Raw genomic sequence first — 57,116 nt, 5'->3', positions numbered from 1 at the left:
GTACTCGGGCTTGTCGGAAAGGAACACTACTGCCAGCCCGAACATCAGCACCGGGCCGATCACCCAGTTCTGGATCAGCGACAGGGCGAGGATGCGCTTGTCCTTGAAGACCTGTGGCAACTCCTCGTATTTCACCTTCGCCAATGGCGGGTACATCATGACGATCAGGCCGATTGCGATGGGAATGTTCGTCGAGCCCACCGACAGACTGTGCAGCCACGCTGGCAACCCCTGGAACAGGCTGCCGAGAGCAATCCCCAGGCCCATGGCCAGGAAGATCCAGACCGTCAGGTAGCGGTCGAGGAATGAAAGCCGGCTTTTGCTCATGGTGTATCTCCCTGAACGTCAGAGCGTTCCGATGATCGCCAGCTCGGCCTTGAGCCGGGCGGCATCCGGTTGTTCGAAAGGCAATGCGAGAAATGCCTTTTTCTCGGCAGTGGTCAGCAGCAGGCAGCGACGCGCTGTGGGCGGTCACCCATGGTGTCCAGTCGTTTGGCGCTGGTGCTCAACCATTCGCGATTGGCTTCCAGCGTGGTTACCAGGACATCGCGTACCCAGGCGGGCAGCTCTGGATGCAGGCGGTAGTAAACCCATTGGCCCTGCCTGCGGTCTTCAAGCAGGCCGCAGGTGCGCAGTTGTGCGAGGTGGCGAGAAACCTTGGGTTGGCTTTCTTCCAGGGCGCAGATCAGTTCACAGACGCACAGCTCTTCCTCACGAGTGATCAGCAGCATCATCCGAATGCGGTTCTCGTCGGCGAGGCATTTGAAGACCTGGGTCGGGGTCAGCGAGTCAGTCATGGGTGTTCTCGGTGCGGGCAGTTGGTGCCTATGGCGGGGTATTCACTGTATATGTTTTTTCGAATATACGGATTTTCGAATGTATTGCAAGGCCGCCGGATCTGTTCTGCGCACCTTGTGAAAGCAACGGCCTTGCTCAATTCCCAAAGCTGGCGCGATCCCTGTGGGAGCGGCCTTGTGTCGCGAAAGGGCTGCAAAGCAGCCCCAGCAATTTCAACTGTTGCGCATCAAACCTGGGGCCGCTTTGCAGCCCTTTCGCGACACAAGGCCGCTCCCACAGGGTCCCTGTCAACTTGATGAGGCACGGTAGCGTTCTGTCGATCAAGGCTGTGCAAATACGTTTAACATGCTCCAGGCCTGCCCCCATCGTTGAAGAGATCTGTATGGAGTTACGTCAGCTTCGCTATTTCCTGAGTGTTCTGGAGTACGGCAGTCTTGGCCGGGCGGCGGTCGAGCTCGGGATCGGCGCCTCCGCACTGAGCCAGCAACTGTCGAAGCTGGAGAGCGAGGTGAGTACCCGGCTTTTGACGCGTTCGAGCACCGGCGTAGCGCCGACCGCGGCCGGACTGGCCTTCGAATACCATGCGCGTCTTGCGCTTCGTCAGGCGGAACATGCTGTGCTGGCAGCTCAAAGTGGCCGCATGAGCGGCTATGCCAGCGTGGGGCTGGCACCAACCACTGCATCGATCCTTGGCTTGGCGTTGATCGACAGGATGCGCGAACGCTATCCCGACATCAGGCTGCACCTGGTGGAAATGCTGTCTGGTTATCTGATGAACCAACTCAATGCCCGGCACCTCGACCTGGCGGTGCTGTTCCAGGCAGAGACGGGGCCGCGCCTGGAGGTGCGGGGGCTGCTGACGGAGCGGCTGTTTGTGCTGGTTCCCGCACCGCTGGTCAAGGACGGCTGGGGCGAGTCGCTCACGTTGCAACAGATCGCGACGCTGCCGTTGGTTATGCCAAGCACGCAACACGGTCTGCGAACGACGTTGCGCTCGATTTTCGAGCGGGCAGGGCTGGAGGCCAGCATCGTCATGGAAGTCGATGGTTTGTCGCTGTTGATGGATTGCGTGTGTGCGGGCCATGCCGCCACCATCCAGCCCGGCGCGACGGTGGCCCGTGCGCATCAGGCGGGCCTGCGCGTGTTTGCCATCGATGAAGCACAGGCGCAGCGTCGCAATGTCATTGTCAGCCTGACCGATGACGAGCTCTCGCCGGCAGCGTTGGCAACGCGGATCGTACTGCAGGAGGTCGCTCGGGATCTGGTGGAGCAGGGCCGATGGCCTGGGGCCCGGCTGCTTTGACCCGGATTCTGGGTACGCTCTTCCAGCCCCTTTAGAAAAACTGAATGCCTCCCCTCGACGATCGCGTTTCGCGCCCTCCAGGCTCTCATTAAAGTCCCCGGTCACGAGGAGCAGCCGAACATTCGGCTCTTCGTGATCTGGAGGCGAAATGATCGATGTGCTAGTCATCGGAGGGGGCAATGCCGCCCTCTGTGCCGCGCTGATGGCGCGAGAGGCCGGAGCCAGCGTGCTGCTGCTCGAGGCCGCACCCCGCGCCTGGCGTGGTGGCAACTCACAACACACGCGTAACCTGCGGTGCATGCATGATGGCCCCCAGGACGTACTGCTCGAGGCGTACCCGGAAGAGGAGTTCTGGCAGGACCTGCTGAAGGTCACAGGTGGCCAGACCAACGAAAAGCTTGCGCGCCTGGTGATTCGCGCATCCTCCAGCTGCCGTGGGTGGATGCGCCGGCATGGCGTGCATTTCCAGCCCTCATTGTCAGGTGCGCTGCACACCGCACGGACCAATGCCTTCTTCATGGGCGGCGGCAAGGCGCTGGTCAATGCCTACTTCCGCAGCGCCGAAAACCTTGGCGTACAGATACGCTACGACACGCCAGTAGCCGACATCGAACTGCAGGGCGGACGCTTCGTCGCGGCCCATGTGCCGGCGCCTGAGGTTCAGGGGCGACACCTGCCTGCCGAGCGCATCGAGGCGCGTACCTGTGTGCTTGCCGCCGGTGGTTTCGAGTCCAACCGCCAATGGTTGCGCGAGGCGTGGGGGCAGAACGAGCGAGGGGAGTGGCCTTCGGACAACTTCCTTATCCGTGGTACGCGTTTCAATGATGGTGTGCTGTTGCGCCGCATGATCGAACAGGGCGCCGACACGATTGGCGACCCGACCCAGGCACATATGGTGGCGATCGATGCCCGCGCACCGCTATACGACGGCGGCATCTGCACGCGCATCGATTGTGTGTCGCTGGGCGTGGTGGTCAACCGCGACGGCCAGCGCTTCTACGATGAAGGCGAGGATTTCTGGCCCAAGCGCTATGCCATCTGGGGGCGCCTGGTGGCGCATCAGCCAGGGCAGGTCGGGTTTTCGATCATCGACCGGAAAGCCCTCGGGCGCTTCATGCCACCGGTTTTCCCGGGCGCCACCGCCGATAGCCTTGAGGCGTTGGCCGGCCTGCTCGGTTTGCCTGTGCAGGCCTTCCTCGAAACCGTACATGCCTACAACCGAGCCTGCCAGGTGGGCACTTTCGACCACACACGGCTGGACGACTGCCACACCGTTGGCCTGGAACCGGTGAAAAGCCACTGGGCGCGCCCGATCGATACGCCCCCCTACTACGGCTACCCGCTGCGCCCTGGCGTGACTTTCACCTACCTGGGGCTGCGCACCGATGAAACCGCCGCCGTTCATTTCGACGGGCGTCCCAGCCCGAACCTGTTCGTTGCCGGTGAAATGATGGCGGGCAATGTACTGGGCAAGGGCTACACCGCAGGCGTCGGCATGTCCATCGGCACCGCCTTCGGCCGTATCGCCGGAACCAGCGCTGCTGCGGCGGCGGGTTACGAACATCCAGAAAAAGAGAAGAGCCATGACTGCGCAACTGCCTGAACCACGCCAGCCTGATGCCGCCGGGTCGGCCCTCGAACTGATCCCGGTGTTGAACGTCGAGGAGCAGGAAGTGGACCGGCAAATGCGGATCTGCAATGCCTGCCGTTACTGCGAGGGCTTTTGCGCCGTTTTCCCGGCGATGACCCGCAGGCTGGAGTTCGGCAAGGCAGATATCCATTACCTGGCCAACCTGTGCCACAACTGCGGCGCCTGCCTGCATGCCTGCCAGTACGCGCAGCCCCACGAATTCGCGGTGAACGTGCCCCAGGCGATGGCCAAGGTGCGCGGGCAGACATACGCCGAGTACGCCTGGCCGGCCCTCTTCGGGCGGCTGTACAGGCACAACGGCACCTATGTCGCCAGTGCATTGGCCGTAGCCTTGTCGCTGTTCCTGCTGCTGACCTTGTTCGTCAACGGCACGCTGCTGCCCGGGCGGTTGGCTGGGAATTTCTATGCGGTCTTCCCGCACAACACCCTGGCACTGATGTTCGGTAGCGTCTTTGCCGCTGCAGCGCTGGCCCTGGCGGTGGCGGTACGTCGCTTCTGGCGTTCGGTCTCGCCTGCCGAGGCGCTGGCGCAACCGACCAAAGGGGCGGTGTTCGAGGCATCAAGCGCGGCGTTGACCCTGAAATACCTGGACGGCGGGCACGGCCAAGGTTGCAACAACGCCGATGATCGCTACACGCTCTGGCGCCGTCGCTTCCATCACTTCACCTTCTACGGCTTCATGCTGTGCTTTGCCGCCACGGTGGTCGCCACCGGGTATCACTACCTGCTGGGCCAGCAGGCGCCGTACCCGCTGTTGAGCGCACCGGTGTTGCTCGGAACCCTGGGCGGAATTGGCTTGATTGTCGGGCCGGCCGGGTTGCTGGCGCTGAACCTGCGCAGGGCGCCGGAGCAGGGCGATGTGGCCCAGCGCCTCATGGACCGGGCCTTCATTCTGCTTCTGCTGTTGGTCAGCGCCACAGGCCTTGCCTTGCTGGGCCTGCGTGATACCGCCGCGATGGCGATCGTGCTGGCGCTTCACCTGGGGACGGTGATGGCGCTGTTCATCACGCTGCCCTATGGCAAGTTTGCCCATGGCCTGTTCCGCAGCGCGGCACTGCTCAAGTTTGCAATCGAGAAGCGCCGCCCCAACAAGCTGGGCCTGGGCGGGGAGTGAACCATGAACTCAGCCTGTATTTCCCCTGCGCCGTGCCGAGCCGGAAGCAAGGCATTTCGTTCAGCGGTTGGGCCACTTGTCCAGCAGGATCGACACGAACTTCTCCGCTGCCGGCGACAGCGACGCCCCTCTGCGGTAGACCAAACCAAGGGTACGGGTTACCTGGGGTTCGATCAGCGGCACGCTGACCAGCGTCGGGTGGTCGGCGCTGGGCATGGCCAGGCTGGGCATGGCCGACACGCCCAGCCCGGCCTCGACCATGCCCAGCGAGGTGGACAGATGCTGAACCTCGTAGAACCACTTGGGCCGCAGGTTGAGCCCGGACAGGGCATGGTCCAGCAGCATCCGGTTACCGCTAAGCCGGCCTACGCCGATCAGGCGGTAGTCGGCCAGTTCTGTCCAGGTGACGGCCTCACGGTTCGCCAGCTTGTGGTCCCTGCGGCAGGCCAGCACGAAGTGCTCCTGTACCAGGGAGACGAACTCGATGTCCGGGTGCTGGCCGCTCATCATGTTGATACCGAAATCGGCCTCACCCCGCAGCACGGCTTCGAGCCCGTCGTTGGCACTGAGGTCCAGCAGACGAATGCGGATCTTGGGGTATTGCTCGTTGTAGTCACGGATCACCGACGGCAGGAAATAGAACGCTGCAGTCGGAATACAGGCGAGGGTTACCTGACCGGTCTGTCGTTCTGCGAGTTCGCGAATGCTCAGGATCGAGTCTTCGAAGTCATCCAGCAGGCGCCTTGCCTTGGGCAGGAAGTCACGCCCGACGCTGGTCAGGCTGACGCGACGAGTAGTGCGTTCCAGCAACGAAGTGCCCAAGCCTTCCTCGAGCTTCTTGATCCGCCGGCTCAAGGCGGGCTGCGACAGGTGCAACGCTTCTGCGGCTTCGTGGAAGCTGCCGAGTTCGGCGATTTTCACGAAAGATCGTATGTCTTGCAGCTCATATTCCATCTCGGATCGCTCTTGGCAGTCGGTTCTGAATTGATGCTTGAATCGCAATAATAGCTACGATATTTGCATTGGATTGATTTATCCATCCCTGTCAATCTTTTGTCCACAGCATCAATGATGTCCATTGATCAACAAGAGTGCGAAATCATGCAACGAATTCCTTGCGTACTCATGCGCGGTGGCACCTCCAAGGGCCCCTTTTTCCACGCATGGGACCTTCCTGCCAATGTGGTCGAACGCGACGAATTGCTGATCAACCTGATGGGTTCCGGGCATGAACTGGAAATCGACGGCATCGGTGGCGGTAGCCCGCAGACCAGCAAGGTAGCGATTGTCAGCCCCTCGCTGCATGCCGACGCCGACGTCGACTACCTGTTCGTGCAGGTCATGGTCGCCCAGCGCCGGGTTGATACCGCGCCCAACTGCGGCAACATGCTGTGCGCCGTTGGCCCGTTCGCCATCGAGCAAGGGCTTGTCAAAGGCCAGGACGGCAAGACGCTGGTGCGTATTCGCAACCTCAACACCGGCACTTTCGTCAATTCGCTGGTGGAAACCCCCGGCGGCATCGTGCGCTATGAAGGCCGCACGGCGATCGATGGCGTACCGGGCACTGCCGCTCCGGTGCACCTGACCTTCCTCGATGCGGTCGGCAGCAAGACCGGCAAGCTGTTCCCGACCGGCAAGGCCAAGGATGTGATCGACGGCGTTGCGGTCACCTGCATCGACATGGCCATGCCGATGATGGTGGTGGAGGCCAGCCAACTGGGCGTCACCGGCTCGGAATCCCCGGCCGAACTCGACGCCAACGGCGAATTGCTCGAGCGCCTCGAGGCGTTGCGGCTGAAAGCCGGCAAGGCCATGGGCCTGGGCGATGTCAGCGGCATGGTCATCCCCAAGCCTGTGCTGGTGTCCAAGCCCCGCTATGACGGCACGTTGCAGGTCCGCTACTTCATGCCGCACAACTGCCACCGTGCCTTGGCCATCACCGGAGCGATAGGGCTGGCGACTGCCTGCGTCAGCCCGGGTACGGTGATCGGCGAACTGCTGGGCGAGGGCGCCGAGCAACTGGCCGAGGTACGCCTGGAACACCCAAGCGGCGGTATCGATGTCGCGCTGTCACGCAGCGGCGCCGATGGCAAGACGATTCAGGCCTCTGTGGTGCGAACCGCCCGGCGGCTGTTCTCAGGCTTCGTTTACGCGCCTACATTCCGCAGGTTGGCGGGGTAGGCCCAGGCGGTAGTCCAGACCTGTACATTCGCAACAAGCGCATCCGCACAATTTCAACAATGGGTGATGCCTCATGAGACTCGCCAAATCGCTGTACTTCCAGATCCTCTGCGCCGTCCTGCTGGGCGTGGTGGTCGGTCACTTCTGGGCGCAACAGGCCGTTGCGCTCAAGCCCCTGGGTGATGCGTTCATCAAGCTGATCAAGATGATGATCGCGCCGGTGGTCTTCTGCACCATCGTCACCGGTATCGCCGGGATGACCGACAAGCGCTCCCTCGGGCGTTTGATGAGCAAGACCTTGCTGCTGTTCCTGGTATTGACCGTCATCAGCCTGATGATCGGCCTGGCAGCGGTTTACCTGTTCCGCCCAGGTGTCGGCATGAACATCGACCCCGCCACGCTAAGCACCGCGGGGCTCGGCCAGTACGCCGCGTCTGCGGCAAAGCTCAGCGTGGTCGATTTCTTCATGCACATCATTCCCGACACCTTCATCGGGGCGTTCAACAAGGGCGAAGTGTTGCCGGTGCTGTTCATCGCGGTGCTCAGCGGTTTTGCCCTGTCGTCCATGGGCGAGAAGGGCAAGCCGGTACTCGATGTGCTGGAATCTGCCTCGACCATGGTGTTTCGCATCTTTGGATACCTGATGCGCTTCGCCCCGGTCGGCGCCTTCGGTGCGCTGGCCTTTACCGTCGGGCAGTACGGCGTGACGTCCCTGGGGGCACTGGCCAAGCTGGTCGGTACGCTCTACATCGCCTGTGCGTTCTTCGTGCTGGTGGTGCTCGGTGGTATCTGCCGTGCCCATGGTTTCAGCCTGTGGAAGCTGCTGCGCTATTTCCGCGAGGAGTTTCTGGTGGTGCTCGGCACCTCGTCCACCGAGCCCGTGCTGCCACGCATGCTGGAGAAACTGGAGAAATTGGGCTGCAAGAAAGGCGTGGTCGGGTTGGTATTGCCAACCGGTTACTCCTTCAACCTCGACGGTACAGCCATCTACCTGTCGTTGGCGGCAGTCTTCATCGCTCAAGCCTGCAACATCGACCTGAGCCTGGGCCAGACGGTGACGATGCTGGCGATCATGCTGTTGTCGTCAAAAGGCGCAGCGGGTGTGACCGGTAGTGGCTTCGTTGCACTGGCTTCGACCTTGACCGTGATTCACGACATTCCGTTGGCAGGGCTTGCCTTGCTGATCGGCATCGATCGCTTCATGTCCGAGGCGCGTGCCCTGACCAGCCTGGCCAGCAACGCCGTGGCCACCGTGGTCATCTCGCTGTCGGAGAATGCCTGTGAACGGGAAACCTTGCTGCGCCGCCTGAACGGCATTCCGGCTGCACCGGACGAGGCGGATATTGCGCAGGCCGACTGGTCTGCCGAGCCTCGGCATCACAGCTGAAAGCCTCTTCCATCTCCCATTGTTGACTTAAAATCCCACTCAGCATCCTGGCGATGCCGAGTGGGGTAGGGGGCCGTCTGCCTTGCCGATGGCCGCGATAGAATAAAAACAAGAGAAAAGACCATGCTCGCACTCCTGGGCCTGATCATGGTGGTGACCTTCACCTACCTGATCATGAGCAAACGCCTGTCGCCAATCGTTGCGCTCACCGTGGTACCCATTGTCTTCGCTGTGATCGGTGGCTTCGCCCCCGAACTGGGCAAGATGATGCTCGATGGCTTGAAAATGGTGGCGCCCTCGGCAGCGCTGTTGCTGTTCGCCATCCTGTTCTTCGGCCTGATGATCGATGCCGGCCTGTTCGACCCGCTGATCCGCAAGATCCTCAAGCGCGTCAATGGCGACCCGGTCAAGATCGCCATCGGTACCGCGCTGCTGTCGCTGCTGGTGGCGCTCGACGGTGACGGCACCACCACCTACATGATTACCTGCGCAGCCATGCTGCCGCTGTACAAGCGCATCGGCATGAACCCGATGATCCTGGCCACGGTATCCATGCTGTCGCTGAGCATCATGAGTGGCATGAGCCCTTGGGGTGGGCCGGCCACCCGGGCCATTGCCGCGCTCGGGCTGGATGCGACCGAGTACTTCATCCCGATGCTGCCGACCGTGATCGGCGGTGCGGCCTGGGTGGTGTTCACCGCCTTCCTGCTGGGCCGCGCCGAGCGCCGACGCATCGGCAACATCGCCCTGGAGTCGGGTGGCGGCAACTGCTACATCAAGGAAATCCTCGGCGACAACCCGCACAAGCGCCCGCGCCTGGCGTATGTGAACCTGGTGCTGGTGATTGCCGTCATGACTGCGCTGGTGATGGGCGTCATGCACTCCGCTCTGTTGTTCATGATCGGTTTCGTCGCAGCGCTGATGATCAACTACCCGCAACTGGATCTGCAGAAAGAGCGCATCCTCGCCCACTCCGGCAACGCCATGACCGTGGTACTGCTGGTATTCGCCGCAGGCATCTTCGCGGGGATCTTCTCGGGCACCAAGATGGTCGATGCACTGGCGCAGACCCTGGTCGACTGGATTCCCGAGGCTTGGAGCCACTGGTTCCCGCTGGTGGTGGCGCTGACCAGCATGCCGCTGACCTTCGTACTGTCCAACGACGCTTACTACTTTGGCGTGGTGCCGATCCTTGCCAACGCTGCGGCCGCCTACGGCATCGACCCGGTTGAAATCGCCCGCGCCTCGGTGCTGGGGCAGCCGGTGCACCTGATGAGCCCGCTGGTGGCCTCGACCTTGCTGCTGGTGGGCATGGTCGATCGCGACATCGGCGACTTCCAGAAGGCCACCGTGAAATGGGCGGTGCTGACATCACTGGTCATCACCGCACTGGCCTTGGTCACGGGTGCCTTGTCCTTCTTCGTCTGATCTGCCTCGGGTGCTGCTGGCGCCCACCTCATCCAAGAACAACAACAGAGTATCGAAAATGTCCCGAATTGTTTTCCGTGGGGCCACCTGTGGCCTGCTCTGCGGCTGGCTGCCTGTGGCCGGCGCTGCCGGATTCATCGACGACGGCAAGCTCAAGCTGCAGCTGCGCAACGTTTACTTCAACGAAAACTTCCGCGACGAACAAGGCATGAGCGCCCGCGCTGCTGCAACTGCAAAGAGCGAGCGTGTGGAATGGGCACAGGGTTTTCTGCTCGACTACCAATCAGGGTTCACCCAAGGCCCGCTGGGGCTGGGGCTCGATGCCCTGGGGCTTGTAGGCGTACGGCTCGATTCGGGCCGCGGGCGCAGCGGTACCGGCTTGCTGCCGGTGCATGACGATGGCCGTGCCGCGGACGAGTTCGCCAGTGCCGGTGTGACGGCCAAGGCGCGACTGGGGCAGACCATCGTCAAGCATGGCACCTTGCTGCCCAAGACACCGGTGCTGGTGTACAACGATGCGCGATTGTTGCCGCAGACCTACCAGGGTACGCAGCTGACCAGTACTGATGTCGATGGCCTGACCCTGACCGCCGGCCACCTGGACCGTTTCAAGCAGCGGGACTCCTCCGACAGCACCGGCCTGTTCCTGGATGGTTACAGTGGCAGCGAGTCTGGCGATTTCAGCTTTGCGGGGGCCGAATATGCCGCCAGCAAGCAGCTGCGCTTGAGCTATTTCCACGGCCAGCTCGAACACTTCTATCGCCAGGACTACCTAGGCCTGATCCACGACCTGCCGTTGGCCGGCGGTATATTGACCACCGACTTGCGCTATTTCAAGAGCCGCGACAGCGGGGCCGCTCATGGTGGTCAGATAGACAATGACATGTTCAGTGGGCAGCTGTCCTATACCCACTCCGGGCACACTGTCGGTGCCGGTTACCAGGTGCTCGACGGCGAGGCAGGGCTGCCATACATCAGCGGCGCGACGGTCTACTCGTTCAGTAACGTCGGCATCGGCAAGTTCATCGAGGAGGAAGAGAAAACCTGGATGGCCAGCTATGCCTACAACTTTGCTGCGGCCGGTGTCCCCGGGCTGACCTTCATGGCGCGCTACCTGAGCGGGGACAACGGTCGCTCGGCTGATGCCGGGCTCAGCGAGTGGGAGCGTGACGTGGAGCTTGCCTATGTGGTGCAATCCGGGCCTGTCAAAGGTCTGGGTGTGAAGCTTCGCAACTACGTCTACCGCTCTGACTTTTCCCGAGGGCGCGACAGCAACCGGATCTACCTGACCTACGATATTGCGATCTGGTAATGCGGCCGTGCGAGCATGCATGCCTCGAGGTGCTTGCTCGCACGCGTTTCATGCTTTGGACGGCTGTGGCGCTTTCTTGCCCAGTCGGATCAGCTCATTGGAGAAGCACAGGCCGAAGAGAATCAGCCCGGCCCCCAGGTACAACGTGTCCCGCGGTACTTCATTGAGCACCACGAACGCCAGCAGTGCGGCAAACAGCGGCTCGGTCAGCTCCAGCGCCTGGACTTGCGAGGGTTTCAGGTACTCGATGGCCTTGGTGGTACAGAAGAAGCCGAGGATGGTCGGCAACGCGGCCAGCGCCAGCAGTGCCATGACCGCCACCAGCGACAGCTCGCCAATGTTGAACCCATCGGTTGCAGCCGGCATCAGCAGGTAGAGGCTGCCGAAAAACAATAGTTGCCGAGTGAAATGCAGCCCCCCGGAAACGCCCATGCGCTTCATGGCAACCGAAAATGCGCCATAACCGCAGCCTCCGATCGAAGCGAGCACTGCACCTTGCAGCGTAAAGCCTTGTTCCAGGTCGGCGCCAAAAATCACGGCAATGCCAGCTATGGTCAAACCGGCGCCTACCGTCGCGTTGGCGGTGATCGGGTCCTTGAGAACTATTCGCCCCAGTAATATCGAAGATATGGACGCGCTTGCCATCAGGATCACCACGACGCCTGCCGCGGCGTAATGGCTATAGGCCGAGGTTTCAAAGTGGAACAACACAAAAATGCCGAGAAATGCGCAAACGGCAGCATGGAACCACTTGGCCGTATGCAGGGGCCGCTTTAGAAACAGGAGCAATGCTGACAGCAACAGGCAGCCGAGGACTGTTTTTATCAGGGCGATGCTGCTGGAGCTGAATCCACTGTTCATCAACACTTTGCTGAGTACGCCGATCGTTGCATTCAATGCAGCGGCGAAGAGTGCAAAGAGTACGCCTTTGCCGAAATGAGATTGCATTTGTACATTCCTTGTTATTGGCTTTATGCCTTCGCCCGGTCGACATGCAGGCGATTGCGGCCCGCCTGCTTGGCGATGTAGAGCGCCCGGTCGGCGCGTTCAATCAGCGATGGTGGGCTTTCGAGGGCCGCTCCATCGGCGCAGGCGATGCCGATGCTGGCGGTCACATGCCCGAAAGGGCTGCCTTTGTGAGGGATAGGTTGCAAGGCCAGGCGCTCGAGCATCAGCCTGGCGACGACGGCCGCTCCGTCGTTGTCGGTATCGGGCAGGATCACGGCCAGTTCCTCACCCCCGTAGCGTGCCAGCAGGTCACGAGGGCGGCGGATGCAGGAAGAGAGCAGGGCAGCCATCTGCTGCAGGCAGGCGTCGCCAGCCGGATGCCCATAGGTGTCGTTGTAGCGTTTGAAATGGTCGATATCGATCATCAGCAAAGCCAGCGTGGTGCCGTTTCGATGGGCGGTGCGGATTTCCTGGGTCAGCGCCTCGTCAAAGCAGCGCCGGTTGGCAAGCCCCGTGAGCGCATCGTGCATTGCCAGGCTTTCGAGTTGTTGATTGCTCTCCAGCAACTGCTGCTGGGTCAGTCGAAGCTCGCTTTCGACCGCACTGCGCCGGCTCATGGCGCGAATCAGCAGCCAGCCAATGGCCCCGATCAGTGCCAGCAGCGCAGCGACCACCAGTGACGACAGCAGCGCCTCGAGCCGCCAGGCCGAGAGTGCTTCCTGCTTGCCCAGCGCGACCGTTGTCACCAGGGGTAGCTTGTCGCTCTTGCGAAACGCATAGAGGCGCTCCACGCCGTCCAGGCTGGAGGTGAACGATGCGGTGCCCGCTGGCTGGTCAACGAGATACTTGGTAAAGATGGGCGACTTCGAAAAGTTGCGCCCCATGTCCTGTTCCCGAAATGGGTAGCGCACCAGCATGGAACCGTCGGTGTAGGCCAGCCCGATGGCACCGTCATGGCCGACATCCAGTTTGCCGAAAAGCTGCAGGAAGTTCTCCACGCCAAGCGTCATGGCGACAACGCCGGCGAACTCGCCGTGGTCATCGTTGAACCGCCGGCTGATGGTGATCACCCATTCCTGGTTGACGCGGCTACGGATTGGCAGCCCGATGAAGGGGTCGCGGGATGGGTCGTCACGGTGGTGGATGAAAAAGGCTCGATCGCTGCTGTTGGCACCGACGGGTGTCGGCTGGTTGGACGACATCAGCCAGCGTCCGTCCCTGGCGTAGATCATGATGCCGCTCATCGGCGGCATCAATGGTTGCTGGCGCTTGACCAGTTGATCCAGACGTTCGATCTGCGCAGGCCCGGCGCCCTCGGTTTCCAGGCGCTCGACCAGGCCGAGCAGCAGCATCGAGCTCTGCCGGACGATACCTTCCGAATAGGTGGACAGTGCCTGGGTCAGGTTCAGGCCATGGACATTGACGTCTTCCAGGGCGCGCTCGCGAGAAGCCATGACCTTCCACAGCGTTAACGAGGCGAGAGAGCAACCGATGACCGATAGCAGTAGCACAACGAGGTGGATGTCACGCTTCACGTCAATTCACACGCCTTTTTCCCTAAAGACCAAGTTGAGCGTCGACACGCTTTAACTAACCAGACGGTCAGGAAGTAACCATCTGGTTCATGTGCAATAATATAACACCGAAGTTGCCGGAGTGTTCGACAGAATTACGCGCTCTGTCAGAACCCGTTTGTTATCTTCCGCCAGGTTTTGCAGAAGTTTGAACATGACGAGAGGGCAAGTAACCCTGGACGTAGCGCACGGTCTTTTCCAATGTTCGCGCCATGTCGGGATGTGCCAACTGATACTTTTGTTCCAGTTGCTGGCTGTCACTCATGTCGAAGCGCTGCGTCTGGATGAAGTTCAATGACTCGGCGCTGATCGACAATCGGGTGGCCAGGCCGGGAATCGCCAATAGCCACTTCAGCAACCCTATGGGTACATGGCGGCGGGGTGCCTTGATATCCAGCGTTTGTGCCAATTGCTCGAGCATTCCCTGCAGGTTCGGGGTGTGCTCATACAGCGCCAGGACCTGCCGGTTGGCCATCGACGGGTCGAACGCCACGCAGATCATCATCTTTACCAGGTAATCGACGCTGACCAATGGCAACCAGTGCCTGGCGGAACCAGGGACAGCCTTGAACCGGCCCAGTGCCAGGTTTCGAATGAGGTCGGCCAGAGGTTGCCCTTGAGGGATATGCCCGCTCTCGCTATGGCCACACACCGTAGCAGGATGAACGATCGTGTAATCCGCGCCTGCCTCCTGCATGTAGCGGATGACTGCAAAATGGGACTCCAGCTTGCTGCCTTCGTAGCCACCCACACGGCCGTAGACTGCAGGCCAATTGGTGTTTTCAGGGCGCTCGTGATCAACCCCGATACTTGAAAGATGGGTAAGGTTCTGCAGCATATAGCCGCCCACCATCAGCAAGCGAATACGCTGGCTCGCCGCGAGCCTGGCGACTCTCAGCGCCCCTTGTACATTGACTGCGCGGGCCTGCTCCATTGTCAGGCCCCAGGTAAACTGCGCCGCGAGGTGGAAGATCACAGCGACGGAAGCTACGCATTGCCTGTCTGTTTCGCTGAGTCCAAGTCCATCCCTGCTGATGTCTCCTTCAACTGCATTATATGCAGGGTTACCTCCCAGTTGGCTTACTTGCGCTTTGAGGCGTTCGATATTTTCAGGGTTGCGCATGAGCACCCAGGTCTTGTGCCCTGTCGCAGTAAGACGGGCCAGTAGGTGTTGGCCGACAAACCCACTGCCGCCGGTGACGAAGCATTCCACGCTCATATCTGAATCCTTGTCTGGATGATTGGCGCAGGCTAAGGTGTAGAGCGTACTCTACAGTCAAGGAATTTTTACTGTGAATGTTGGAGAGTTGGAGCGCCGGAGTGGAGTCGGCCGCCATACACTGCGCTATTACGAGCAACTCGGGCTTATCGTGGCCCATCGCCAAGCCAACAATTACCGCAGCTACAGCGACCAGACCGTTGTTGATCTGGCCTTTATTCAAAGCGCCCAGAGCGGGGGTTTCTCGCTCGCCGAGATCGGCGACATCCTTGCAGCCAAGCGGGGTAATACGATCGATTGCGCGCAAGGCGCGATGTTGGTAGCCAGCAAGATGGCCGACATTCAAGCGAAGATCACCACGCTGCAAGCCGCCTATGTCCTTCTGGACGCGGAGCGTGCAAAGCTTGAAGCCAGTGCCATTGCCAACGGGCTGACCATTCCTCACCTGCCTGCGATTTAGCGTGGCTCGACGCCGTAGCTTGTTTATTCGCAATTATTTCTCATTTACACTTGTGTCTTGTTTCGGGGCCTACCTCTTATTCAGGATGCATCGTGTCGTTCGATCCCGCCAAACCGACGCTGCTGTCTACATTGGTACGTCACTATGACGATCTGGTGGACCACATTCGCCGACGCTTCGGCGACAGAAGCATGGCGCGTGATGTAGTGCATGACGTGTGCGTGCAATTGCTTGAGCGCGGTGAGAAAGACAACGTCCGAACCCCACTGGCCTTGCTACGAAAAATCTCCCACGACACCGCCGTGAGTCGCTATCGTAGCGATCGCCGCCGAGGCGCCTGGGTAGAGGCTATCTCCGAGCTGCCTGAGGTGGCCTGCCCGGCAGCCACCCCGATGACCAGGTATGACAGCGAGCGCGAGTTTCAACTGCTCGTCGACGCTATCACAGACCTCCCACCTCGCTGTCAGGCTGTTTTCGTCATGCACAAGATTCACGAAATCCCCCAGGCAGAAGTAGCCGCTCGCCTCGGTATCTCCATCAAGACAGTGGAAAAGCACCTGCGCCTGGGGTTGGCGGCGTGCAGGCAACGGCTTGGGCGCGATGAGGTGCATCCATGACCAAGCAGCCCGAACAGGCGCCGCTGGACGAGGCCCTGGGGCGACATCGTGAAGAGCTCAAGCAGCTGTTCCCCATGCCGCCGTCCAGGCCTGCGCCCTCGAAAGCGGTGAAGTCGGCAGGTATCACGCTGGCGGTTGCGATCGCCTTTGCAGCCCTGGCGTGGCTGAACCCTGCCTACGAGAGCGAGCGTTTCGCTACCGCCATTGGTGAGCGGCGCGCTGTGCTGCTGGGCGATGGAAGCAAGCTGCTGCTCGACAGTGGCACGCATGTCGATATCAGTTGGCGTCTGCTCAGCCGCGAAGTCGACCTGCGCGCAGGGCAGGCGCTTTTCGATGTGTCCTCGGCCGTGTACCGCCCCTTCGTGGTGTCCGCTGGCCTGGCGAAAATCGAGGTGCTCGGTACGCTGTTCAATGTTCGCCGCCTGGATAACGACGCGGTGCGTGTGTCCTTGGCCCGTGGGCGCGTGGACGTCACCGCGGCGGCTGCAGCACAAGCGCCTGTCACCCTCAGGCCAGGGCAACAGGTCGACTCGATTGGCGGGCAACTGATGCCGGTTGCGAAGGCCGACGCCTCAAGGGCGATGGCATGGAAAGATGACCGCATCGTGTTCGAGCAGACGCCGCTGGATGAAGCGGTGTCGTTGCTGCGCCTCTATCGCAAGGCCCCCATCGAGCTGAGCGACCCAAGCCTGGCCGCACTCAAGGTGACAGGGGTGTTCGAGGCGCACAATGTCGACCTGCTACTGGATCTGCTGCCAAGCATCCTGCCCGTCGCCGTGCTGCGAGAAGGGGATGGCAGCGTCCGGATTCAACCCAAATCGACAAGAAAATAATTCTCAGGCGCAGGTAGGGTTTCTCGCTCCCCATGGCGGCTACTGGAAAAGCCCAACCATAAAAAGGAACTCGAGAAGTGCATTTTCCCCTCCGCAGTCGCCAACTACGCCTGTCATTGCTCGCCAGTAGCCTGCTCATCGCAATGTCGGCCCAGGGCCGGGAAAAGGTGAACGTCGATCTCCCCGCCGCGCCGCTGGGCGAGGCCATCAACGCGCTCGCACAGCAGTCTTCGGTGCAGATCATCTTTGCCAGCGATCTCGGTGCAGGCCGAAACGTGCCTGCGGTGAAAGGGCGGTTCACACCTGAGGAAGCACTTCAAACGCTGCTCAAGGACAGTGGCTTGCAGGTACAGGCCAAGGATGAGCGCACGTTCGTCATCGTCGCGCAGGGTGCCCCTGCATCCAGCCCCGCACCCCAAAGCGTGCCCGTGGAAATGGCGCAGATGGAAATCACCGCCTCGCGCACCAGCAGCAGCCTGGTTTCCGCAACGCGGCAATCCACCGTTCTGGAGCATGAACAACTGCAGGAGCTGCGCCAGGGTTCAGAGAGCCTGGCCACGGTACTTGCCAAGGCGATTCCTGGCATGTCCGACTCCAGCCGCACTGTCACCGAGTATGGCCAGACCCTGCGCGGGCGCAGCATGCTGGTCATGGTCGACGGGGTGCCGCTCAATACCAACCGCGACTCTTCGCGCAACCTGGCCAACATCGACCCGGCACTGATCGAACGGGTCGAAGTCATCCGTGGCAGCAGCGCCATCTACGGCAGCGGCGCCACGGGGGGCATCATCTCCATCACCACACGGCCTGCAGGTGGCGAAAACCGTGCCGAAACCAGCCTGAGCGCCACCTCGCCACTCACCCGCTTGGGCAGCGATGGCCTGGGGGGGCAGTTCCAGCAGTATTTCGCAGGCTCTCAGGGTGCGGTGGACTACTCGTTCGACTTCGGTACCCGCCACATTGGTGCCTCGTACGATGCGCATGGCGACCGGATCGCCCCGGAGCCCAGTCAAGGCGACCTGTTCGATTCGAACATTTACAACATTGGCGGCAAGCTGGGGCTGCACATCGACGAGAACCAGCGAATCCAGCTTGCAGTCAGCCACTACGACGCCCGCCAGGACACTGACTACGCTACAGACCCAAGCGTCGCGAAACTCCCCGCAGGCTCTGTGCCGGCCAATGCCATCAAGGGCCTGGACCTCGACGAGCAGAACCGTATTCGCAACACCCTGGTGAACCTGGAGTACGAGAATCTCGACATTCTCGGAAGCCGGCTTTCTGCCCAGATGTACTACCGGGACTACTTCACCCGCTTCACCCCGTTCGACGCCCGGGCCGTTGCCACCCGCGGCGGCAACATCGACCAGATCATGCAGAACAGTGAAGTCTTCGGCAGCCGCCTGACCCTGCGCACGCCACTTGGCAACAGCGGCAGTACCGAGCTGGTGTGGGGTGGCGACTATAACCAGGAGCGCAGCGACATGCCGCTCGACGTCTTTGACCCGGCGGCTTATGACGCCAGTGGCGGCCTGGTATTCGACAAGACCGGCAAGCTCACCTACATGCCCCCGCTGAGGACGCGAAGCGCCGGAGCGTTTGCCCAGCTGCAGCATCGCTTCGACGAGCATTGGTCTATCGACGGCGGCCTGCGCTACGAATACTCCACCGCCGAGTTCGATGACTTCGTCCCGTTGTCTGAATCCACGGCTGCCTCCCCGGTGGCGGTGAAGGGTGGCGACATTCATTACGATGCGGTGCTGTCGAACCTGGGCATCGTTTACTCACCGGTACTCGGCCAGGAAATCTACGCCTCCTTCAGCCAGGGCTTCCAATTACCCGATGTGGGCATTCAGTTGCGCAATGCGCGCCGTGGTTTCGACATCGACGCATCGAACCTGGAACCGGTCAAGACCAACAACTATGAGCTTGGCTGGCGAGGAGAGCTGGGCAGCAACACCCTCGGCACCTTGGCGCTGTTCTACACCACCTCCAAACTGGGGGATGTGCAAAGTTTCAACAATGGCCTGATTCTGACCCGCACCAAGGAGCGCATCTACGGCGCTGAAGCCAGTGCCGATTGGCTATCGGACGATGCGGTGTGGGGCGCAGGGGGGAGTGCGAGCTGGATGCGCGGGCGAGAAAAACCGGACGGCAAAGGCTGGCAAGACATGACCGGCTATCGCGTTCCGCCGCTGAAGCTGACCGCCTACGTGCAATACAAGCCGACCCTGGATTGGAGCAACCGCTTGCAAGCCACGTTCTTCGACGCCAAGGACTACAGGCTCGATGGCGTGGACAGCTTTGGTCGACATCAGGTGAGCAGCTATACGACAGTCGACCTGATCAGCCAGTACCAGATCTCCGCTGACGACAAGGTTAGCGTCGGCATCCAGAACCTGTTCAACCGCGACTACTACCCGCTCTACAGCCAATTGCTGCGCAATAACAACAACACCAGCCACTTGCCGGCACCCGGCACTGTGTTGACTGCCAGCTATACGCACAGTTGGTAAGGTATTGAGCAATCACCGGGCCGGTATCGAGCCCGGTGGTCATTTACATGTTTCGCTCTACCAGGCATGAGGAAGGTGGAGCGGGCTATCTATATTGGGCAAATAGCGCTCAGCGCCAATGCTGTCGGCCTGGGGACAGTGTTCAGACAGTTTGCGTTGCTGCTGTACAGGACAAGCCTGAGGGCTACCTGCTGAAAGCGGCAATTGATCGTTACATGGCGAATCAAAGGAGAGTGCACATGGACTTGCTCATTGCTCCGGCAGCCCCTGAGGACCTGGCAGGCATTGCGGCCGTGACGGTGAAGGCCTGGCAGACAACTTTTCAGGGCATTCTGCCGGATGCATTTCTGGCCGGATTGACCATCGAGGCTCAGCAACAACGGCATCAGGCCCTGTTCGCCGTCAGTGGAGTGAGCTACCACGTGGCCAAGGTAGCGGGCGAGATCGTCGGCTTCTGCTCGGGGGGGCCGAACCGAAGCCCGGCGTTCGGGGAGGCTAACGAGCTCTATGGTCTTTATCTGCTGCCGCATTGGCAAGGGCAGGGCGTTGGGCGGCAGCTGCTGCTGGCTGTGGCGATGCAGCTGCAAGCGCCGGGCCGGCAAGGTTTGCTCGCCTGGGTGCTGACGGATAACCCGAATCGGCACTTCTACCGACGCTGCGGTGGCCGGGAGGCGTCTGGACGGTCCATTGAACTGGCAGGGCAATCATGGCCGCTGACTGGCTATCGTTGGTCGTCCGCCCCTCCAGCCGATACCCGAGTGTTCAATCCAGACCATTACCTTGAAACGCTCGGTGGGCGCGTGTTCAGCCAATCGCGCAACGCCGACGCATGGCGGCTCACCCTGCTGGCGCTGGAGGCTGCGCTAACGCGCAGTGGCCCGAAAGCGCGATTGCTGTTGGTCGTGGGCATGCAAGCTGCGGGGAAAACCACCTGGATCGAGCAGCATCGTGGGGCAGGGGATGATAACGGCTGCCTGTATTTCGATGCAGCACTGCCGCGGCGCGTGCATCGTGCGCCAATCCTGGCGTTGGCCGCGCGCAATGGCGTACCGGTCTCGGCGGTCTGGGTTCGTGCCTCGGTGGAGCAGGCGCTGGCACGCAATGCGTTGCGCCGCGCGGATCATCAAGTGCCGCGGGAGAGTATCGAGGCAGTTGCGGCTGCGTTCGAGCCGCCTTGCAGGTCAGAGGGGTTTGTCGAGGTTATCGAAGTAACGGGCAACGATTGAGATGGCCACTCCTCCAATCGCGTGAAGTAGAACCTGGCTTAACCTGGTTCGCCAGCATGGAAGCCTTCCTGGAAAACGGTATTGACCTCGAGTTAAGTGGAGGTTCTAGAGTGTCGTCCGGACGCTCTCGCAACTTCCGGAAACGAACTCACAAAGGACCAGGAATGGACACTCCGACCTCACTGCTGATTTTCCAGATCACCTGCTGCATTGGCTTGAGCCTGTGGCTGAGTATCAGCCTGATCAACAACCTGAATGCCTTTGCCAGTTCGGCCGGGGCGATCGGGGCGACCATGTCGATGGCGCCGCTGGCCCAACCGCCCGCAATCAGCCTCCCACTGCTGGGGCGAGCGATGACCTCTCCCTTCCTCCATCGCCTGGCCCTGTCGATCATCGTGCTGATACAGGCAGCCGCCGCCCTCACGGCATGGGTCGGGTGCTATGAACTGGTGCTTGGCGCCGGCCTGGAGGCTTCACTGTCCTGGTTGAACCTGGCCTTGAGCGCAACGCTCGGGTTCCTGCTTGCGATGCTGCTGGGCGGGATATGGTTCGGCTACTGGATCCGCCAGGAAGGGTTGCAACTGACCCATCTGCTGCTGATGGTCTGGATCCTGCTGCACTTCGTCGTACTCAATGTCCGGTGGAGTTGATCGGTCGATGGATACTTGCAGGATGCCAGGAAGGAGCAACAGATGAAGACGATGATCGTAGGCGCCAGCAGAGGGTTGGGCCGTGCCTTGCTCGAAGGGCTCGGCAAGCCAGGGGACACGCTGATCGGCGTATCCCGCAAACAGCCGGTCGACCTGGCCCTTGCCTCGGGCATCGATCTGCACTGGATCGATGCCGACCTTGCCAAGCCAACGGCGGCTGTAGCACAGATCGCGGATCGAACACCTGCCGATCTGGATGTCCTGATCTGCAACGTGGGCATCTGGGAAGAACACGCCTTCAGCGAGCACTACGCATTCCTCGACGACAGCGACGAATCGATCACCAGGCTGGTCGAGGTGAACATCACCGCCACGCTGCTTCTGCTCAAGCGGCTGGTGCCAAAGTTGCTGGGTGCGTCCCGGCCGCAGTTGATCCTTACCGGTTCGACCTCGGCCCTTCGCCAGAGCGGGCGCCCGGAGGTGGCGTTCGGTGCCTCCAAGTTCGCCCTCAACGGCATGGCTGATGCGCTACGCGAAGGCTTCAGGGATGACAACCTGGCGGTGACCGTGCTTCAACTGGGTTACCTGAATACCGACGACTCCCTGAGCACGCCATTGGCGCAAGCCGCAGCACGAGGCGAACGGCGCCAGGTACCGGTGCATGATGTGGTCACCATGGTCGACGCGCTGTTGCGCTTGTCCGAGGCTTCGTTCGTAAGGGAGCTGATCTTGCCGGCGATCGGCGATGAGCGCTTCTGAGAATAGTCGGGGCGATTGCGCTACCGCAGCGGTTGCGCGACAGCGAGGTTGCTTGCCCCTTCGGACAATCGTGGATTCTGCTCCGATCGAGCCGAAGCAGACATCAGGTGTAGCCGCGGTCGAGCCGCAGCTGGCATGCTTGTCTGATCGCTAGCGGGAAGACGCAGGGAGTCTACGATGGAACGGTCTTGCATCACTTATTACCTGGAAATGACCTCGGCTTCCGAGCTGCAGGAAAAACCACAGCGTCACGACCTTCAGATCATCGAATGTGAAGTGCCTCAGGCGGAATTCAATCGGTTTCTCTACAAGCTGGTAGGAACGCCCTGGGAGTGGGGCGATCTTGATAGCTGGAGCAGTTCCGAATGGCAGGCACTCGTTGACCAGGAGTGCCACCGTACCTGGGTTGCCTATCACCGTGGTGCGATAGCCGGCTATTACGAGCTTTATCGCCCCGATGGCTGTAACTGCGAAATCCGCTACTTCGGGTTGGCACCGCAGTTTCTAGGGTGTGGCTTCGGCGGGGCACTCTTGAGTCACGCTGTTCGATCTGCGTGGGAATGGCAAGGTACAGAGCGGGTGTGGGTACACACATGCACGTTCGACCATCCTGCTGCGCTTGGAAATTATCAGGCGCGCGGATTTCGTATTTTCAAGCAGGAGGAGACGCAGCCAAGCCAATGAGCGCTGACGCCAGACTGCGAAAGCTCGCCATGGAAGAAGGCGGCCGTTCACGAGTGGCCGTTTTCGACCCAAAGCGAACACTGATCCAAAGCTCTGTAGTCAGTGCAGGCCTCATCGCCGGCAAGCCGGCTCCCACAGGAATATCACCAGTTCAGGCATGCGCTGTACTTGTGGGAGCCGCGCTTGCCGGCGATGGGCCGCGAAGCGGCCCCGATTACAGATGTCCGCTTTGGATCGTTTGCTGCCGGTCGTAGATGACGGCTTTCGACCCAAAGCAGACGCTGAAAAAAACTGATGTCGTGAGTGCAATGCGCACTCTGTGGGAGCGGGCGTGCCCGCGAACACCGGCGCAGCCGGTGCCAGTCTCCGCGTTTGATTCTTCGCGGGCGCGCCCGCTCCCACAGAGATTGCTGTTCGGCTCACCGGCAGCAACGGGTCGTTTGCTGCCGGTCGTAGATGACTGCTTTCGACCCAATATAGATAGTCCGCTCCACCTTCAACGATACTGGTATCGGGGCCGCTTCGCGGCCCATCGCCGGCAAGCGCGGCTCCCACAAGTACAGCGCATGCCTGAAGGCTGGTGATATTCCTGTGGGAGCCGGCTTGCCGGCGATGAGGCCTGCACTGACTACAGAGCTTTGGATCAGGTTCGCTTCGGGTCGAAAGCGGCCGTAATCGGCAGACCTCTTTCGACCCATAGCAGCCATTTACCGAGAGCGAATTACAACTTGTCGACCAATTCAGCCAAGACAGTTACGCTCGCGTCATTTGCACGGAAGCGTCAATGAAAATGACTTACCTAGGTAGCTGCTTGTGCTCAGCAGTAAGTTTCGAACTAGTCACTGCGCCAAAGGCAGTTACTCACTGCCATTGCAGCCAGTGCCGCAAAGGTCACGGGGCTGCATTCGCATCCTACGGAAGCGTCCCGCGTAGCGACCTGCGAGTACTACGTGGCGCCGATAACATCAGGACGTATGCGTCTTCACCGACAGTAATGCGCGAATTTTGTCTGGCGTGCGGTTCGACTTTATTCTGGTCACGTTCTCAAGGTGAATATGCCGGCTGGATATCCATAGCGCTAGGAACGCTTGATACCCCCTTCGAGCCGAAGCAGCAGAGACATGTGCACGTCGACTCCGCTGCGCCTTGGTACACACAGGCCAGCATTCGGATCCAGCTCGGCTGACCGACATAGGTTAATACTCGCTATCAACAGGAGCAGCCGATTTGCAACGGACGCCAAGAGCATAAGTGCGCTTGCAGTTGACCTAGTCGTCGCAGCCTGATCAGGTTATGCAAGGTCCTTAGATGCTGGATCGCGACTGATTGGCGACAGGCGCCTTCGGTGAAGGCACCGCGGTCAGCAGGAGATGAACTACGCTTCTGTAACAACACCGCAGATCGAAGAAACATTGCACGAGGTCGATACGGCCGGATGCTGGTGGTAAGGGACTGGCCATTCTTCGGGACCCGGCACCCTCATCGCCATCACCCGGGGTAGCCTCCGTGACAATCAAACAGCCCCTTACGGCTCTGCTGTTACTTACCCTGCTGTTTGTTGGTTGTACGACACCCACTGTCTCTCACGAACCCAGTCAGGCCTTGCCTGCGAACGATTCGGCGTTCGGTCGTTCTATCCAGGCCCAGGCAGCCCCCCATCGGGGCCAGTCGGGCTTTCGCTTGTTCTCCGATAGTGCCGAGGCTTTCGCCGCACGCGCCGAGCTGATTCGCAATGCTCAAAGCAGCATCGACTTGCAGTACTACATCGTTCACGACGGCATCAGTACTCGGATACTGGTGCGCGAGCTGCTCATCGCCGCCGACCGTGGCGTCCGCGTCAGGATCTTGCTCGATGACACCACCAGCGATGACCTGGAGCGAATTATCGCGACACTGGCGGCGCATCCGCATATACAGATCCGCGTGTTCAATCCACTGCACCTGGGCCGCAGTACCGTCGTGACGCGTACCATGGGCCGGCTGTTCAACCTGGCCCGGCAGCACCGGCGCATGCACAACAAATTGTGGGTGGTGGACAACAGTGCGGCCATCGTCGGCGGGCGCAATCTGGGGGACGAGTATTTCGATGCCGAGCCCAACAGGAATTTCACCGACATCGACATGCTCGGCGTCGGGCCGGTTGCAGAACAATTGGGACATAGTTTCGACCAGTACTGGAACAGTGCCCTGAGCAAACCCATCGAGCAGTTCATCTCGACCAGGCCGACGACCGGGGACCTGAAAAACCTCCGGACTCGGCTGGACGAGTCCCTCGAGAAAGTACGCAAACAGAATCATGCGCTCTATCAACAACTGATGAGCTATACCACCCAGCCACGCCTGAATGACTGGCGCAGGGAGTTGATCTGGGCCTGGAACAAAGCGATGTGGGATGCACCGAGCAAGGTCTTGTCGAGTGGCGAGCCAGCCCCGTACTTGTTGTTGGCCACCCAATTGGCACCCGAGCTCAATGGGGTATCCAAGGAGCTGATCCTTGTCTCGGCGTACATGGTGCCGGGCCAACCAGGGGTGGTGTACCTGACCCGTCGTGCCGACGCTGGCGTGTCGATCAGCTTGCTGACCAACTCACTGGAAGCCACCGATGTACCCGCCGCGCACGGTGCTTACGCGCCTTATCGCAAAACCTTGCTGGAGCATGGTGTGCAGTTGTTCGAATTACGCAGCCAATCCGGTGACAATGGCGACAGCGACAGTGGGCTGGGCCTGTTTCATGGTGGATCCTCCAATAGCTCCGAGTCCAGCCTGCATAGCAAGGCGATGATATTCGACCAGCAGAAAGCGTTTATCGGCTCGTTCAATTTCGACTCGCGCTCCTTGTTGTGGAATACCGAAGTCGGCGTGTTGGTCGATGACCCTGAGCTTGCTGGACGGGTGCGCGAACTGGCTCTGGAGGGGATGGCACCGGCTCTCAGTTATCACACCCGGCTGGAAAAGAATCAGCTGGTATGGGTCACCGAAGACGATGGCAGGCAACATACATTGACCAAGGAACCGGGGAGTTGGTGGCGACACTTCAATTCCTGGCTCAGCAGCGCGATCGGGCTGGAGAAAATGCTATAGCGTGGTTAGATCCAAGGCGCGACGATGATTAGCGCCACTGATCTGCTATTCACGTACAGCACTGAACACCTGAGGTAAATCCATTACCCCAACAGGGTAGGGCGCTTTTCCATCGCCCCTGACTTCTGGGAGTTCAGCATGAAAGCAATCGTATACAACGCACCGCGCGACGTCGCCGTCAAGAATGTTGCCGATGCAAGGATCGAGAAACCTACCGATGCGCTGGTGCGCATCACCACCACCAACATCTGCGGGTCCGACCTTCACATGTATGAGGGGCGCACATCGTTCGAAGCTGGGCGTGTGTTCGGCCATGAGAACCTCGGTGAGGTGATCGAGGTGGGGGCTGGGGTGGACCGCGTCAAAGTCGGTGACTGGGTCAGCCTACCGTTCAACATCGGCTGCGGGTTCTGCGAAAACTGCGAAAAAGGCCTGACAGGGTTCTGCCTCACTGCCAACCCGGGTGCTGCCGGGGCCGCATATGGTTTTGCCGACATGGGTCCCTACCAAGGTGGTCAGGCCGAGCTGTTGCGTGTGCCATACGCTGATTTCAACTGCCTGGTGCTGCCGGAGGACGCCCAGGAACGTGAAGATGACTACGTCATGCTTTCGGATATTTTCCCCACTGGCTGGCATGCGACAGAGCTGGCCGGCCTGCAGCCGGGCGAGAGCATTGCGATTTATGGAGCGGGCCCTGTCGGGTTGATGGCGGCCTATTCGGCAATCATCAAAGGTGCCTCCGAGGTGTTCGTGATCGACAACCAGCCGGATCGTTTGAGGCTGGCCGCGCAGCTTGGGGCAACCCCCATCAACGCGGTCGAGCAGAAGGCTGTGGACGAGATCATGAACCTGACCCACGGCAAAGGCACCGACCGGGGATGCGAATGCGTGGGTTACCAGTGCTGCGACAAGCATGGCCATGAAGCGAACTACCTCACCATGAACAACCTGGTTGCCTCGACCAAGGCTACCGGTGGCATAGGCGTCGTGGGTGTGTTCATGCCAGAAGATCCGGGTGCGAAGAACGACCTGGCGAAGCAGGGCAAGATGGCCTTCGATTTCGGGGCGTTCTGGTTCAAGGGCCAATTCATTCGCACAGGCCAGGCGAACGTGAAGGCCTACAATCGCCGCCTGGCGCAGCTCATTCATCATGGGCGCGCCAAGCCTTCCCAGATAATTTCCCATCGTTTGACGCTTGCTGAAGGCCCCGATGCCTACAAGCACTTTGATGCGCGGGATGATGGCTGGACGAAGGTGGTGCTCAAGCCTGCTGCCTGATTCGCACCCCGATGCTTCCAGGCAAGGAAGCTCGGCGAGGGAGGCGTTCGTCTGGTGTGCTAACTGGCACCTGCTTGAAACAAGCCCCGAACCACCTCCCTCATCCAGCGATTTCCGCTGTCTTGCTGGTAGCGCGCGTGCCAATGCTGCTTGACCGTAAAGCCCTCCACTGCAAACGGGCAATCGTGCACCTGCAGACCATGCATGTCGGCAAGTGTCTGCCCGATGTGCCGTGGCAGCGTTGCCACAAGGTCGGTCGACCCGACAATCATCCCCAACCCTAGAAATGCCGGCAGCTCCAGCATGATCCTGCGTTCGATGCCGGCCCGCGCCAAACCAGCCTCCAGTAACTTTTGCCCGGTCCCGGCACTGATCTGTACATGCCCCTCGCCCTGGTAGCGCGCCACGCTCATGCCTTGGCCCAAACGAGGGTGTTGTGGGTTGCTCAGGCAGACCCAGTCCTGTTCGAACAACACTTGCTGATACATCCCCGCACCCAGCCAAGGCACAAAGCCGATGGCCAGGTCCGCCTCGCCGGACTCCAGCGCGCTTTCGGTATTGCCATCTATGCGCGCCGCCTCCAGGCGAATACCCGGCGCATGGGTACGCAGGTGGTTGAGGATGCTGGGCAGCAGGGTGATATGGCTGGCATCACTGACGCACAGGCGAAAGCGACGCTGGGCCGTGGCTGGAACGAATTGCGGCTCCCAGGTAGTCAGGCGCCGCAGCGATTCCAGCACCTCGCGGCATGGCCCGATCAACTGGTCTGCCCGCGGGGTAGGGGCCATGCCCCCGGGGGTGCGCACGAACAGCGGGTCGTTCAGTTCTTCACGCAAGCGCCCCAACCAGATACTCACGGTAGGTTGACTCTGGCCGAGCTGTTCAGCGCTACGGGTCACGCTACGGCAGTGGTAAAGCACATCGAACAGCTGCAGCAGCTTGGGATCAGGCAAGGCATCGAGCGTGCTCATTATTGCGAGCCGCAGACGCTGGTGCTATCGCTGCAGAACGGTCTTGGCCACGAGGACATCCTGGCCGAGGCCGTGGGGCGTGAGCGGGTATTGGCCGGCAAGACCTACGTCGGTGGCGTGATGCTGGCGCCGGGTTCGATCCGTGCCGGCGTGGCAGGCAAACACACCTTCATCGGCGAGCTCGACGGCCAACGGACCTCGCGTGTGCAGGCCATCGCCGAGGCTTTCAATGGCGCCGGGCTCGCCACCACGGTCAGCGACAACATTCTCGGCACCATGTGGGACAAGCTGCTGGTCAACGTCGCGACAGGCGCGCTCAGCGGCATCACCATGCTCAGTTATGGCCAGCTGTACAGCGAGCCGCTGCTGGAAAGCACCGCCAAGGCAGCGGTCAGCGAAGCCATCGCCGTCGCCGAGCGGGCCGGCATCCGCCTGAGCCTCACCAGCCCGGACGCTGCGTGGTGCCTGGCAGCTGAAGGCCTGCCGGCAAGCTTCCGTACCTCGATGCTGCAGAGCCTGGAAAAGGGCTCGGTCACCGAGATCGATTTCATCAACGGCTCCGTCGTGCGCTGGGGCCAGCGCCACGGCGTGGCTACGCCGGTCAACGCGACCCTGGTTGCCTGCATCAAGGGTATTGAGCGCGCCATGGCCGATCAGCAGAAGGGAAGTAATCCATGAGCCAGCCGAAAGCCTACCTTGAACACGTTGCGTTCTGGGTGCGGGACATCCAGTGGCACATCCGCTTTTTCAGCGAGGTGTGCGGCATGACCATGCGCGAGATGCAGGGTGACGCCGAGCAGCCTGCGCAGTACTGGACCCTTGGTGGCCTGCAGTTCATCCACCAGCCGGACTTTGCCGGCCCGGAAGGGCGCATGGCACACCTGGGCATCATGTGCGAGGACCTCGAAGCCGCGTTGGCCGCCGCACAGCGTTTCGGCGTCAGCGAAATGCCTCAGGGCCGCAACTGGCTGCGCCTGCCTGACGGCCTGGCGGTCGAGTTCATTCAGGCATTGCCGGCGAAATGCGTCGCCCAGGCACTGGCCATCGACCCACGTGCAGAGGTGGTGGCATGAGCGTGGTGGAAAAATACTGGGACGATGCCTGCGAAGGCGATGAATGCATCAGCCCCACCTACACCGTTACCCGCGAACGCATCCTGGCCTACGCCGAACTCACCGGCGACCACACCCCGGTGCATGTCGACGAGGCGTACGCCAACGCGAGCCACTTCGGCTGCCTGGTTGCCCATGGCCTGTTCGGCCTGTCGATCGCCGACGGCCTGAAGACCCAGTGCGAATACCGCTTTGTACCGGGCATGTCGCTGGGCTGGACCTGGGACTTCGTGCTGCCGATCAAGGTCGACGATGTGCTGCACGTGCGCATGCGCGTGGGGGCGATGCGCCCGAGCAACAGCCGACCGGGCTGGGGCATCGTGGTCTTGCCGTCGGAGCTGATCAACCAGCATGGCGAAGTCGTGCAGCGTGGCGAGCACCGGTTGATGGTGCCGAGGAGAGTGCAGGCATGAGCCAGGCATTGCCATTGGCGGGTATTCGCGTCATCGACTATAGCCACTTCCTGGCCGGGCCCTATGTGGGCCGTTGCCTGGCAGCACTGGGCGCCGAGGTGATCAAGGTCGAACGGCCGGGCAGCGGCGATGCCGGCCGCCAGCACGCGTTTACCCTTGATGAACAGCAGAGCGGTTACTTCCTGCAGCTGAACATGGGCAAGCAGGGCGTCAGCGTGAACATGAAGGACCCGCGTGGCAAAGCATTCATGCAGCGCCTTACCGACTCGGCCGATGTGTTCATCGAAAACTATCGCCCCGGCGCCCTGGACAAGCTGGGCCTGGGCTATGCCGAGCTGTCAGCGCGCAACCCGCGTCTGGTGTACTGCTCCATCTCCGCCTACGGCCATACCGGCCCGGATGCCCACCGCGCCGGCTTCGGGCTGATCGCCGAGGCCAAGAGCGGGATCATGCAGATGGTCGGCGTGCCGGGCGAAGCGCCGCCGTTGCTGCGCATTTCTTTGGGCGACATGTACACCGGCATCCATGCCGTGGCGGCGATCAATGCGGCGCTGTTGGGCCGGGTGAGCAGTGGTCGTGGCCAGCACATCGACATGGCCCTGTACGACACGCTGGTGTCGATGCATGAATACGCGGTGCAGTGCTACACCTTGTCCGATGGCACCGTCCTGCCCGAGCAGACCGGCCATGACATGCCCACCTCCACCCTGTACGGGGTGTTTCGTGCGGCTGATGGCGACCTGGTAATCGCCGCCCAGGTCGACGACGCCTGGAAGCGCTTTGCCGCGATGCTCGAAGCCAACGGTGGCCCGCCCGGGTTCGGCAGCGACAGCCGCTACCACTGCCTCAATGGCCGCAACGCCCACCGCCAGGCGATCCTGGCCGTGGTGCGTGACTGGGTCGGTGCGCGCCGGGTAGCCGATATACTGCAATTGCTCGATGACATCGACATCCCCAGCGCCAAGGTGCAGCGCATCGACGAGGTCGTGGCTGACCCGCAGATCCAGGCGCGCAACATGGTCATCGAGCAGCAGCACCCGCGCTACGGTACCTTGCGCCTGCCCAACCTGCCGTTCCGCTTTTCCGAGTGCGACACCACGATCCACCAAGTGGCCCCGGACCTCGGTCAGCACAATGCCGAAGTGGCCGCCGGCCTGGGCTTCAGCCCTGAAGAAATCACCGCCATGCAGGCAGACGGTGTGCTGTTCACCCATGGAGATGCACGATGAGCGACCGCTATGCAGTGATCGGCCGACCGATCAACCACACCAAGTCCCCGTTGATTCATGGCCTGTTCGCCCAGGCCAGTGGCCAGTGCCTGGAGTACGGCGCCATCGAGGGCGAGCTCGAGGGCTTCGAGGCCCAGGTGCTGAACTTTCGCAACGATGGCGGGTTGGGCATGAACATCACCGCGCCGTTCAAGCTGCGCGCCTTCGAGTTGGCCGACCAGCGCAGCGAGCGCGCACAGCTGGCGCGGGCGGCCAATGCATTGAAGTTCGAGAATGGCCGTATCTTTGCCGAGAACTTCGACGGCATCGGCTTGCTGCGGGATATCGAGGAAAACCTCGGTGAACCGCTGGCCAATCGACGGGTACTGCTGCTCGGCGCTGGTGGCGCGGTACGTGGTGCATTGCTGCCGTTCCTGCAGGCGGGGCCAAGCGAGCTGGTGCTTGCCAACCGTGACATGGCCAAGGCGCTCAGCCTGCGCAACGAACTGGACCACCCAAGGCTGCGCATCAGCCGTTATGAGGAGCTGGATGGACAGTCCTTCGACATCGTGGTCAATGCCACTTCCGCGAGCCTCACCGGCGAGCTGCCGCCGCTACCTGAAGGTGTGCTGGGCGAGACGCGGCTGGCTTACGAGCTGGCGTATGGCAAAGGCCTGACGCCGTTCCTGCACATGGCCCAGGCGCAGGGTGTGGCGCGCCTGGCCGACGGTGTCGGCATGCTGGTCGAGCAGGCGGCGGAGGCGTTCGCCTGGTGGCGCGGGGTGCGGCCTGAAACCCGTGCCGTGATCGATCGCCTGACCATTCCACTGGAGTAGGATCCCGCTCCTATGGAACTCCACATAACTCCTTGATTTAGCGGGGACCCTGTGGGAGCGGGTTTACCCTAGTGCCAGTCAGTTGAGCGATTTGGGGCCGCTTTGCGGCCCATCGCCGGCAAGCCGGGCTCCCACAGGTACGGCGCCGACCTCAAGATTTTCGCAGTCCCTGTGGGAGCCCGGCTTGCCGGCGATGGGCTGCGCAGCAGCCCCAAAAGCTACGGGCCTGTTGATTTTGCACAGTTTCAGTTTAGTGTAGAGGTACAAACATATTGTGTTGAGTACTCTACATGATCCACTGGTCGCTACTGATCCTCGGATTGCCGACGGCCAATGCCACCGAGCGCATGCGTGCCTGGAGGAGCCTGAAGGCCTCCGGAGCCGCAGTGCTGAGGGATGGTGTTTACCTGCTGCCCGAACAATGTGCGGGTCGGGAAGTTTTCGAGGCAGTCGAGCGTGACGTGCTGGCTATCAACGGCACCGCATTTCTCCTGTCGCTGCCTGAGCGTGAAGAGCGCTTCAGCAGGCTGTTCGACAGGAGCGACGAGTACGCCAGCCTGATGGAAGAAATTGCAGGCTGCAGGGCCGAGCTGGCGCCAGAGAATGCGCTGCAGACCGCACGGCAGGTGCGCAAGCTCAGAAAGGCCTTCAGCCAGTTGGCGGCGACCGATTTTTTCCCGGGCGTGCCCAAGGCACAAGCCGATGCGGCGCTGCAAGAGCTCGAAGCCGCGATTGGCCGCGCACTGTCTTCCGATGAGCCGAGTGCCCACGACGAGGCGATCACCCGACTGGAACGCAACGACTACCAGGGGCGCCTTTGGGCCACCCGCAAGCGCCCATGGGTGGATCGGCTGGCATGTGCCTGGTTGATTCGTCGCTTCATCGATGCCGACGCTCGATTCATCTGGCTGGACAGGCCTGAAGACTGCCCGGGCGATGCGTTGGGCTTCGATTTTGATGGGGCCAGGTTCAGCCATGTCGGCCAGCGGGTGTCCCTCGAAACCCTCATCGAGAGCTTTGCCCTACAGCAGCCGGGCCTGGCACGCTTGGCCGCGGTCATTCACTACCTGGATGTGGGAGGCAACCAGCCCTCGGAAGCACCAGGTATCGAACGTGTCCTCGCGGGCTTGAGACAAAGCATTGGCGATGACGATCAACTGACAACGGTCGCCGGGGGTATCTTCGATGGCCTTCTGACGGCTTTCGCGAGTGAGGAAGCGCAAAATGGTTGATAGCACCTCTGCAGTGGGCGAACAGCCACCATCGCAAGCGGTTCAGCGGCCTATCGGACTGTTCGAAGCATTCCTGTTCTGGCTCAAGCTGGGCTTCATCAGTTTTGGTGGGCCCGCCGGGCAGATCTCGATCATGCACCAGGAACTGGTCGAGCGCCGGCGCTGGATCAGCGAGAAGCGGTTCCTGCACGCGCTGAACTACTGCATGTTGTTGCCAGGCCCCGAGGCACAGCAACTGGCCACCTACATCGGTTGGCTCATGCACCGCTCCTGGGGCGGGGTGATTGCCGGCGTATTGTTCGTATTGCCCTCGCTGTTCATCTTGATTGGCCTGTCTTGGGTCTACATCGCCTTTGGCGAGGTGCCGGTGGTGGCGGGGGTCTTCTACGGCATCAAGCCTGCAGTCACGGCCATTGTCGTGCACGCGGCGCACCGGATCGGCTCGCGCGCGCTGAAAAACGGCTGGCTGTGGGCCATGGCCGCAGCGTCGTTCGTGGCCATCTTTGCCCTCAATGTGCCGTTCCCGTTAATCGTGCTGGTTGCCGGTATCGCAGGCTATGTGGGCGGTCGCTTCGCCCCCGGCAAATTCGTGATCGGTGGTGGTCATGGGGCTGCCAGGAGCAGCTACGGCCCGGCCCTGATCGACGATGACACACCAACGCCTGACCATGCGCGTTTTCGGATGGGGCATTTGCTGCGTCTGGTGCTGATCGGCGCCGTATTGTGGACCTTGCCCATGGGGCTGCTGACACTGACGTTTGGCTGGGCCGGCACTCTGACGCAAATGGGCTGGTTCTTCACCAAGGCCGCACTTTTGACCTTCGGTGGCGCCTACGCCGTCCTGCCCTATGTGTATCAGGGCGCCGTCGGGCATTACGGCTGGCTGTCACCCACTCAGATGATCGATGGCCTTGCCTTGGGAGAAACCACGCCAGGACCATTGATCATGGTGGTGGCTTTCGTCGGCTTCGTCGGTGGCTACGTGCATCCGATGTTCGGTGAGCAAAACCCGTTCCTGGCCGGTGCAGTCGCGGCCAGCCTCGTCACCTGGTTCACCTTCCTGCCGTCGTTCCTGTTCATCCTCGCCGGTGGCCCGTTGGTGGAGTCGACCCACAACGAGATGAAGTTCACCGCACCGCTGACGGGGATCACGGCTGCGGTCGTGGGGGTGATCCTGAATCTCGCCATGTTCTTCGGCTATCACGTGCTCTGGCCAAAGGGTTTCAGTGGGGCGTTCGACTGGCCTTCGGCGTTGATCGCGATTGCTGCCGCAGTGGCCCTGTTCCGCTTCAAGCGTGGCGTGATCCAGGTACTGTTCAGTTGCGCCTTGGCCGGTGTGGCGGTCCATATGTTGCGTGGTTGATACCGGTTGCCGGCCGACATCGTCGGCCGGCTTGTCACGAATCAGAAGGTGTAGGTCACCCGCCCGAAGTAATACCCGCCGGTAAAGCCATAGGGCGAGTACACCCCGTATCCCTTGACCATGGTCTTGCTGCTCGGTGCCTGGCGCTCGGGGTAGATATCGAACAGGTTGCGCGCCCCGATCGCCACCTCCAGGTCCTTGGTCAACTGGTAGCCTGCATCCAGGTCGGTGATCCAGCGCGCCTTGTAATCGCGGTCCAGCGAACGGTCGTTGGCGGCATTCACCTCGCGCCAGGATCCGTAGCGGGTCAGCCCCAGGTTGACCCGGTAGCGGTCCAGGCGCCAGTTGCCGCCAAGGATCAGCTTGGTGTGCGGTTGTACCTCGGTCAGCAGGTTGCGCGCCTGGCGATTCATCAGCTCGTAGGGCGTGCCAAGGATGTTCACGCTCTGCTTGTAGTCGAGGATCTCGGTGTCGTTCCAGTTGAACGCCGCCGTCCACTTCACCGTCCCTGCACCGCCCAGGTCCTGGTCGTAGCGGCCCACCAGGTCCAGGCCCTTGGTGCGGGTATCGGCGCCGTTGGTGAAGTACTGGCCGCCCGAGGTCGAGTCGATACCGTTGGCGAGCAAGGCCTGGGTGACCTCGGGGCCGAGCAGGGTACCGGTGAGGGTGATGCGGTCGCGCACGTTGATCAGGTAGGCATCGGCAGTGAAGGCCAGGCGCTCGCCAGGCTGCCAGGCCAGCCCCAGGCTGTAGTTGGTGGACTTCTCCGGTTTCAGTGGTTCGGCGCCCAGCGCCTTGGCGGCGGCCGAATCCACCGGCAGCACGCCATAGTTGATCGACTGGTACACGCCGTCGACCACGCCGTAGGTAGTGGAGCGGGCGCTGAACAGGTTGTTGGCCAAGGACGGCGCGCGGAAGCCGTTGCTCACCGTCGCCCGCACGGCCAGTTCGGGGGTCAGCTCGTAGCGGGTGGTCAGCTTGCCGCTGCGGGTGGCCCCGATGTTGCGATCATAGTGCTCGTAGCGCAGGGCAGCGCCCCAGTACCACTGCGGCAGCGGGTTGAAACCCACGTCCAGGTAACCGGCGTAGCTGTTGCGGCTGGCACTGGTGGCCTCGGCGGGGGAGATGCCGTTGGTGACCTGGGCGCCGGAGGCTGCGCAATTGCCGGGCGCCTTGCAGTAGCCGCCGTCGGCCCAGCTGGCCCAGTCGCCAGCCTGCACCTGGTAGGTATCGCGGCGCTGTTCCAGGCCCCAAGAGAAGTCCAGCGGCTTGGTCAGCCCAACCTCGAAGCTGCGGTGCAGGTCGAGGTTGCTGGTCAGTTGCGAGCTGACCCAGGTGCCGGATTCGAAATGGTTGGGCGTGGCCTCGCCCAATGACGGGTTCTGGTTGTTCCAGGTGCCCTGTTCGGCCTCGTTGCGCCCGTAGGTACTGGACAGGTCCCAGTCCCATTCGCCGGCCAGGCCCCTGGCGCCAAACGCCGCCTGGTAGTCGTATTCCTCGATGTACCAGGTGGGCGTGTAGCCCGAGGGGCGCCCGTTGGGCCCGGTGGTGATGGTGTTGACGATGGTCGGCAGGCGGAAGTTCTGGCCCTGCTCGGCCTTGCGGTACGACCAGGTGCTGAACGAGTAGAGAGTCAGGTCGTCCTGCAGCGGCAGTTCGGCGTTGTAGCCCAGGGTCAGAAGGTTGATCTTCGGCGTGCCATAGCCGCCGTAGGTAACCTTGCCGGCGCGGTCCAGGGCTTCGGCCTGGCTGTAGCCATTGGCGCTGGCCTTGTTGTCGTCGTTCTGGCTGCGGGCGTCCAGTGGCAGCTGGACGATGCCGTCGCGGCCGATCTCGAAGCCCTTGTTCAGGCTTTGCTGCACGGTCTGCTTCTTGCCGTCGTAGCCCTGGCCTGCGGTGGTCACGGCAGTGCCGCTGGCGTCGGCCTTGAGAATCACGTTGATCACCCCGGCGATGGCGTCGGAGCCGTATTGGGCGGCCGCACCATCACGCAGCACCTCGACATGGTCGATGGCACTGATGGGAATCAGGTCGAGGTCGGCGGGGGCTGCGCCGGCGTTGATGCCGCTGATGTTGAGCGTGGCGCTGGTATGGCGGCGCTTGCCGTTGACCAGCACCAGCACCTGGGCGGCGTTGAGCCCGCGCAGGTTGGGGGCGCGGGCCATGCCGCTGGCGTCCCAGCCGGTCTTTTCCGGCAAGGTCAGCGACGGCACGCTGGCGCTGAGGGCTTCCATCAGGCCGGGCTTGCCGGTTTCCTGCAACTGCTTGGCGCTGATTACGTCGATGGGCACCGGGCTGCTGGTTACGGTGCGTTTCTCGCTGCCACGGTTGCCGGTGACGATCACCGTGCCCAGGGCCTGGGCGGCGGGTTCCTCGGCCAGGCTGGGTGCGTTGTGCAGCCCGGCGACCAGGGCCACGCCGAAAAAAGAGGCAGTTTTAAAAGCTGGCTTCATGCACGCAGTTCCTTGTCTGGCATGGCTGGCGCACTTACGGCGCCTTGGCCGCGATCGCGTCGATTTCCACCAGCGCGCCCGGCAATGGCAGGGCCACCACCTGGATGGCGGTGCGTGTCGGTGTACGGGGTTGCTCGGCGGTGGCGAAGAACTCGGTGTAGGCCGCCTGCAGCCCGGCGAAGTCGAGGGCGCCGCCGTTGGCCGGGTCACCTACCAGGAACACCCGTAACTGGACGATGTCGCCAAGGTCCAGGCCCTGGCTGTGCAGCGCCGTGCGCAGCTTGTTCAGCACCGAGCGGGCCTGGGTTTCTGTGTTGCCCAGCGCCGCAACGCTACCCTTGGGCGCCTTTGGGTCGGCTACGTCCGGCAGGGTGCCGCTGATGAACGTCAGCTGGCTGCCGGCCGGTACCGTGACCAGCTGCGAGATAGGGAAGTTCGAGCCGGGTGGCGCGACGCGCTTGATGCCGTCGGCGTGGGCGTTGAGGGTGAGCGACATGAGTACTCCGGCAAGCAGAAGAAGACGAGGCATGGGGGTGGTTCCTTGCAGGTCAGGCGGCAACGCCGCGGGTGGTCTGGCTGGCGTGTTTGGCAATCAGGCCGACCACCCGGCGGGCGGACTCGGCGGCACTGTTCTGCCAGATGCCCACGCCGCCATGGGCCAGGGCGTCGCTGGCCAGCCAGGTACGCCCCTGGGGCTGGTTGAGCAGGTCGTAGCCGGGCTGGGCGACTTCGTCGTGGACGATCCACGGCGCTTCGCTGAAAGGGATCTTCGACCAGTTCACCACCACCGGCCTGGCCAGCTTGTGGCTGTGGCCCGGGTGCAGCGATTCCACCGCCTGGCGCGAGGAGGCGACCTGGGCCTGCAGCGGCTTGGCGGCAAACTGCTGGGCCACCGCGCCCGTGTTGTAAGTGGCGACCAGCACACCCTGGGCGCTGTTGAGGTGATCGCTGGGGTACCACAGGGTGCGGGCTTCGTGGTTGATGTAGCTGAGCCCGCCATAGATCTGGAAGTCGGTTTCCCAGAAGCGCGGCGACTGCCAGGCCACCTTGTTGGCCTTGTCGCCTTCGGCGCTGGCGATGGCCTGCCTGAAGGCCTTGTCGAAGTTGTTCGGTAGCTTGGCCAGCAGTGGCAGGGGCAGGGTGACGATGGCGTAGTCGGCCTGTTCGACGTGCTGCTGGCCGCTCTTGCGGTCGCGCCAGACCACCTTGGCACCGTTGTCACCGGTATCCACCCCCAGCACCTCGGCGCCCAGGCGCACGCTGTCCTTGACCTGGCGATAGAACGCCTTGGGAATCTGGTCCATGCCACCGACCGGCTGGAACATGGTCGAGGAGAACTCGGGGATTTCGTCGAACACCAGCGGCAAAAGCAGGTTGCTGTCCAGCAGCTGGTCCAGTGGCACCGGCTGGCGCTGGATCGGGGTCTGGTCGCCGGCGCCGGCGAAGCGGGTGTAGCCGGCGCGTACCGAACCGCGGTACTGCTGCTGGCTGTCGAGGTCGCCGTAGACCTTGAGGAAGTCCAGCAAGGCCTTGCGCTGGCTGCTGTCGAGCTCGGCATCGAGGGAGTTGCGGCTGACACTGCGCGCCAGCAGTTCGCTGAAGTGCCCGCGGGTGTCATTGACTGCCTGGCGCAGCAGCAGCGGTGGGCGAGCCAGGTCTGGTTGGGCCAGGGCGTTGCGGCTGCTGTTGACCAGCACCTGCAGCTCCACACCCAGCTCACGGCAGTAGCCGAGGATGGTCAGGTGATGGCTGGGCAGGCGCGCGGCGCCGGCGTTGAAGAAGTGGCCCGGGTCGAACTCGACGGTTTGCGAACTGCCGTCGTTGTGCTCGACGCGGTCGCCCTGGCGCAAAGTCCAGACCCGGCCACCTACCCGCTCGCGGGCCTCCAGCACGGTGACCGAAAAGCCGGCCTTGCGCAGCTCGTAGGCGGATACCAGGCCGGAAATACCAGCGCCGACAATCACCACGCGCTTGCCGTTGCCGCCGCTTGCGGCCAGTTGCAGGGGTTGGAAGGTGGCAGCCAGGGCATTCTGCCCCAGCGCGCCCAGGGCTGCCGAATAGCCGCCAATGGCGGCGAGGCGGGTGATCAGGTCTCTACGGGACAATCCCATGTCGCATGCTCCGAGAAGGTTGGGTTCGGATGTGCGCAACGGGCGGATCGAAGGGAGGGACTCGACGGCGGCTGGCACAAATCCATTTGCCTCCGCCATGTTGGGGTCGGTTTACAGAACCTAATGGACTTTCACGAAGCTGTGAAAGGCTTTCTTGTTCTATATTTATTATGTTTATTACTGATAATAAACCAGCAAGAAATGCGCAATTATGATTTTAATTGGCTGCGCTGTCGCGCAGAAAACTCAGTGCGCAAGCGGTCCGCGTACCGTGTGGGAGCGGGCATGCCCGCGAAGAAGCCAACGCAGTGCCTGGCACCGGCTCCGCCGGTGTTCGCGGGCGCGCCCGCTCCCACAGAGCCCCGCTAAATCAATGAGTTATGTGTTGTTCTATGAGAGCGGGCAAGCCCGCGAAGAATCCACCGCGGTGCATGGCACCGGCTTCGCCGGTGTTCGCGGGTGAACCCGCTCCCACAAGGTTCCTGCCAAGGAATTCCTTTTCGTGCAGGGCAGGTTCAGGCGACTGCGGTCTTTCCGCGGCGCAGCGTGTTGCGGTTGGTCGGAACGCTCAGGCCAAAGCTGTCGCGCAGGGTGCTGCCGCTGTATTCGCTGCGCACCAGGCCGCGCGCTTGCAGCAGGGGCACCACCAGCTCGGTGAAATACTGCAGGCCATCGGGCAGCAGCGAGTTGATGATGAAGCCGTCGGCAGCGCCGTCTTCGAACCAGTCCTGCAAGGCGTTGGCGACCTGCTCGGGGGTGCCGGTGAAGTCGCGTCTTGGGCGCGAGAAGCGCAAGGCCAGTTGGCGCAGGCTCAGGCTTTCGTCGCGGGCCAGTTGCTTCAACTGGTCGGCGGTGCCCTTGTGGCTGTTGTCGCCGAGGGTGCCCAGGTCGGGGAACGGTGCATCCAGCTCGTGCTGGCTGAAGTCATAGTCGTTGAACGGGCGGCCGAGGGCGACCAGGGCGTCCTCGATGCTCACCAGGTCGACGGCCTGCTGGTAGCGGCGCTCCACCTCTGCTTCGTCGCGGCCGACGATGGGGCGGATGCCCGGCAGGATGAACAGCTGGTCCGGGTCGCGGCCATGGCTTGCGGCGCGTTGCTTCAAATCCTGGTAGTAGGCGCGTGCATCGCTGAACGACTCGGGGTTGACGAAGATCGCATCGGCGTTCTGCGCGGCGAAGTTGCGCCCGTCCTCCGACACACCGGCCTGGAAGATCAGCGGCTGGCCCTGGGGCGAGCGCTGGATGTTCAGCGGGCCCTTGACCTTGAAGAACTCGCCCTTGTGGCCCAGGGTGTGCAACTTGGCCGGGTCGAAGAATTCGCCGCTCTGCTTGTCGCGGGTGAAGGCGTCGTCTTCCCATGAGTCCCACAGGCCCTTGACCACCTCGACATGCTCGCGGGCGATGCGGTAGCGCACGGCGTGGGGCGGGTGCTGGTCCTTGCCGAAGTTGTCGGCGGTGCCCGACAGCCATGAGGTGACCACGTTCCAGCCGGCGCGCCGCCGCTGATCAAATCCAGCGAGGCGAGCTGGCGGGCGACCTGGAACGGTTCGGTATAGCTGACCGTGACCGTGGCCACCAGGCCGATATGGGTGGTGACCGCCGCCAGTGCCGAGAGAATGGTCAGCGGCTCGAAGCGGTTGAGGTAGTGGGGGCTGGAACGGGCATGGATGTGCAGGCTGTCGGCGATGAAGGCGAAATCGAACTTGGCCGCCTCGGCCAATTGCGCCTGCTGCTTGTAGAAACCGAAGTTGACGCTGGCGTCGGCCAGCGCCTCGGGGTGGCGCCATTCGCCCCAGCCGTGGCCGACACCGTGGATCATTGCGCCGAGATGGATCTGTCTTTTGCTCATGTTCAATACCTCTTGCCAGATAGGCCTCAATGTCTGATCCGCGCGGCACGCCCGTGCCGCACGGCAAAACGGTCAAACCGCCACGGGCAGCACGCTGCGCGAATGCCCGGGTATCGCCTCGATCAGCGCCCGCGTATAGGCGCTGGCCGGTTGGCCGAACACCTGCACCGCCGGCCCTTGCTCGACCACCTGGCCGCGCTGCAGCACCAGCACCTGGTCGGCCATGCTCGCCACCACCGCCAGGTCGTGGGAGACCAGCACGTAGGCCATTCCCAGCTCGCGCTGCAGCTCATCCAGCAGGGCGAGGATCTGCGCCTGCACCGACACGTCCAGCGCACTGACCGGTTCGTCGAGCAGCAGCACCTCGGGCTCCAGGGCCAATGCCCGGGCGATCGCCACGCGTTGGCGCTGGCCGCCCGACAGCTCCCGGGGCAGGCGGTCGAGGAAGTGCACCGGCAGGTGCACCCGCGTGATCAGTTCACGGGCCCTGCGCTCCAGGGCCTCGCCCTTAAGCAGGCCGAACGACACCAGCGGTTCGACGATGCTGTCGAACACGGTGAAGCGCGGGTCCAGCGCGGCGAACGGGTTCTGCTGCACCAGCTGGATGCGCCGGCGCAGGGGGCGGAACTGCCGCCAGCTGCAGGCACTGACGTCCACGCCAGCGAACTCCACCCGCCCGTGGCTGGGTTTTTCCAGCCCGAGGGCGATCCGTAGTGCGGTGCTCTTGCCTGAGCCCGACTCGCCGACGATGGCCAGGGTCTGCCCGGCATGCACCTCAAGGTTCAGGTCATGCAGGGCGGTGAAGTGGGCATGCTGCCCGGGCAACGCGAAGTGCTTGCCGACGTTGCTCAGGCGCAGCAGCGCTGCCTGGCCCCTCGGCGCGCCAGGCCTGCGCCGTGGCACGAAGGCCGGCGCGGCGTTGAGCAGGTCGCGGGTGTAGGGCTGCCGTGCGCCCCAGAGGATCTGCCTGGGCGAGGCCTGCTCGACGAGCTCACCCTGTTTCATGACCAGCAGGCGGTCGGCGCGGTCGCAGGCCATGCCCAGGTCATGGGTGATGATCAGCAGCGAGATGCCGCGCTCGGCCACCAGCCGTTGCAGGTGGTCGAGGATGCGCCGCTGTACCGTCACGTCCAGCGCGCTGGTGGGCTCGTCGGCGATGATCAGCCGCGGCTCGCCGGCCAGGGCGATGGCGATCAGCACCCGCTGGCGCATGCCGCCGGAAAGTTCATGGGGGTACTGGCGGGAGCGCAGCGCCGGGTCGTCCAGGCCGACCTGGGCCAGCAGCTCCAACACATCGGCATCCACCGTCGGGTAGCGTCGGCCGCGAGCCAGCAGCAAGGCCTCGGCGATCTGCCGGCCGATGCGCAGGGTCGGGTTGAGGCTGACCATCGGGTCCTGCGGTACCAGGCCGATGGTGCGCCCGCGCAACTGGCGCCGGGTACGGTCGCTGGCCCGGGCCACATCCACGTCGTCGACCCACAGCTGGCCCTGCTCGATGCGGGCATTGCCCGGCAGCAGGCCGAGCAGGGCATTGGCCAGGGTCGACTTGCCCGAGCCGGACTCGCCGACGATGGCCAGCGTCTCGCCCTGGGCCAGGCTGAACGATAGCTGGCGCAAGGCCTGGATGGGTTGCCCGGCGAAGGTGTAGCTGACACTCAGGTCGCGGACCTCGATCAGGGGGCGCTGGCTCATCGGGCATGCTCCTCGGCGCTGCGCGCCAGGTGGTTGAGGCTGAACACCACGGCTACCACGAACAGCCCTGGCAGCAGGGAGACCCAAGGGGCGGTGATCAGGAAGTGGCGGCCGTTGGCGATCAGCGTGCCCCATTCCGCCGCCGGCGGCGCCGCGCCGAAGCCGAGGAAGCTCAGCCCGGCGGTGGCCAGGATGGCGGCGCCGAAGTCCAGGGTGGCGAGCACCGCCACCGGGCCCCAGGCGTTGGGCAGCACATGGCGCAGCAGCGTGCGCGCCCAGCTGGCGCCGCCCAGGCGGGCGGCCTCGACATAGGGCAGGGTCTTGATGCGCAGCACTTCGGCGCGGGTGGTGCGGGCAAAGCCCGGGATGATGCCGACGCCCACGGCGACTGCCACCGGCACCGTACCGAAGCCGATCGCGGTGACGATGGCCAATGCCAGCAGCAGGCCGGGCAGTGCCAGCAACACGTCGATCAGGCGCATCAGCGCCGCGTCGACGCGCCCACCGGCAAAGCCGGCCAGCACGCCCAGGCCGAGGCCACCGAGCAGGGCGATGGCCACTGCCAGCAGTGCGGCCAGCACCGACAGGCGTGCGCCATAGACCACCCGGGTATACAGGTCGCGGCCCAGCTCGTCGGTGCCGAACCAGTGCACCACGCCGGGGGCGCTGAGCTTGTCGGCGGGCGAGGTGGCGTAGGGGTCGAAGCTGGTCAGCAACTGCGGGGCCAGTGCCGCGAACAGGGCGAACAGCACGATCAACAGCGCCAGGCTGAAGCCTGGCCTGCGCAGCAGCGGGAGCAGGGCCTGCCGGGCGCGCTGCAGTTGCGTGCGCCGCTTCCAGGCGCTGGCAGGATGTGCCACCTCGCCCGTGGGCTGGGTGTCGATCGGGGACAGGGAAAGGTCGATGGTCATCTCAGCTCACCTTGGCCGTGTGGGTGATGCGTGGGTCGAGGTACGGGTAGAGCAGGTCGACGATCAGGTTCACCACCACGAAGGCGGTGGCCGATACCGCGACGATCGCCAGCACCACCGGGATGTCCTGGCGCAGCACGGCCTCCTGGGCCAGGCGGCCGACGCCGTTGCGCGAGAAGATGGTTTCCACCAGCACCGCGCCGGATACCGTATTGCCGACCTGCAGGCCGATCAGGGTCAGCAGCGGCAAGGCCGCGTTGCGCAAGCCATGGCGCGCCTGCACTTGGGCCCGGCTCAGGCCCTTGGCGAAGGCGGTGGTGATGTAGGGTTCCTGCCACACGCCCTGGAAGCCACGCTGCAGCACCTGGGCGTACACCGCGGCGCTGGGGATCGCCAAGGTGATCGCCGGCAGCACCAGGCTGGCCAGGCCCTGGCTGCCGGTGGCCGGGAACCAGCCGAGGGCGAAGGCAAATACCTGGATCAGCAGCAGGCCCATCCAGAACACCGGCACCGAGAAACCCAGCGACGGCAGGCGTGCCAGGGCGGTCTTCAGTGGCCGCCATTGCAGGTAGGCGGTCAGGTAGGCCAGGCCGACCCCGGCCAGCAGCGACAGGGCGATGGCCGCGCCGGCCAGGGCCAGGGTCTGCGGCAGGCGCTCGGCCAGCAGCGCAGTGACCGGCCGGCCCAGTGACAGCGACTGCCCGAGGTCACCGTGCAGGGCGCGCCACAGCAGGTCGAAGTACTGCTCGAGCAACCCCTTGTCCAGCCCGTAGTAGGCACGGGCCTTGGCCAGGTCCTCGGGTGACAGGCCATCGGCCTCCATGCCCGAGGCGCTGAGCATGATCGCCAGGGTGTCGCCCGGCAGCAGGTAGAGGATGAAGTAGGTGATGGTGTAGGCGCCCCACAGCACCAACAGGGCCTGGCCGATGCGGCCGATCAGGTAGCGTTTCATGGCTGGCCGACCTGGATGTCACTGAGCAGCGCGAAGCCTTCTGCAGTCCAGCGGAAGTCCTTGACCCGCGGCGCGGTGGCGGCTTGCCAAACGCGTTCGTACAGCGGGAACGCCGACGCCTCGTCGACCAGCAGGTCCTGCAGCTGGCCGTAGGCCTGGGCCCGTTGCGGGGCGGCGGTGGCGGTGATGCCGCTGTCGAACAGCGCCTGGGCCCTGGCCAGGGTGTGCGGTTCGTAGGTGTTGGTGGCCAACGTGGTGCTGCTTGCTGCCCGCGGGTCGAGGATGGTCTGCAGGATGATCGGGTCGGCGCGGGTCATGTAGGTGGAGGTCAGGTCGTAGTTGCCGGACGCGTTCCCGGCCACCCATTCGGCGCGGGTCAGCACATTGAGCTTGAGATCGATGCCGACCTTGCGCAACTGGTCCTGCACCAGCACGTCACCGGCGCTTTCGGCCGGGGTCAGGTTGTAGCGCAGGGTCAGGCGCTGGCCGTTCTTGTGCCGGTAGCCGTCCTCGCCCTTGTGCCAGCCGGCGGCCTCGAGCAGTTGCTCGGCGCCCGTGGGGTCATAGGCGAGCTTGTCGGCCTGGGGCTTGAAGTACGGCGTGGTGACGTCGTAAACGCCGCTCACCACCGGGAACGCGGCGTTGTACACGGTATGCGCGTAGCTGGTGCGGTCGATGGCCTTCTGCAGTGCCAGGCGCACCTGGCGGTCGGCCAGCAGGCGGTCGTTGCGCGTGTTGGGGTAGAGGTTGAGCGCCGGGCCCGGCAGCGAGCGGCTCTGGATGGTCGCGCCCTTGGACTGGAACAGCTTCAGGTCGACTTCCGAGAACGGGTTGCGCGGCCACAGGATGTCGGCCTTGCCCTGCAGGAACAGGCCGTTGCGCACGCTTTCCTCGGGGATGTAGCTGATGTCCACGGCATCCAGGTGCGCCGGGCCCTGGTTGTGCATGTTGGCTGATGGCCAGGCGTAGTCGGCACGCTTGACCAGGCGTGCGCCCACCTCCGGGGTGTAGTGCTCGAGGATGAACGGGCCGGTGCCGATGATGTTACCCAGCGAGCGCGTCTGGGCGGTCAGCTTGTAGGAGGCCGGCGCAAGGATGGCCAGGTTGGTGGTCGAAGTGGCCTGCAGGAAACCGGCGTTGGGTTTGGCCAGGACCAGGCGCACGGTGAAGTCGTCCAGCACCTCGGCGTGGTCGTAGCCTGCCAGGTAGGTAGCACCGAAGGTGGCCGGCAGCTGCGTGGCGAAGGCCTTGTTGCTGTCGAAGGCGGTTTTCACGGCGTGGGCGTCGAAGCGTTCGCCATTGCTGAAGGTGACGTCCTGGCGCAGCTGGAAGGTGTAGCTCAGGGTATCGGCACTGACCTCCCAGCTTTTTGCCAGCCAGGGGATGATGCGGCCGGTTTGCGGGTCCTGGTCGGTCAGGGACTCGGCGACATTGCGCAGCAGTACGCGGTGCTCCAGCCAGTAGACCTGGAAGGGGTCGACGCTGACCAGGGTGGTGTTGTCGCCCCAGAAGGCGATGTTCAGGGTGTTGCTGGCCGAGGTGTTGTCGGCTGGGGAGCAGGCGGTGAGGGCCAGGGCCAGGGAGCTGATGGTGAACAGGCGGTGCAGTGGGGGCATGGGATGGTCCTTCATTGAGTTGGGGTTACCTGTGCCGGCCTCTTCGCGGGCATGCCCGCTCCCACAGGGATTTCACTTTCCTTGAGTGGTGCGCCATACCTGTGGGAGCGGGTTTACCCGCGAAGAGGCCGGTACAGACGACAGCTGCCTTCCAGTCAGTCCTGGTAATCGCGGCCCTCGCGGTCCAGCTGCCGGATCAACGCATCCCAATGCCGCTGGATGCCTTCCCCCTTGCCATCGGAAAACCGCTTCGATTGTTCATGCACCTTGGCAATCGCCGCCTGCGATGCATGCAGCAGTTGGTCATTGCCCCCGGCCTGGGCCGCCACCTGGATGTTGCAGGCCCGCTCCAGCCCATGCAGTTCACGGAACGCGTGCTCGACGCTGATCCCCCCGGTGAGCAACCCGTGGTTGCGCAGGATGAGGATGTTGCTGTCGCCCAGGTTGGCCACCAGCCGCTGCTGTTCGTCCAGGTCCAGGGCCACGCCTTCGTAGTCGTGGTAAACCACCCGGCTGTAGTAGGCCAAGGCGTGCTGGGAGATCGGCAACAGGCCGTCGCGCTGGGCCGATACCGCTGCGCCATCGCGGGTGTGGGTGTGCAGCACGGCCTTCAGGTCGGGGCGGGCGCGGTGGATTGCACTGTGGATCACGTAGCCGGCCTGGTTGATGCCCAGCCCCAGCGGGTCGTCGACGATGGTGCCGTCGACGTCGACCTTGACCAGGTTGGAGGCGGTGATTTCGTCGAACAGCAGGCCGAAGGCGTTGATCAGGAAGTGTTCGTCCGGCCCCGGTACGCGGGCCGAAAAGTGCGTGTAGATGTGGTCGGTCCAGCGGAACAGGGCGGCCAGGCGGTAGGCGGCAGCCAGCTTGACCCGCACCTCCCACTCTTCGGCGCTGACCCGGTCGCGCACCTTGTCGGTGCTGGTAGTGACGGCAGACAGTGAACTCATGGTGTGCTCTCCGGTAATCAGTAGCCGCGCGCGGTGTCGACCAGGTTGGCCAGGGGCGCCTGCTCGCGGTAGCGGTGGAAGTTGGCGATGAAGGCTTCGAGCAGGGCCGGGTAGCCGTCCTCGGAAATGGCCGAGGTGTGCGGCGACAGGAACACCCGTGGGTGGTGATACAGCGGGTGGCCGGCGGGCAGTGGCTCGGGGTCGGTGACATCCAGGCTGGCGCGGCCGATCAGGCCGCTGTCCAGGGCCTCGAGCAGGGCTTGCTGGTCGAGCAGGCCACCGCGGGCGATATTGATCAGGTGCAGGCCAGGGCGGGCATGGGCCAGCACCTGACGGTCGACCAGGCCAAGGGTGGCGGCGGTGAGTGGGGCGGCCAGCACCAGGTGGTCGCTGCCGGCGAACAACTGCTGCAGGTCGGCGGCGCGCTCCACCCCGGGCACCTCGGCGATGGCCTGGCCGGGGCGGCTCAAGGCCAGCACCTTCATGCCAAGGGCCACTGCCTTGCGCGCCAGGCTCTGGCCGATACTGCCAAAACCGAGAATGCCCAGGGTGCGGCCGCGCAACGGCGCCAGCGGGGTCAGGCGCCAGTCGGCATCCTTGACCCACAGTCCCGGCAGTTGCTTGGCGGCGGCGAACACCAGGGCCAGGGCGAATTCGGCTACCTGCTCGGCATTGGCGCCCTTGCCGCTGGTGACCGGTGTGCCCTGGAACACCCAGTCGGGGTAGAAGTCGATGCCCGAGGACACCAGCTGCACCCACTTCAGGCCCCAGGGCCAGCCTGGCGGCGGGGTGTCGATGCGCTGCCCGCGCACGTTGATCGGGCGCAGGATGAATACATCGGCAGGGGCTTGCAGGGCCAGCTGGCCGGGGGCGATATCGATGACTTCATGGTCCGGCAGGTGTTCGCGCAGGTGCTGGTTGGCCTGGGCGTCGAGCTGGCTGGCGATGATCGAATGGCTCATGCGTGCACCTCCGCCAGCGCCGCGCGGCCGGCCTGACCGAACACCACATCGTCCTGCGGGGTGTGGATGCGGCTGCAGAGCACGTCGCGGTAGTGCCGTTCCAGCGGGTTGCGCCGCGACAGCCCGGGGTTGCCGGTGGCCTCGATGGCCAGCTCCACGGCCCGGATGGCATTGGCGCTTACCAGGTGCTTGAGCTGCCCGGCATGCTGCGCGGCGACCTGCCCGGCGGTGGCTGCGTCAAGCAGGCCCTGGTTGGCGAACAGCAGGGTGTCGATGCGTCCCAGCACGTCCTGGAAGCGCGGCAGGCTGGCCAGCGGCGCGCCCAGGTTGGAGGGGGCACGCTGCTTGAGAAAACCCGCCAGCCAGTCGCGGGCGGCACGGGCCACGCCGTCGTACACCGCTGGCAGCAGTACGGCCATCCACAGCAGGCTCTCGCCGTCGAGTTCGGCCTTCGGTGCGCTTGCCGGGCTGACGCTGACGGCATGGTCGAGGGGGATCAGCACATCGTCGAAGCGCACTTCATGGCTGCAGGTGGCGCGCATGCCCAGGTGGTCCCAGTCATCGACGATGGTGATGCCGGGCGTGTCGCGGTGCACCAGGAAGCCGCCGACCAGCGGGTCGGCGTCGTCGCTGCGGCCCCAGACCAGGTACCAGGTCAGGCCGTGGCTGCCGGTGGAGTAGATCTTGCGCCCGCTCAGGCGCCAGCCCTCGGCTGTGCGCCGCGCCACGGTGGCGGGCAGGCCGCCGCGGGCCGGGGTGCCGAGTTCGGGTTCAACGCGCAGGGCATTGATCAGTGCGCCCTGATGCACGGCATCGCGGGCCACGCGCTGGCGCAGGTGTTCGGGCCAGCGGGCCTCGTCCTGCAGGCGAAAGTGCTGCAGGTACTGCATCACCAGGATCAACGCGGTAGCCGGGTCGCCCTTGCCGACCGCGCCGATCACCCGACGGGCGCTGGCCAGGTCCGCGCCGGTGCCACCGAGTGCGCGGGGTACGGTGAAGGCGAGCAGGCCGTGACGGTGCAGCAGGTCGAAATTGTCCTGGGGGAACTGCGCGCTGCGGTCGTAGCGTTCGGCGTTGGCCGCGAGGGCCTGCGTCAGCTCGGCGAGGGCGCTGTCGGAGGGGTGACTCATGGGGTTTCATCCCTGAATGACGGTGTGTTGCTAAGACCGTATTCGTATGGATGAACGCTGTAAAAGTCTTTTTGGTTCTATGCTAATTATTTGTTTTAAGAATTTATTGTTTTTACTGTTATGCATGAATTGCATTTATTGGCGGGGCGCCAGGCGCCCCTGCGTGGTCAACCCAGGAGCCTGTGCCCTGCCACCTCACCGAAAAGCTCGACCGGTTCCTGCAGGTTGCCCAGGTAACGTGGATGGAACAGCCACAGGTCTACCTGCGGCTTGAAATCACTGACATTGATCACATCCAGCGCATCGCGGTGGCGGCTGGCCTGCAACAGTGGTTCGGGCACCAGCCCCAGGCCCTGGCCGTTGGCGACCAGGCCCAGTTGCAACTCGGTGCCGAAGGTTTCCAGGTTGATCGACAGGCTCAGCCCCTGTTCGCTCAGCGCCCGCTGCAGACCGGCGCGGAAACCACAGCCGTCGGGGTTGAGCACCCAGCCACGGGTGTAGCAGTCCTTGAGCTTGTAGCTGCGCTTGGTGACGCTGCCCTTGGCGGCTACCACCTTCAGCGGCATGCGCGCGATCGAGCGGCTGGCGATGCCTTCGGGGAAGATCTTGCCCGGTGGGAACAGCGCGGCGGCGGCGTCCAGTTCAGCGTTTTCCATGCGCGCGATGAGGCTGCTGCCCCAACCGCTGCTGACCTGGGTGCGCAATTGCGGGTAGGCCTCGCGAATCTGCGCCAGGGCATCGAGCAGCACCACGTCACCCAGGGTTTGCGGCACACCCAGGCGCAGGGTGCCCGAAGGCGCGCCATCGTTGGCCACCAGTTCGCGCAGCGAGTCGATCTCGCGCAGGATCGCCTTGCACTGCTCGTACACCCGCAGGCCCATGGGGGTGGGCTTGAGCGGCTTGGTGTTGCGGTCGAGCAGGGTGGCGCCAAGGTCTTCCTCGAAGTTCTGCACCCGGCGGGTGATCGCCGGTTGCGTCAGTTGCAGGGCCTCGGCGGCGAGGTTGGTGGATTGGCAACGGATGACCGCGACGAAGGCGTCCATATCATCGATTTTCATAACTGGCGCTCACAGGGTCGGATGGAAAATAAGGCATTAGCATAATCTGCCTGGCGGGTAATGCCATCGGTTCTGTTTAGATAGATGAAAACGCATATTAGGATATTCCTAAAATCAATTTAATTTATTTGACGGATCTCGCTAGAGTCGCCTGGCACGGGCCGCATGATGCTGCCCGCCCAGACACCGAGGAACGCCATGTCCATCCGATCGAAGCTGCTGACCCTGGCCGCGGCCCTGCTGCTGGCCAGCCAGGCCGGCGCCGCCGAGCGCCTGACCCTGCGCATCGGCGACCAGAAGGGCAACATGCGCGCCCAGCTGGAAGCCGCAGGCGCATTGCGCGACCTGCCTTACGACATCCACTGGGCCGAGTTCCCCGCTGCCGCGCCGCTGGCCGAGGCGCTCAATGCCGGGGCGATCGATGCCGGCATCATCGGTGATGCGCCGCTGCTGTTCGTGCTGGCTTCGGGGGCACCGGTCAAGGCCATTGCCGTGGACAAGTCCGACCCCTATGGCACGGCGCTGCTGGTGCGTCCTGACGCGCAGCTGCACAGCGCGGCCGAGCTCAAGGGCAAGCGCATCGCCACCGGTCGCGGGTCGATCGGCCATCATCTGGCCCTCAAGGCGCTGGACCAGGTCGGCTTGAGCGAGAAGGACGTGGAGTTCCGCTTCCTCGGGCCGGTGGACGCCAAGATCGCCCTGGCCAACGGCTCGGTGGACGCCTGGTCGACCTGGGAACCCTACACCGCGCTGGCCGAGCTGAGCGGGCAGGGCCGGGTGCTGGTCAACGGCCGCGGCCTTTCCAGCGGCAACAGCTTCCTCGCCGCCACCGACAAGGCGCTGGATCAACCTGCGCGGCGCGCGGCGTTGCAGGACTACCTCAACCGCCTGGCTGGGGCGCAGGTCTGGGCCAACCAGCACCTGGACAGCTACTCGAAAACCCTGGCCGCGATCATCGGCTTCCCCGAGAACGCCGCCCGCCTGCAGTTCGAGCGCCGCCAGCTGCGCTGGCAGGTGATCGACCCGCAGACCGTGGCGCAACAGCAGGACACCGCCGACTTCTACCACGCCCACGGCCTGATGAGCGAACGCCTCGATGTGGCACCGACCTTCGCCACTGGCTTCACCCTACCCGATGCCGCCACGCTGGCCGCGCAACCCTGACTTCGGAGACCTCTACATGTCCTTCAAACCCCTGCGCCAGCTTGGCCTGGCGCTGCTGGCCAGCGCCTTGCTGCCGAGCCTCGCCAGCGCCGAACAGACCCTGCGCATCGGCTACCAGAAATCCTCGACCCTGCTGACTCTGCTCAAGGCCCGCGGCAGCCTCGAACAACGCCTGCAGGCCGAGGGCATTCGCGTCAGCTGGCACGAGTTCCCCAGCGGCTTGCCATTGCTGGAGGCGCTGAACCTGGGCAATGTCGACCTGTCGGCGGATGTTGCCGACACCGTTCCGGTATTCACCCAGGCTGCTGGCGCCAGGCTTACCTACTTCGCCCGGGAGACGCCTTCGCCAACGGCCCAGGCCATCCTGGTGCCCGCGGACTCGCCACTCAGGACCCTGGCCGACCTCAAGGGCAAGCGCGTGGCGGTGACCAAGGCCGCTGGTAGCCACTATTTGCTGATCCAGGCCCTGGCCAAGGCTGGGCTGACCTTCAAGGACATCACCCCGGCCTACCTGATCCCTGCCGACGGCCGCGCCGCCTTCGAGAACCACAAGGTCGATGCCTGGGTAACCTGGGACCCTTACGTGGCCAGCGCCCAGCGCCAGCAGAACGCCCGCATCCTGGCCGACGGCAGCGAACTGGCCAGCTACCAGCGCTACTACCTGGCCAGCAGCGACTATGCCCAGGCCCACCCTGAGGTGCTGCAGCAGGTGTACCTGGCCCTGCGTGAGGCAGGTGTCTGGACCAAGGCCAACCCGGCGGCCGCAGCACGCATCCTCGGGCCGCTATGGGGCAACCTGGACAGTGCCACGGTGCAGCAGGCCAATGCGCGGCGCAGCTACGACGTGCAGCCGGTGAAGCCGGAGAACCTGGCCGAGCAGCAGCGCATCGCCGATGCGTTCTACCGCGAGGGGCTGTTGCCCAAGGCGGTGGATGCCAAGGCGGTGAGCTTGTATGAGCCGGTTGCAGACTAGCGTGGGGTAGTCTATTTGGTTTGTTCTGTCTTCTTTTCAATGTCCGCTTTCGGGCGAAAGCGGTAACTATCAACTAATGAATTTGGCCATTTCCGACGTTCCAGTCCAACCGGTTTGCTCATAGACCGGTTTACCCGTCTCGGTTGCGTGCAGGACAGCGAAGGTGATGCCTCGGCGAGCGAACTCGGCGTCGGCTGCCTGCATCAAGGCTGAAGCCAGGCCACGGCGACGGTAGGCCGGGTGGACGAACACATTCAGCACGTACCCACGCTTGTCCAGGGTCGGGTGCGATGGATGGGGAGGCCAATCAATGCTCATCAAGCCAATGGCTGCGACAGGTTGGTCGCCATCCAAGAGCTTGAAACCGTAGTACCGACCGTCACCGAGCCGCTCTTTCAACCATGGGCGAAAGTGCTGAGTCATGACTTGCAGTTTTTCAGGGTCGCCACCTGCCTCAAGAAACATCTCCTGGCGATGCGAGCAGATCATTTCTGCGTCAGCGGGCCCGACAGGCCGGCACTCCAAGCCTGAAAACTCTCCACATCCTTGTAGGTCGATCATCGTTTATCCCGTGTCAGTGGCCGATTCATGGAAAGGCAGCCTATGGCACCTTCAGGCCTGTTTGCAATGGCCAACGATCGACCTTGGCAAGCCACTCAGCTTTTGTCATCTCTCCTGGAACTGCACATAACTCATTGAATCAGCAGGAGCCTGAAGCAACTGTCTTGCTAAAATTCCCAAAGGTGGCGCGATCCCCTGTGGGAGCGGCCTTGTGTCGCGAAAGGGCTGCAAAGCAGCCCCAGCAATTTCAACTATCGCGCATCAATCCAGGGGCCGCGATGCGGCCCTTTCGCGACACAAGGCCGCTCCCACAGGTACAGCGACAACCTCGAGAGCAACGCCCAGGCCGGCGTTGTGGGCGGAGGAGGGCTCGGCATGATGGACGATCCCTCCTCCTGAAGCCCATGGCGATGATCAGGCTTGTACCGCATTGACCCCGCCAGTGGGCATGGATTTTTTGCGCACCGCTTGATAGAGAAGGCTGGACACCATGAAGCCCGCGATGGCCAGTATGCTCATCAAGGTGAACACATAGTTGTAGCCCTGTTGACCAGGGAAGTGGTCGAGGAGCGCGCCATAGATGACGTAGGCAAACATGCCGGGGGCATAGCCGATCAGGCAACCGATGCCGAAGGCCGAGCCGGTGATGTGCTGGGGAATGCCGACTTCGCCCATGGGTGCCCAGAACACGCCGCGCATCGAGAACACAATCAACGCGAAGGATAGGGTGGCCGCCATCCCCGCATAGATGAAGCCCGGGCTTTTGGGAATCAGCATGATCACGCCCATCAGCGGCAATAACGCCAGGAATGCCCACTTCAGGTAACGGCTGGTGCTCTTGAACTGCTTGTCGGCAATGAAACCACCGGCAGGCCCGCCGAGGATTTTCAGGAAGTATTGGTTGATGATGCCGTAGGCACCGACCAACGCCACGGGCAACCCGTACATTTCCTTGAGGTAGGGAATGAAATAGGTCAGGCCGCAGTAGACGATGTAGACCATGAACACGTTGAGACTGACCAACCAGATACCGGGTACCTTGATCGCCTCCATCAGGTTCGCCAGACCGTTTTTCGGCTTGGCGGCTGATTGCGCGTTACCGCCCTTGAGCAGGAGCCAGGTCAGGGTGCCGGCCAGAATGTCGATGACCGAGTAGAACAGGATCGCCGACTTCAGGCCGGTTTCCCCCGAGCCCATGGCGACGAACACGCCCAGTGCGGAAAAGGCCACCAGCGTATCAACCACGCCACGCCCGCCTTCCAGCAGGCCGAACAACCGGCCTTGCTCCTGATCGTCACCCAGATTACGGATGGCTTTGAGCAGCGATGGCCAGAACAGGCAGTCGGCACAGACGGCCAACAGGCTGAACACGATCAGCAAGCTGCTGAAGGGCGGAAAGGTTGCCAGGTACAACCCAAGAGCTCCGGTCCCGATCAGGCCGAGGGGGATCAGTTTGCGCGTGTCGTAGCGATCGGCGAGCAGGCCGCCAACCACAAACAGTGCAGTCGCGATGATCGCGTTGGCACTCAACAGCACGCCGATTTCAGTGTGGCTCAGGCCCATGAATTCCTGCATGGGGACATAGAAGGCGTCCTTGAGGTTCGCCAACTTGTAAATGGTGCCGCCACCGAGGATGAGAATCAGGAGTCTGAGCCATTTGGCCTTGTTGTGAGTTGTCATTATTGTTCTCCGGGCGTAATCGGGTCGTCAGGTTCAGGCGTTGGAAGGGGTGGCCAGGGTCAGTTCAGCCAAGGTGCGCAGTTCGCCCAGCAAGCGTCGGACATAGGCCACCTGATTGTTCGCCCAGCGGTGTTCGTCGGCCAGCATGCGCTCGAGCGAGTAGCCTTTCGGGAGCGGCGTTTCGCTCATCTCCCGGTAAGCAATGAATGGATCGGCCGCTTCGAGGCTCTGGCGGAAGGCCGGGGCCACATAGTGATTTTCCTGCTCGAGAATGAACGCGATCACCTGTGGGGTTGCTTCGCCCAGCATCAACAGTTCGAACAGCATGCGGGCGCTGGGCAGGTCGTCTTCGTCGCTGCCTTGCAATACGCCGTAATGGCCGAAGCCGTTCTGTTCGGGGACGATGCGTACGCCCTTGAGGTGAGCCTGGCGGATGTGCGGCGCCAGGTTGTGCAGGGCCTGCAGGGGCTGTTCGCAGGCATTGATCATGTTGCCGAAGTCGAACAGCGCATGCAGGCGAGGGTGGTTGAGACGGTTGAGCAACTGCGCGATTTCGCTGCTCTTGAGTTCTTCATGCTGCTCGAAGTCAAAGTACAGATCGTTGGCGTCGGCCTGTTGCGCGAGGTAGTGCAGGTCGGTCTCGATCACGTCCATGACCCGCGACAGCGTGCCCTCGTAACGTGAGTAGACGCGGATGTTGCGCACCCCCAGGGCCTTGGCGATGGTGATCACCTGGTCGACATCCTTTTTCAGCGTGCTGCTGATTTCCAGGTGCACATCCAGCCCCAGCGCCTTGGCCTTGCTGGCAAACGCCTGGAGCTGCTCTGGCGACATCTGGCTCAGGCTGTTTTCCTCGCCGTCGAGCAAGTGCAGGCTCAGGCCTTGCAGCTCGTGGCGATAGGCAAAATCCAGCAGGTCGGCGGGGGTGACACGACCGTGGGTGAGGTTGGTTAGTAGCGGGTAGGCGTGGGCAAACAGGCGCAATTGCCCGAGACGCTCAAGCAACCGCTGGGCCAGTGCTTCGGTCAGCACTGGAGCAGCTATGTGTTCGACCACCTTGTGGCTCAGCAAGGCGTTGAATCGTTCCTGGATCTTGTTGTTCATTAGAGTCGTTCCTGGTTCAGACTCCGGGTCTACCGGCGCAGCCTTTATCGCGCCAGTCAGGAACTCTCGATAGATCCATTATCAACTAATTGATAAGGCCACTTGCCTCGCATCAAGTGGCCGGCGGAAGGTAACCCAGCGTGCGCAAGGCCTGGGCCAGCTCCTCTACACGCTCCCGGGCCTGCTTTTCGGGCGTGCCGGCAAAGCCGATCAACAGGGCAGGCGGCAGGTCATGCTTGATGCGGTAGTCGCTCAAGGCGTAGGTGTGAATGTTGTGTCGGGCCAGTTGCCGGGCGATGTCAGTGTCACTGAGTTCGGGAGGCAGCCAGGCGATCAGGTGCATGCCGGCATCCGTTGGAGTGATCCTGAAAAAGCTGCCGATCTGCTGTTCAAGTTGTTCGATCAATGCCTGCTGGCGCGCCTTGTACAGTGCACGCATGCGGCGGATGTGCCCCAGGAAGTGGCCTTCGCTCATGAAATCCGCCGTTGTGGCCTGAAGCAGTGTGGGCGGGCTGCGATCCATGACCGCGCGCAGGGTGCAGAAGGGCTCGACCAGAGCCTGCGGCAGTATCACGTAACCCAGTCGTAGTGACGGAAAGAGCACTTTGCTGAACGTGCCGACGTAGATCACCCGGGCCATCTGGTCCAAGGCATACAGTGCCGGGAGAAGTCGACCACTGTAGCGAAACTCGCTGTCGCAATCGTCCTCGATGATCCAGCTCTGATGCTGCGCAGCCCAGTCGATGAGTGCCTGGCGCCGCACATAACTCAGGGTGACACCCAAAGGATGCTGACGCGAAGGCGTACAAAATACCAGGCGTGCATCAGGGCACTCGGCAAGGCCTTGCTGGACATCGATCCCCTGTTCGTCAATACGCAACGGAATGATCTTGGCCCCCTGGGCTTGCAACGCAATTCGCGCGGCGATGTGCCCAGGGTCTTCCATCCAGACACTGTCCTGCGGATTGAGCAGCAGCATGCCCAGCAGGTTGAACGCTTGCTGCGCGCCGGAAACGATCACCACTTGCTCGGCATTGCAGTCGATACCTCGCGCATCGAAGACGTATTCGGCAATCGCTGTGCGAAACGCCTGCAAGCCTTGCAACTCGCCATAACCCAGAATCGCCTTGGTCGGCTTGAGCAAATGACGGTTCATCAGGCGCCGCCAGATGGCTTGCGGAAATTCTTCATAGGTGCTGTGACTGGGCAGGAAGGAGGTCGGCGTCGCGGGATCCCAGTCGGCATAGGACACCCCGCGAAAATGATCGCTGCGCAGCGACAGCATCGACTGGCTCAGTTCGGACAGGCGCGGTGGCTGGCGCGGTTGCTCGTCCTCGATACTCCGGTTTTCCCACTCAGTACCGACATACGTACCTGCACCCGTGCGCGAGGCCAGGAAGCCTTCGGCAATCAACTGATCGAAAGCATTGAGGATGGTGATCCGCGACAGCCCCAACTCGATGCTCAAGGTCCGGGTCGACGGCAGGCGCACGCCCCCCTGAATTCTGCCGTTGAGTATCTGTTTGCGAATCTGCAGATACAGCTGGCGGTACAGGGGTATGGCACTGGCACGGTCCAGTTCGATAGCCGACAGCAGCAAACCTGTGGGGGATTTCATGACATGCTCGTCTGGTGAAATGGGACTTGACCTGGAAACCGTCAGGTGACGGGGCTTTCAGGGTAGCGAGCGATACCCGATAAGTCATCCGTCCGGCTTTGATGTCCGGCGCAGGCTGGTGGCTGGATACTGCAGAAAAGACCGATTAAAGCGTCCGCTTTGGGTCCAGGCTGTGTGA

General features: G+C 62.8%; 48 protein-coding genes and 2 pseudogenes (1 of these 50 running past the window's edge). 27 read left to right on the top strand and 23 right to left on the bottom strand.

All coding sequences use genetic code 11. The features are described from left to right. On the bottom strand, positions 1-327 hold the start of the coding sequence (gene arsB, locus B2790_RS02940; protein ID WP_286100052.1) for an ACR3 family arsenite efflux transporter. 735 nt of this gene lie to the left of the window's left edge; 327 of the gene's 1,062 nt are visible here — the first part of the coding sequence; the start codon lies at positions 325-327; its stop codon lies off the left edge, out of view. A 113-nt stretch (positions 328-440) separates the two neighbouring features. Beyond that, the gene (locus B2790_RS02935) at positions 441-797 is read right to left on the bottom strand and encodes a metalloregulator ArsR/SmtB family transcription factor (protein WP_075045497.1); all 357 of its coding nucleotides are present in this window, start codon (positions 795-797) and stop codon (positions 441-443) included. Between the two features lie 383 nt (positions 798-1,180). Between B2790_RS02935 and B2790_RS02930 the strand changes: the two genes are divergently transcribed. The 3 genes from B2790_RS02930 (at position 1,181) to tcuB (ending at position 4,866) form a co-directional block, all read left to right on the top strand. Then, on the top strand, positions 1,181-2,101 hold the full coding sequence (locus B2790_RS02930) for a LysR family transcriptional regulator (protein ID WP_286918223.1): 921 nt from the start codon (positions 1,181-1,183) through the stop codon (positions 2,099-2,101). A 148-nt stretch (positions 2,102-2,249) separates the two neighbouring features. After that, a complete protein-coding gene (tcuA, locus tag B2790_RS02925; RefSeq protein WP_286918221.1) occupies positions 2,250-3,704 on the top strand; it encodes an FAD-dependent tricarballylate dehydrogenase TcuA in 1,455 nt (484 codons plus the stop codon). Further along, the gene (gene tcuB / locus B2790_RS02920) at positions 3,685-4,866 is read left to right on the top strand and encodes a tricarballylate utilization 4Fe-4S protein TcuB (RefSeq protein WP_286918219.1); all 1,182 of its coding nucleotides are present in this window, start codon (positions 3,685-3,687) and stop codon (positions 4,864-4,866) included. Before tcuA ends, tcuB begins: the two co-directional genes overlap by 20 nt. 60 nt (positions 4,867-4,926) lie before the next feature. Here tcuB and B2790_RS02915 read toward each other — a convergent pair whose 3' ends face one another. Then, positions 4,927-5,820, bottom strand: coding sequence for a LysR family transcriptional regulator (locus tag B2790_RS02915; RefSeq protein ID WP_013972231.1), 894 nt, complete (start codon positions 5,818-5,820; stop codon positions 4,927-4,929). A gap of 147 nt (positions 5,821-5,967) precedes the next feature. Between B2790_RS02915 and B2790_RS02910 the strand changes: the two genes are divergently transcribed. The 4 genes from B2790_RS02910 (at position 5,968) to B2790_RS02895 (ending at position 11,174) form a co-directional block, all read left to right on the top strand. Further along, positions 5,968-7,047: a 4-oxalomesaconate tautomerase gene (locus tag B2790_RS02910; RefSeq protein ID WP_003256767.1), complete on the top strand. Its 1,080-nt coding sequence runs from the start codon at positions 5,968-5,970 to the stop codon at positions 7,045-7,047. Positions 7,048-7,120: 73 nt separating this feature from the next. Continuing rightward, positions 7,121-8,434: a C4-dicarboxylate transporter DctA gene (gene dctA / locus B2790_RS02905; RefSeq protein WP_025339496.1), complete on the top strand. Its 1,314-nt coding sequence runs from the start codon at positions 7,121-7,123 to the stop codon at positions 8,432-8,434. Positions 8,435-8,557: 123 nt separating this feature from the next. After that, positions 8,558-9,862 (top strand): CitMHS family transporter, encoded by a 1,305-nt coding sequence (locus B2790_RS02900; protein ID WP_025339495.1) that lies wholly within the window; start codon positions 8,558-8,560, stop codon positions 9,860-9,862. 58 nt (positions 9,863-9,920) lie between these two features. Further along, positions 9,921-11,174 carry an OprD family porin gene (locus tag B2790_RS02895; RefSeq protein WP_286918217.1) on the top strand — a complete coding sequence of 418 codons (1,254 nt, stop codon included), beginning with the start codon at positions 9,921-9,923 and terminating at the stop codon, positions 11,172-11,174. Positions 11,175-11,222: 48 nt separating this feature from the next. Here the strand turns inward: B2790_RS02895 and B2790_RS02890 are convergent, their stop codons facing one another. The 3 genes from B2790_RS02890 to B2790_RS02880 all read right to left on the bottom strand — a co-directional run bounded on the left by B2790_RS02890 (position 11,223) and on the right by B2790_RS02880 (position 14,915). After that, positions 11,223-12,122 (bottom strand): DMT family transporter, encoded by a 900-nt coding sequence (locus B2790_RS02890; protein ID WP_075045491.1) that lies wholly within the window; start codon positions 12,120-12,122, stop codon positions 11,223-11,225. Between the two features lie 23 nt (positions 12,123-12,145). Next, entirely contained in the window at positions 12,146-13,657 is a 1,512-nt protein-coding gene (locus B2790_RS02885; protein ID WP_137164229.1) for a sensor domain-containing diguanylate cyclase, read from the bottom strand. 160 nt (positions 13,658-13,817) lie between these two features. Continuing rightward, positions 13,818-14,915, bottom strand: coding sequence for an SDR family oxidoreductase (locus B2790_RS02880; RefSeq protein ID WP_286918214.1), 1,098 nt, complete (start codon positions 14,913-14,915; stop codon positions 13,818-13,820). Between the two features lie 73 nt (positions 14,916-14,988). Between B2790_RS02880 and B2790_RS02875 the strand changes: the two genes are divergently transcribed. From B2790_RS02875 to B2790_RS02825, 11 genes are all read left to right on the top strand, one after another. Then, a complete protein-coding gene (locus B2790_RS02875) occupies positions 14,989-15,375 on the top strand; it encodes a MerR family transcriptional regulator (RefSeq protein ID WP_050706059.1) in 387 nt (128 codons plus the stop codon). A gap of 92 nt (positions 15,376-15,467) precedes the next feature. After that, positions 15,468-15,992: an RNA polymerase sigma factor gene (locus B2790_RS02870; protein WP_286918212.1), complete on the top strand. Its 525-nt coding sequence runs from the start codon at positions 15,468-15,470 to the stop codon at positions 15,990-15,992. Beyond that, positions 15,989-16,825: a FecR family protein gene (locus tag B2790_RS02865; protein WP_286918211.1), complete on the top strand. Its 837-nt coding sequence runs from the start codon at positions 15,989-15,991 to the stop codon at positions 16,823-16,825. Before B2790_RS02870 ends, B2790_RS02865 begins: the two co-directional genes overlap by 4 nt. A 77-nt stretch (positions 16,826-16,902) precedes the next feature. Then, positions 16,903-19,341 (top strand): TonB-dependent siderophore receptor, encoded by a 2,439-nt coding sequence (locus B2790_RS02860; protein WP_286918210.1) that lies wholly within the window; start codon positions 16,903-16,905, stop codon positions 19,339-19,341. Between the two features lie 239 nt (positions 19,342-19,580). Beyond that, positions 19,581-20,567 carry a GNAT family N-acetyltransferase gene (locus B2790_RS02855; RefSeq protein WP_286918208.1) on the top strand — a complete coding sequence of 329 codons (987 nt, stop codon included), beginning with the start codon at positions 19,581-19,583 and terminating at the stop codon, positions 20,565-20,567. Between the two features lie 164 nt (positions 20,568-20,731). Continuing rightward, positions 20,732-21,217, top strand: a complete 486-nt coding sequence (locus B2790_RS02850; protein ID WP_286918260.1) for a DUF2165 domain-containing protein — start codon at positions 20,732-20,734, stop codon at positions 21,215-21,217. A gap of 42 nt (positions 21,218-21,259) precedes the next feature. Continuing rightward, positions 21,260-21,976 (top strand): SDR family NAD(P)-dependent oxidoreductase, encoded by a 717-nt coding sequence (locus B2790_RS02845; RefSeq protein WP_286918206.1) that lies wholly within the window; start codon positions 21,260-21,262, stop codon positions 21,974-21,976. 177 nt (positions 21,977-22,153) lie between these two features. Further along, complete coding sequence (locus tag B2790_RS02840; RefSeq protein WP_286918205.1) at positions 22,154-22,660, top strand: GNAT family N-acetyltransferase; 507 nt, start codon at positions 22,154-22,156, stop codon at positions 22,658-22,660. Positions 22,661-23,444: 784 nt separating this feature from the next. Further along, positions 23,445-23,846, top strand: coding sequence for a GFA family protein (locus B2790_RS02835; protein ID WP_286918204.1), 402 nt, complete (start codon positions 23,445-23,447; stop codon positions 23,844-23,846). 320 nt (positions 23,847-24,166) lie between these two features. After that, positions 24,167-25,741 carry a phospholipase D family protein gene (locus tag B2790_RS02830; RefSeq protein ID WP_286918203.1) on the top strand — a complete coding sequence of 525 codons (1,575 nt, stop codon included), beginning with the start codon at positions 24,167-24,169 and terminating at the stop codon, positions 25,739-25,741. A 138-nt stretch (positions 25,742-25,879) separates the two neighbouring features. Further along, a complete protein-coding gene (locus tag B2790_RS02825) occupies positions 25,880-27,019 on the top strand; it encodes a glutathione-independent formaldehyde dehydrogenase (protein ID WP_286918202.1) in 1,140 nt (379 codons plus the stop codon). 59 nt (positions 27,020-27,078) lie between these two features. Here B2790_RS02825 and B2790_RS02820 read toward each other — a convergent pair whose 3' ends face one another. Continuing rightward, positions 27,079-27,990, bottom strand: a complete 912-nt coding sequence (locus B2790_RS02820; RefSeq protein WP_075045463.1) for a LysR family transcriptional regulator — start codon at positions 27,988-27,990, stop codon at positions 27,079-27,081. Positions 27,991-27,999: 9 nt separating this feature from the next. On the opposite strand from B2790_RS02820, the pseudogene B2790_RS02815 reads away from it, so the two are divergent. From B2790_RS02815 to chrA, 7 genes and pseudogenes are all read left to right on the top strand, one after another. After that, positions 28,000-28,668, top strand: a pseudogene (locus B2790_RS02815) (ketopantoate reductase family protein); the annotation flags it as partial. Next, a complete protein-coding gene (locus B2790_RS02810) occupies positions 28,665-29,063 on the top strand; it encodes a VOC family protein (protein ID WP_025339475.1) in 399 nt (132 codons plus the stop codon). The pseudogene B2790_RS02815 and the gene B2790_RS02810, both read left to right, overlap by 4 nt. Beyond that, complete coding sequence (locus B2790_RS02805) at positions 29,060-29,515, top strand: MaoC family dehydratase (protein WP_075045462.1); 456 nt, start codon at positions 29,060-29,062, stop codon at positions 29,513-29,515. The genes B2790_RS02810 and B2790_RS02805 overlap by 4 nt, the downstream gene beginning before the upstream one ends. Then, positions 29,512-30,744 (top strand): CaiB/BaiF CoA transferase family protein, encoded by a 1,233-nt coding sequence (locus B2790_RS02800; RefSeq protein ID WP_286918201.1) that lies wholly within the window; start codon positions 29,512-29,514, stop codon positions 30,742-30,744. Before B2790_RS02805 ends, B2790_RS02800 begins: the two co-directional genes overlap by 4 nt. Further along, positions 30,741-31,559, top strand: a complete 819-nt coding sequence (gene aroE / locus B2790_RS02795) for a shikimate dehydrogenase (RefSeq protein ID WP_286918200.1) — start codon at positions 30,741-30,743, stop codon at positions 31,557-31,559. The genes B2790_RS02800 and aroE overlap by 4 nt, the downstream gene beginning before the upstream one ends. 290 nt (positions 31,560-31,849) lie before the next feature. Then, complete coding sequence (locus B2790_RS02790) at positions 31,850-32,791, top strand: chromate resistance protein ChrB domain-containing protein (protein ID WP_274078434.1); 942 nt, start codon at positions 31,850-31,852, stop codon at positions 32,789-32,791. Further along, positions 32,784-34,154 carry a chromate efflux transporter gene (gene chrA, locus B2790_RS02785; RefSeq protein ID WP_286918199.1) on the top strand — a complete coding sequence of 457 codons (1,371 nt, stop codon included), beginning with the start codon at positions 32,784-32,786 and terminating at the stop codon, positions 34,152-34,154. The genes B2790_RS02790 and chrA overlap by 8 nt, the downstream gene beginning before the upstream one ends. A 41-nt stretch (positions 34,155-34,195) precedes the next feature. Here chrA and B2790_RS02780 read toward each other — a convergent pair whose 3' ends face one another. The 12 genes and pseudogenes from B2790_RS02780 to B2790_RS02725 all read right to left on the bottom strand — a co-directional run bounded on the left by B2790_RS02780 (position 34,196) and on the right by B2790_RS02725 (position 49,838). Continuing rightward, the gene (locus B2790_RS02780; protein WP_286918198.1) at positions 34,196-36,607 is read right to left on the bottom strand and encodes a TonB-dependent receptor plug domain-containing protein; all 2,412 of its coding nucleotides are present in this window, start codon (positions 36,605-36,607) and stop codon (positions 34,196-34,198) included. A gap of 34 nt (positions 36,608-36,641) precedes the next feature. Continuing rightward, a complete protein-coding gene (locus B2790_RS02775) occupies positions 36,642-37,136 on the bottom strand; it encodes a RidA family protein (RefSeq protein WP_075045458.1) in 495 nt (164 codons plus the stop codon). 19 nt (positions 37,137-37,155) lie between these two features. Beyond that, the gene (locus B2790_RS02770) at positions 37,156-38,718 is read right to left on the bottom strand and encodes a flavin monoamine oxidase family protein (RefSeq protein ID WP_085691918.1); all 1,563 of its coding nucleotides are present in this window, start codon (positions 38,716-38,718) and stop codon (positions 37,156-37,158) included. 515 nt (positions 38,719-39,233) lie between these two features. Further along, positions 39,234-40,567: pseudogene (locus B2790_RS02765) on the bottom strand (LLM class flavin-dependent oxidoreductase). A gap of 72 nt (positions 40,568-40,639) precedes the next feature. Then, positions 40,640-42,259 (bottom strand): dipeptide ABC transporter ATP-binding protein, encoded by a 1,620-nt coding sequence (locus B2790_RS02760; protein WP_286918197.1) that lies wholly within the window; start codon positions 42,257-42,259, stop codon positions 40,640-40,642. Beyond that, positions 42,256-43,170 (bottom strand): ABC transporter permease, encoded by a 915-nt coding sequence (locus B2790_RS02755; RefSeq protein WP_286918196.1) that lies wholly within the window; start codon positions 43,168-43,170, stop codon positions 42,256-42,258. Before B2790_RS02755 ends, B2790_RS02760 begins: the two co-directional genes overlap by 4 nt. 1 nt (position 43,171) lies before the next feature. Beyond that, a complete protein-coding gene (locus B2790_RS02750; protein WP_075045452.1) occupies positions 43,172-44,122 on the bottom strand; it encodes an ABC transporter permease in 951 nt (316 codons plus the stop codon). Further along, positions 44,119-45,738: an ABC transporter substrate-binding protein gene (locus B2790_RS02745; protein WP_286918195.1), complete on the bottom strand. Its 1,620-nt coding sequence runs from the start codon at positions 45,736-45,738 to the stop codon at positions 44,119-44,121. The genes B2790_RS02750 and B2790_RS02745 overlap by 4 nt, the downstream gene beginning before the upstream one ends. 155 nt (positions 45,739-45,893) lie before the next feature. Then, complete coding sequence (locus B2790_RS02740; RefSeq protein ID WP_286918194.1) at positions 45,894-46,688, bottom strand: class II aldolase/adducin family protein; 795 nt, start codon at positions 46,686-46,688, stop codon at positions 45,894-45,896. Between the two features lie 17 nt (positions 46,689-46,705). Next, positions 46,706-47,650, bottom strand: coding sequence for a D-isomer specific 2-hydroxyacid dehydrogenase family protein (locus B2790_RS02735; protein WP_286918193.1), 945 nt, complete (start codon positions 47,648-47,650; stop codon positions 46,706-46,708). After that, positions 47,647-48,780 (bottom strand): acyl-CoA dehydrogenase family protein, encoded by a 1,134-nt coding sequence (locus tag B2790_RS02730; protein WP_286100023.1) that lies wholly within the window; start codon positions 48,778-48,780, stop codon positions 47,647-47,649. Before B2790_RS02730 ends, B2790_RS02735 begins: the two co-directional genes overlap by 4 nt. Positions 48,781-48,947: 167 nt before the next feature. Next, entirely contained in the window at positions 48,948-49,838 is an 891-nt protein-coding gene (locus B2790_RS02725; RefSeq protein WP_075045447.1) for a LysR family transcriptional regulator, read from the bottom strand. Between the two features lie 198 nt (positions 49,839-50,036). Between B2790_RS02725 and B2790_RS02720 the strand changes: the two genes are divergently transcribed. Beyond that, positions 50,037-51,002, top strand: a complete 966-nt coding sequence (locus tag B2790_RS02720) for an ABC transporter substrate-binding protein (RefSeq protein WP_286918192.1) — start codon at positions 50,037-50,039, stop codon at positions 51,000-51,002. A 16-nt stretch (positions 51,003-51,018) separates the two neighbouring features. After that, on the top strand, positions 51,019-51,975 hold the full coding sequence (locus B2790_RS02715) for an aliphatic sulfonate ABC transporter substrate-binding protein (RefSeq protein WP_286918191.1): 957 nt from the start codon (positions 51,019-51,021) through the stop codon (positions 51,973-51,975). A gap of 69 nt (positions 51,976-52,044) precedes the next feature. Here B2790_RS02715 and B2790_RS02710 read toward each other — a convergent pair whose 3' ends face one another. The 4 genes from B2790_RS02710 to B2790_RS02695 all read right to left on the bottom strand — a co-directional run bounded on the left by B2790_RS02710 (position 52,045) and on the right by B2790_RS02695 (position 56,938). Beyond that, the gene (locus B2790_RS02710) at positions 52,045-52,536 is read right to left on the bottom strand and encodes a GNAT family N-acetyltransferase (protein WP_286918190.1); all 492 of its coding nucleotides are present in this window, start codon (positions 52,534-52,536) and stop codon (positions 52,045-52,047) included. A gap of 414 nt (positions 52,537-52,950) precedes the next feature. Then, on the bottom strand, positions 52,951-54,216 hold the full coding sequence (locus B2790_RS02705; protein ID WP_286918189.1) for an MFS transporter: 1,266 nt from the start codon (positions 54,214-54,216) through the stop codon (positions 52,951-52,953). A gap of 33 nt (positions 54,217-54,249) precedes the next feature. Further along, positions 54,250-55,320 (bottom strand): sugar phosphate isomerase/epimerase family protein, encoded by a 1,071-nt coding sequence (locus B2790_RS02700; RefSeq protein ID WP_286100017.1) that lies wholly within the window; start codon positions 55,318-55,320, stop codon positions 54,250-54,252. Between the two features lie 112 nt (positions 55,321-55,432). Further along, positions 55,433-56,938, bottom strand: a complete 1,506-nt coding sequence (locus B2790_RS02695) for a PLP-dependent aminotransferase family protein (RefSeq protein WP_286918188.1) — start codon at positions 56,936-56,938, stop codon at positions 55,433-55,435. Positions 56,939-57,116 lie beyond the last annotated feature (178 nt).

It is taken from the genome of Pseudomonas sp. UBA6753 (assembly GCF_002453565.1).
GTDB lineage: Bacteria > Pseudomonadota > Gammaproteobacteria > Pseudomonadales > Pseudomonadaceae > Aquipseudomonas > Aquipseudomonas putida_Z.
Note: the sequence above shows the minus strand (reverse complement) of the source record. Positions and strands in the feature narration are given on the sequence as shown.

What these genes read in the sequence shown, in the direction of transcription:
- B2790_RS02770 (WP_085691918.1), bottom strand. Translation starts at nt 38,718, where the DNA reads ATGGGATTGTCCCGTAGAGACCTGATCACCCGCCTCGCCGCCATTGGC.
- B2790_RS02725 (WP_075045447.1), bottom strand. Translation starts at nt 49,838, where the DNA reads ATGAAAATCGATGATATGGACGCCTTCGTCGCGGTCATCCGTTGCCAA.
- B2790_RS02745 (WP_286918195.1), bottom strand. Translation starts at nt 45,738, where the DNA reads ATGCCCCCACTGCACCGCCTGTTCACCATCAGCTCCCTGGCCCTGGCC.
- B2790_RS02710 (WP_286918190.1), bottom strand. Translation starts at nt 52,536, where the DNA reads ATGATCGACCTACAAGGATGTGGAGAGTTTTCAGGCTTGGAGTGCCGG.
- B2790_RS02840 (WP_286918205.1), top strand. Translation starts at nt 22,154, where the DNA reads ATGGAACGGTCTTGCATCACTTATTACCTGGAAATGACCTCGGCTTCC.
- chrA (WP_286918199.1), top strand. Translation starts at nt 32,784, where the DNA reads ATGGTTGATAGCACCTCTGCAGTGGGCGAACAGCCACCATCGCAAGCG.
- B2790_RS02855 (WP_286918208.1), top strand. Translation starts at nt 19,581, where the DNA reads ATGGACTTGCTCATTGCTCCGGCAGCCCCTGAGGACCTGGCAGGCATT.
- B2790_RS02865 (WP_286918211.1), top strand. Translation starts at nt 15,989, where the DNA reads ATGACCAAGCAGCCCGAACAGGCGCCGCTGGACGAGGCCCTGGGGCGA.
- B2790_RS02740 (WP_286918194.1), bottom strand. Translation starts at nt 46,688, where the DNA reads ATGAGTTCACTGTCTGCCGTCACTACCAGCACCGACAAGGTGCGCGAC.
- B2790_RS02900 (WP_025339495.1), top strand. Translation starts at nt 8,558, where the DNA reads ATGCTCGCACTCCTGGGCCTGATCATGGTGGTGACCTTCACCTACCTG.
- dctA (WP_025339496.1), top strand. Translation starts at nt 7,121, where the DNA reads ATGAGACTCGCCAAATCGCTGTACTTCCAGATCCTCTGCGCCGTCCTG.
- B2790_RS02755 (WP_286918196.1), bottom strand. Translation starts at nt 43,170, where the DNA reads ATGACCATCGACCTTTCCCTGTCCCCGATCGACACCCAGCCCACGGGC.
- tcuB (WP_286918219.1), top strand. Translation starts at nt 3,685, where the DNA reads ATGACTGCGCAACTGCCTGAACCACGCCAGCCTGATGCCGCCGGGTCG.
- B2790_RS02780 (WP_286918198.1), bottom strand. Translation starts at nt 36,607, where the DNA reads ATGAAGCCAGCTTTTAAAACTGCCTCTTTTTTCGGCGTGGCCCTGGTC.
- B2790_RS02775 (WP_075045458.1), bottom strand. Translation starts at nt 37,136, where the DNA reads ATGCCTCGTCTTCTTCTGCTTGCCGGAGTACTCATGTCGCTCACCCTC.
- B2790_RS02835 (WP_286918204.1), top strand. Translation starts at nt 23,445, where the DNA reads ATGAAAATGACTTACCTAGGTAGCTGCTTGTGCTCAGCAGTAAGTTTC.
- aroE (WP_286918200.1), top strand. Translation starts at nt 30,741, where the DNA reads ATGAGCGACCGCTATGCAGTGATCGGCCGACCGATCAACCACACCAAG.
- B2790_RS02850 (WP_286918260.1), top strand. Translation starts at nt 20,732, where the DNA reads ATGGACACTCCGACCTCACTGCTGATTTTCCAGATCACCTGCTGCATT.
- tcuA (WP_286918221.1), top strand. Translation starts at nt 2,250, where the DNA reads ATGATCGATGTGCTAGTCATCGGAGGGGGCAATGCCGCCCTCTGTGCC.
- B2790_RS02845 (WP_286918206.1), top strand. Translation starts at nt 21,260, where the DNA reads ATGAAGACGATGATCGTAGGCGCCAGCAGAGGGTTGGGCCGTGCCTTG.
- B2790_RS02720 (WP_286918192.1), top strand. Translation starts at nt 50,037, where the DNA reads ATGTCCATCCGATCGAAGCTGCTGACCCTGGCCGCGGCCCTGCTGCTG.
- B2790_RS02935 (WP_075045497.1), bottom strand. Translation starts at nt 797, where the DNA reads ATGACTGACTCGCTGACCCCGACCCAGGTCTTCAAATGCCTCGCCGAC.
- B2790_RS02880 (WP_286918214.1), bottom strand. Translation starts at nt 14,915, where the DNA reads ATGAGCGTGGAATGCTTCGTCACCGGCGGCAGTGGGTTTGTCGGCCAA.
- B2790_RS02805 (WP_075045462.1), top strand. Translation starts at nt 29,060, where the DNA reads ATGAGCGTGGTGGAAAAATACTGGGACGATGCCTGCGAAGGCGATGAA.
- B2790_RS02810 (WP_025339475.1), top strand. Translation starts at nt 28,665, where the DNA reads ATGAGCCAGCCGAAAGCCTACCTTGAACACGTTGCGTTCTGGGTGCGG.
- B2790_RS02930 (WP_286918223.1), top strand. Translation starts at nt 1,181, where the DNA reads ATGGAGTTACGTCAGCTTCGCTATTTCCTGAGTGTTCTGGAGTACGGC.
- B2790_RS02895 (WP_286918217.1), top strand. Translation starts at nt 9,921, where the DNA reads ATGTCCCGAATTGTTTTCCGTGGGGCCACCTGTGGCCTGCTCTGCGGC.
- B2790_RS02910 (WP_003256767.1), top strand. Translation starts at nt 5,968, where the DNA reads ATGCAACGAATTCCTTGCGTACTCATGCGCGGTGGCACCTCCAAGGGC.
- B2790_RS02750 (WP_075045452.1), bottom strand. Translation starts at nt 44,122, where the DNA reads ATGAAACGCTACCTGATCGGCCGCATCGGCCAGGCCCTGTTGGTGCTG.
- B2790_RS02760 (WP_286918197.1), bottom strand. Translation starts at nt 42,259, where the DNA reads ATGAGCCAGCGCCCCCTGATCGAGGTCCGCGACCTGAGTGTCAGCTAC.
- B2790_RS02890 (WP_075045491.1), bottom strand. Translation starts at nt 12,122, where the DNA reads ATGCAATCTCATTTCGGCAAAGGCGTACTCTTTGCACTCTTCGCCGCT.
- B2790_RS02705 (WP_286918189.1), bottom strand. Translation starts at nt 54,216, where the DNA reads ATGACAACTCACAACAAGGCCAAATGGCTCAGACTCCTGATTCTCATC.
- B2790_RS02825 (WP_286918202.1), top strand. Translation starts at nt 25,880, where the DNA reads ATGAAAGCAATCGTATACAACGCACCGCGCGACGTCGCCGTCAAGAAT.
- B2790_RS02915 (WP_013972231.1), bottom strand. Translation starts at nt 5,820, where the DNA reads ATGGAATATGAGCTGCAAGACATACGATCTTTCGTGAAAATCGCCGAA.
- B2790_RS02790 (WP_274078434.1), top strand. Translation starts at nt 31,850, where the DNA reads ATGATCCACTGGTCGCTACTGATCCTCGGATTGCCGACGGCCAATGCC.
- B2790_RS02695 (WP_286918188.1), bottom strand. Translation starts at nt 56,938, where the DNA reads ATGAAATCCCCCACAGGTTTGCTGCTGTCGGCTATCGAACTGGACCGT.
- B2790_RS02735 (WP_286918193.1), bottom strand. Translation starts at nt 47,650, where the DNA reads ATGAGCCATTCGATCATCGCCAGCCAGCTCGACGCCCAGGCCAACCAG.
- B2790_RS02715 (WP_286918191.1), top strand. Translation starts at nt 51,019, where the DNA reads ATGTCCTTCAAACCCCTGCGCCAGCTTGGCCTGGCGCTGCTGGCCAGC.
- B2790_RS02820 (WP_075045463.1), bottom strand. Translation starts at nt 27,990, where the DNA reads ATGAGCACGCTCGATGCCTTGCCTGATCCCAAGCTGCTGCAGCTGTTC.
- B2790_RS02800 (WP_286918201.1), top strand. Translation starts at nt 29,512, where the DNA reads ATGAGCCAGGCATTGCCATTGGCGGGTATTCGCGTCATCGACTATAGC.
- B2790_RS02730 (WP_286100023.1), bottom strand. Translation starts at nt 48,780, where the DNA reads ATGAGTCACCCCTCCGACAGCGCCCTCGCCGAGCTGACGCAGGCCCTC.
- B2790_RS02700 (WP_286100017.1), bottom strand. Translation starts at nt 55,320, where the DNA reads ATGAACAACAAGATCCAGGAACGATTCAACGCCTTGCTGAGCCACAAG.